A 56,533-nucleotide genomic window follows, 5' to 3' on the forward strand; every position below is an offset into this window, starting at 1 on the left:
ATCAACCTGCAGGCAGCGCTACCCCCTGATCAGATTGCCGGGGTCTGGGGCAGAGCCCCAGGGGAAGCACGCAACAGAAACCCGCCGCACGCAACAAGAGGACCAACAAACTCAGCGAGACGGGTCAAGCAACAGCTTCCCAGCAGTCCGCCGAGACCGAAGGTCCTCGTGCGCCGCACGAATCTCCCCCATCCCGTACTCCCCACCGGGAACGGCCTTCAACTTCCCATCCACCACCAGCTGGAACAACTCAGCCATCGCCCGATGCGCAAGAGTCCCGTGCTCAGCGTCCCTAACCTTCAAAGCGTGCGGCAACCACATACCCGCAACGGCCGTGGAGTGCACCAGCAACGCCCCAAGGTCAACCGGCTTCGGCCTTTCCCGCGAGGCCATGCCATAAAACGCAAGCCGCCCGAACGGAGCCAACGCCACCAACGACTGGTCAGTGACCACACCCCCGGTCATGTCCAACACGACGTCAACCCGCCGCCCACCATTGGCTTCCTTCAAAGCAGCGGTCATGTCAGCAGCACGAGAGTCGACCGCCACGTCAGCCCCAAGATCAAGCGCCAGCTGACGCTTCTCCTCGGACGAAGCCGTGGCGATAACCCGCCCAGCACCCCACAGCTTGGCCAACTGCACGGCGATAGTCCCAACCCCGCCAGCAGCGGCGTGCACGACAACCGACTCACCGGGCTCCATGTGAGTCGACTTCCGCAGCAGCAACCAAGCCGTGGCGCCCTGAACGATCAACGACAGCGCCGTCAGATCATCCACGCCGTCCGGAACGTCAAAGGTGGTCAGCGCAGGCGCAACGGCCTTCTCCGCGTACCCGCCGGAGTTCTTCGTCAAAGCGACGACCCGGCGGCCATCAGCGGTAAGACCCACGACCTCCCCGCCGGGCACCAGCGGCAGCTCCATCCGGGCCAGGTAGGAGTTCTCGGCCTGGTGCGTGTCGGCGTAGTTCAGGCCCGCGCGCGAGACGGTGATCAGCACCTCGCCCTCGCCGGCGACCGGGTCGGGCAGCTCCACCTGCTGGAGCACCTCGGGCCCGCCGAACTCGGTGATCTGGATGGCACGCACGGTCACTTCTCCTTGAGGACGATCGAAATGGGGTCTTTCTGAGCTGCCGCGATGCGCGAGCCGTCGGCCGCGCGGGGCCCCGGCGGGTTGCGGAAGCCGAACGGTTCGGACGGGCGGCCGGACTGGACGAACCAGGCCTCGCCGGTGCCGGAACCCTCCACAATGGACATGAAGGCGTCCACGACGGCGGACACCGGGATGATCGGCATGCCGATCTCCTCCAGGGTCGAGCGCAGCCGGACGATGATGTTCGTGTCCGAGAAGCCGGGGCACAGCGCGTTCATGCGCACCTCCGGGTGCGCGCCCGCGAGTGCGCGCATGAGGGCCACGACGGCGGCCTTGTTCGCGCCGTAGACGGGGTCGCCGGCCGTGGGCATGAGGCCCGCCATGGAGGCGGTGGCGATGGCCTGGCCCCCGCGCTTGAGCAACTCCGGCAACGCGTAGTGGATGCCGTAGACGACGCCGTCGAGGTTGATCGCCATGGCGCGGCGGTACTTCTCGACGTCGAAGTCGTCGCCCAGCGTGCAGCCGGTGCCGATGCCGGCGTTCAGGAACGCGATGTCGAGGCCGCCGAACTCACGCACCGCCGCGGAAACCGCGTCGGCCGAGTCCGAAGGGACGGTCACGTCGCAACGGACGAACACGCCGCCGATCTCGTCGGCGACGGCCTTGCCCTGGTCGGCGTCCACGTCCGCGACCACGACGTGGGCGCCGAGCGAAGCCAGCCGCCGGGCGGCCGCGGCGCCGATGCCGTTGGAGCCGCCAGTGATGAGCGCGACTTTGCCGGTGAGTTCCACGGGCGTCTGCCTCCTCGTATTGCCACATTCCGACCAGTCGGTATGGTCGTCCGGACAGGCCTGGACGTCAAGCTGACCGATAGGTACGTTACTAAGCGCTTGCTTAGCTCACCACCCCACACAGAAGGAGGACCCGTGGCCGACAGGGTTGCGATCGTCACCGGCGCGGCTCGTGGCATCGGCGCCGCGGTCGCGCAGCGTCTCGCCGCGGACGGCCTGGCCGTCGCGTTGCTCGACCTCGACGAGCAGGGCGTGCTCGAGGGCGCCGAGAAGATCGTCGCGAGTGGTGGGCGGGCCATCGGCCTCAAGGTCGACGTGGCCGACGAGGAGCAGGTCAACGCCGCGGTCGCGAAGGTCGCCGAGGACCTCGGCGCGCCGACCGTGCTGATCAACAACGCCGGCGTGCTGCGCGACAACCTGCTGTTCAAGATGACCGCGAGCGACTGGGACACGGTCATGAACGTGCACCTGCGCGGCGCGTTCCTGATGAGCAAGGCCGTGCAGGCGTTCCAGACGAAGGAAGGCTTCGGCCGCATCGTCAACCTGTCGTCGACCAGCGCCCTCGGCAACCGCGGCCAGGCCAACTACTCCGCGGCCAAGGCCGGCATGCAGGGCTTCACGAAGACCCTCGCGATCGAGCTCGGCAAGTTCGGCGTCACGGTCAACGCGATCGCGCCCGGTTTCATCGCCACCGAGATGACGAAGGCGACCGCCGAGCGCATGAAGATCTCGTTCGAGGACCTCGTGAACGGTGCGGCGCAGGCGATCCCGGTCGCGCGCGTCGGCCAGCCGGAGGACATCGCGCACACCGCGTCGTTCCTCGTCAGCGAGGGTGCCGGGTTCGTGTCCGGACAGGTCATCTACGTCGCCGGCGGACCGAAGGACTGACGATGCGCGCTTTCGAGAACATCGACGAGCTCGTCGCCGCGAAGGGCCAGCACCTCGGGTTCGGCGAGTGGCACGAGATCACGCAGGAGCAGGTCAACCTGTTCGCCGACGCGACGCTCGACCACCAGTGGATCCACATCGACGTCGAGAAGGCCGCGAAGGGCCCGTTCGGCGGACCGGTCGCGCACGGCTACCTGACGTTGTCGCTGGTGCCGTACCTGGTGCGGGACGTCTACACCGTCAAGAACATCAAGATGGGCGTGAACTACGGCAGCAACAAGGTCCGCTTCCCGCAGCCGGTGCTGGTCGGCGCCCGCGTGCGGGGCGGGGTCGAGCTGCTCGACGTCACGGACATCGCGCTCGGCAAGCAGCTCGTGACCAAGGTCGTCATCGAGATCGAGGGCAGCGAGAAGCCCGCGTGCGTCGCCGAGATCGTCAGCGTGATCGTGCCCTGATCAGGCCTTGAGGCTGTGGATCAGCAGGTCCGCGTAGTGCTCCGCCAGCCGCTCGGGCGGGATGTCCCCGTCCGGGCGGTACCAGGTGCCGAGCTGGTGCAGCGAGCCGAAGAAGTAGTACGTGGCGACGTCGGCGGGCACGTCGGCGCGGAACGTGCCGTCCGCCTGCCCCTCCTCGACGAGGCCGCGGAACTTCTCGTGGTAGCGCCGCCGTTCCGCCCGGACCTCCTTCTGCTTCTCGGCCGAGAGGTGGTTCATCGAGCGGAAGAACACCCTGGCTGCGTCGAAGTCGTCGATGCTCGTGACGATCACGTCAACGGCGGCGTCGCGGAGCCGTTCGGTGATCGGCCCTTTGCTCTCCGCGATCTTCTCCAGGTGCTCGGTCTGCAAGCGCAGCAACCGCCCGTAGATCTCGTGCAGCAGGTCGTCCTTGGACCCGAAGTAGTGGTACATAGCGCCTTTGGTGACACCGGCGTGCTCGACGATCTCCTGCACGGCGACGCGCTCGTACCCCTTGTCCGCGAACAGGCGGGTGGCGGCGTCGATCAGTCTTTCAGGCACGGTCACGACCGGAGCGTACCTCCCGACCAAGGAGAACCCAGGCAATGATCAGTCGCTGGACCGTCGTCGCCGACCGCGGCGACCTCACCAAAACCGAAGTGCTGCACGACGAACTGCCCGCCGCGTCCGACTTGTCGGACTGCGAGGTGCTGCTGAAGGTCAGCCGCGTCGGCCTCACCGCCAACAACGTCACCTACGGCGTGATCGGCGACCTCATCGGCTACTGGCGCTTCTTCCCGGCGGGCGGCGACGACCAGGGCGTCGTCCCGGTCTGGGGCTTCGCCGACGTCGTCGAGTCCACTGTGGACGCCCTGGCGCCCGGCACCCGCGTCTACGGCTACCTGCCGATGGCGAGCCACGTCGTGGTGCGGCCGAAACTCACGTCGTCCGGTTTCGTCGACACCGCCGACCACCGCGCCGACCTGCCCGCCGTCTACAACAGCTACCTCGTGACCTCGCAGGACCCGGCCTACGACGCGGCGCTCGAAGACCTGCAGGTGCTGTACCGGCCGCTGTTCCTGACGTCGTTCCTGCTTGCCGACCAACTGACGGACAACGCGTTCCACGGCGCGCGGACCGTCGTGATCTCCTCGGCGTCCAGCAAGACGGCGTTCGGCACGGCGCAGTGCCTCAAGAACGCCGGCGTGCGGGTCGTCGGCCTCACCTCGCCGCGCAACGTGGCGTTCACCGAAGGCCTGGGTCTGTACGACACCGTGCTCCCCTACAACGCTTCGGTGGACGTCGAACCGTCGGTGTACCTGGACTTCAGCGGGTCGGCCGACGTCCGTTCGGCCCTGCACGACCGGCTGGGCGACGACCTGAAGAAGGACATCTCCATCGGGCTGACGCACCAGGCACCGTCGCAGGACCAGCGGTCGGAGTTCTTCTTCGCACCGGACCAGCTGCGCAAGCGGACCGCGGACTGGGGCGCGGACGGCCTCGCCCAGCGCTTCGGCGAGGCCTGGCGGGGGTTCACCGCCCAGGCAGGCGGCTGGGTCTCCGTCGTGCGGCACACCGGCCCGGAGGAGCTGATCGACGTGTGGCAGGCGGTGCTGGCGGGCGAGACGAACCCGGACAGCGCCGACGTGATCACTTTCTGAGCAGGGTGACCAGCAGGCCCGCGATGTTGTGGGCGTCGTCGTGGCCGCGGTGGTGCGTGCCGTCGATCTTCCGTCCGGTGAGCCGCACCGCCTCGGCCATGCCGACCTCGCGTGGCAGCGCGTGCGTCAGGGCGAAGAGGGTCTTGACGTTGACGTGCCGCGGCCCGAACGGGTAGCGGACGCCGAAGTCGGCGCACTGCCGTTCGAACATCTTGCGGTCGTAGTCGCCGTACGACGCCCACACGCGCCGGTCCGACCGGTACTCCTTGCGCAGCACCGCACACGCCTCGGCGAACGACAGGCCCTCGGCCACCTGGTCCGCGGTGAGGGTGGTGAGCCGCGTGCAGAAAGGACTGACGCGCGAACGGGACGGGCGCACCAGCACGGAACGCCGCTCGCCGCGCTTCCCGGTGGCCACCTCGACCGGGCAGAGGCCGATCTCGATGATCTCCGAGACCTCACCGGGCGGCGGCGTGCCCTCCCAGCACGTCGACTCCACGTCCACGACCAGCACTTCGTCCAACGCGATCACGTGCTGATCGTCCCCCACCCGTCTACTGGAATACGACGACGGGCAGCACGACGATCTCGCCGGTGGCGGCGTTCCAGGACTGGACCCTGCCGAGGCAGCGGGCGTTGAACTGGCCTGGGGGCAACGTGTCGCGCAGGCTCGCCCGGTCGCACTCGACGCGGACCCGGCCGGTGCCGGCGGGGGCGTGCAGGACGGCCGGGTCGTCGCCGTCGCCCACCTCGAAGCGGCCGTGCAGGGAGACGTAGTCGCGGACGTCGTTGAGGCGCTTGGCCTTGCTGCGGTGCCACGCCTCGTCGGCGCGCATGGTCTGGGTGGTCAGGTCGACGTCGACCACGCCGTGGGCGGCCCTCAACCCCGCCAGCACGACCCCGATGACGTCGATCTCGGTGGCCGGTTTCTCGTAGGTGTCGGTGTTCTGCTCGACGACCGAGCCGTCGACGCCGATGCCGAACTCGCTCGGGCCCACCTGCAGCTTGCCGTTCTTGGTCACGGTGATCTGCTTGACGAACTGGCGGGTGACGGCGTCGTCGTAGCGGCCCACCTTGCAGAGGTTGATCATGCGCTGGCCGTGCACGTAGAACAGGATGCCCGGGACCTCGGGTTCCTGGTTGCGGTGCCGCAGTCGTTGCCACACCAGGGCGGCCACGACGATCAACGCGATCAGCGTGGCGACCCAGAGCAGGATCCAGCCCCACGAGACCGACCACCAGAGCGCTCTATCGACAGCCACGAATCTCCCTCACCGCTTCCAGCAACGACTTCGCGCCGGCCTCGACCAGCCGGCCGCCGCTCGCCTGGGCCACGCGGTCCAGCTCGGCCGTGGAGGCCTCGCCGAACCTGATCGGATAGATGGGCACCTCACCGCGTCCCACCTGCAGGAACTCGTTCAGGGACGGGCCCGCGTTGTTCTCGCCGTCGGTCATCAGGACCACCGCCGTGTCGCCGCGCGCCAACTGCAGGGCGCGGTCCAGGGCGGCCCAGATCGCCGTGTTGTCGCGCAGGTCCTCGGACGCCACGACGGCCAGCAGCGCGTCGAGGTCCTCCTTGCCGCGCACGGTGATCGAGCGTTCTTCCAGGACCTCGCCCGCGAACCGCAGGATCGTCACGGTCTCGCCGACGTAGAAGCGGTCGAAGCCGTTCAGCGACGCGAACGCCTCGCGCAGCCCGGCCATCCGGGCGCCGCGCATCGACGTCGACCAGTCCAGCACGAAGATCACCTGACGGCCGTCGCCCGCGCGGTCGTGGAACAGCAGCAGGCGGTCGATCACCTCGGAGCTGTCCGGGAAGTACAACGCCGTGCCGAGGTCGGCGCGCAGCTTCTCGTTGCGCTGCACCGAGGATTCCACCGGACGGCGCCACGTGCGATCGGCGATCGTCTGCTGTGCGGCGGGCGACCGCAGCCACTCCACCACGCGGTCGTAGGCGGCGCGCTGCTCGGGGTTGACGAGCATCAGCGGGTAGTCGGACAGCACGATGCCGTCGCGCGGGTAGACGATCTCCAGCGGCTCGCTCAACTTCCCGGAGGCGTTGAGCGACAGGAGTTCCGACTCGTGCGCGACCAGTCCGTCCACATCGGACCGCCGGGTGAACTCCCCCGCGGGGTCGGGCACGTCGAACGCGCGACCGGCCAGGAAACCCTGGAGGCGGTCGCAGCTCACGTCCTCCGGCCGCAACGGCGCACCGGTGCCCGCGGCCGCCGTCGCCACGCCGATCAACGCGGCCATCCCGCCGCCGGAGACGCGCGGATCGGCCATGCCGTAGCGGAACCGGCCCAGCGCGGCGCGGTCCGCGACGTCCGCCCACGTCGGCTTCTCCCCCAGCACCGCGCGCTTGTCCCGCCGCACCCCGAGCACGACCGGGGACGTCATGATGCTCGACGCCAGTTCGGGTTCGGTGCCGCGCAACCGCAGGAACCTGGTGGTGGACAACCAGGCCAGGTCGAACCCGGCCAGCGACGCGCTCGCCTCGACGGTGCCGCGGTGCTCCACGGTCAGCTCGACTCCGGTGGCGCGCTTCAGGTCCGCCAGCACGGGGCCGAGGTCGGCGAGCTCCGTGCTCGCGAGCATCTTCAGCCGAACGGGCGGCGGCGTGCTGGACGTGCACGCCGTCAGCACGAGCAGCACCACCAGCGCCAGCAGCCTCATTTGCAGTCGCCGACGACGTCGAGCATGCGCTCGAAGAGCTCGGCTTTGGGCAGTTCCACCCTGCCCATCTCTCCCGCCGGGGGCTCCGGCAGGCCGCGGCCGGTGATGTGAGCGCCGAAGTCGGCGCCGGTCTCGCCGTTCCAGCCGAGCGAGTGGAAGCCGAGTTCGACGGCGCGGCGACGCAGGTCCGGGTCGTTCATCATCAGCTCGCCGATGCGGTCGCCCTCGGGGGTGAACGAGATCAGCTCGGGCGTGCTCTGGTGCTGCTTGGTCGGGTAGAGCAGGACGCGTTCGCTGTCGAAGGTCTTCTGCCGCAACTGGTACGCGATGTACTGGTGCTCGTAGATCACCGCGATCACGGCGTGCGTGCGGCCCTCGGGCACGAAGTACTTGGGGGCCATGTCCTCGCCGGCCTGCCCCTGGGCGTCGACGTGAGGTTTGACCTTGCGGGCCAGTTCCTCGGCGGCTTCGACGGTCGCCGGTGGCCCGTCACCGAGGGCGGTGGCGAAGAAACCGACGAGCGTCGCGCCGGAGTACGCCTTGCAGGGGTCCGGCGACTGGGCGATGATCCGGTTCTCGTTGGCCAGCCCGTAGTCGCTCCACCGGCTGTCCTTCAGCTTCGCGAACTCGGTCACGTTGAGGGTGTAGTAGTACGGCTTGTCACTCGTGGTGTCGTGCGCTTTCGCGACCTTCGCCTTGACGAGCGCTTCGGCGTACTCGCGGAACGTCGCCAGCACCACCGGCGTGAAGAACGGCCGGTACGGCACGACGTGCTTTCCAGCTCGGCGCGACTTCACGTGCTCGTTCGCCACGTGCCCGGACGGGAAGACGAAGTGGTACGAGTCGAGGTCGGGCTTCTCGGCGAGGTCCCGCGACCCGATCGGCGTCACGTGCACCTGGTAGCCGCGCGCCATCAGGATGCGCTTGACCTGCTCGTCCTGGAAGAAGTCGCGCTTGGAGGCGAAGAGCGCCCGCACGACCGTCACAGACTTGAACGGGCCGGTGACGTGCCCCGAAACGAGCAACACCACCAGCCCGGCCACGAACACCGCCAACGGCGGCACGAACCACAGCAGGAACCGTCTTCGCGGGTCGACGATCTTGAACTCGGGCTCCCGCACGGCTCCCCCTGAAGTCAGACGATCACGGCACCACCGTCGACGACGAGCGTCTCGCCGGTAACGTAACCGCCTGCGGGCGAGGCCAAGAACAAAACGGCCGCGGCTAGTTCTTCCGGGTCACCGATTCGCCCGGATGGCAGCGCCGCCTGCATCTTCTCCAGGTATCCCGGCGGGTACTGCTCGGTCATCTCGGACTCGAAGAAGCCGGGGCAGATCGCGTTGACGCGGATGCCCTTGCGGCCCGTCCACTGCTGCGCGAGGTCCCGCGTCAGGCCGAGCAGGCCCGCCTTGGACGCCGAGTACGCGGCCTGCGGAATACCGCCGGTCACGAGGCCGAGCACGCTGGAGATGTTGATGATCGATCCACCGGACTTCATGACCGCGGCGGCCGCCTGCGCCATCCAGTAGGCGCCGTTGAGGTTGACGTCCATGACGCTGAGGAACTGCTCGGGCGTCTCCCGCGAGGCGGGCACCGCCGTGCCGACACCGGCGTTGTTCACGAGCACCCCGACCGTGCCGAACTCGGCCGCCTGGCGGGCGACCTCACGGCAGTCGTCGGGCTGCGAGATGTCGGCCTGCACGACCAGCGCGCGTTGACCGGTGGCCTCGACGAGCGCGGCCGTCTCCTTCAGCCGGTCCGCGCGCCGGGCGGCCAGCACGACGTCGGCGCCTGCCTCCGCGAGTCCCTTGGCGAACGCGACGCCGAGGCCCGAGGACGCGCCGGTGACGATCGCGACCTTCCCGTCAAGGCGGAACTTGTCCAGGATTCCCATTGCTACGAAAGCCTTTCCAGGATGATCGCCATGCCCTGACCGCCGCCGACGCACATGGTCTCCAGGCCGAACTGGGCGTCGCGCGCCTGCATGCCGTTGATCAGCGTCGTCATGATCCGCGCGCCGGTCGAGCCGAACGGGTGGCCGAGGGCGATCGCGCCGCCGTGCACGTTGAGCTTGTCGATGTCGATGCCCAGCGCGCGCTGCGATCCGAGCACCTGCACCGCGAACGCCTCGTTGATCTCGACCAGGTCGATGTCCGCAATGGACAGACCGGCGTACCCGAGCGCCTGCTTCGTGGCCTCGACCGGGCCGAGGCCCATGATCTCCGGCGAGAGCCCGGAGACACCCGTGGACACGATGCGCGCCAACGGGGTCAGCCCGAGCTCGCGCGCCCGCACGTCGCTCATGATCACGACCGCGGCCGCACCGTCGTTCAACGGGCAGCAGTTGCCCGCGGTGATGGTGCCCTCGGGCCGGAAGACGGGCTTCAGCCCGGCCACGGCCTCGTAGGTGACGCCGGCGCGCGGGCCGTCGTCGGTGGAGACGACCGTGCCGTCGGGCAGGGTGACCGGCGTGATCTCGCGGGCGAAGAACCCGTCCGCGATCGCCTTCTCGGCGAGGTTCTGCGACCGCACGCCGAACTCGTCCTGGTCGTGCCGCGAGATCCCCAGCTGCGTCGCGACGTTCTCGGCCGTCTGGCCCATCGCGATGTAGTAGTCGGGGAGCTTGCCGTCCAGGCGCGGGTCGGTCCACGGCGCGTTCGACGCGGCCGTGTCCAACGTCCGTTGCTGCGCCTCGTCGAACAGCGGGTTGAACGAAGGCGCGCCCGCGTGCATGTACCGCGAGACGCACTCGACGCCGGCGGAGATGAAGGCGTTGCCCTCGCCCGCCTTGATGGCGTGGAAGGCCATCCGCGCGGTCTGCACGGACGACGAGCAGAACCGGTTGACCGTCGTGCCGGGCAGGCCGTCGTACCCGAGTTGCACGGCGACGCGGCGGGCGATGTTCTGCCCGTGCTCGTCCTGCGGCTCGGCGCACCCGAGGTGCAGGTCGGTGATCTCGGACGCCGGGATGTCGCCCAGCGCGGCCGAGACCACCTGCGCGGCCAGGTCGTCCGGCCGCAGTGACGCGAGAGAACCCTTGCGGGCACGGCCGATCGGCGACCGGGCCGTGGAAACGATGACCGCTTCAGCCATGCCGTTCTCCTTACAGGCCCAGGTCGCGGCCGATGAGTTCCTTCATGATCTCGTTGGAGCCCGCCCAGATCTTCGTGACGCGGGCGTCCATCCACGCGCGGGCGACGCGGTACTCGGTCATGTAGCCGTAGCCGCCGTGCAGCTGCACGCAGGCGTCGATGACGTCGTTCTCGACCTCGGCGCTCCAGTACTTCGCCTGCGCCGCCTCGACGGGGCTGAGCTCGCCGCGCACGTGCTGCATCGTCAGCGTGTCCACGAACGCCTGCGTGACGTCGAGCTTGGTGCGCAGCTCGGACAGCAGGAACTTGTTGTGCTGGAACTTGCCGATGGCCTGCCCGAACGCCTTGCGCTCCTTGACGTACTCGAGCGTCTCGTCGAAGACGCCCTGTGCGTGCGCGAGGTTCGAGATGGCGGCGCCGATCCGTTCCTGCGGCAGGCGTTCCATCATGTAGATGAAGCCCTGGCCCTCCTCACCGATCATGTGCTCCTGGGTCAGGCGCACGTCGGAGAAGAACAGCTCCGCGGTGTCGGACGGGTGCTGGCCGACCTTGTCGAGCTTGCGGCCGCGCTCGAAGCCGGGCATGCCGGTCTCGACGGCGAACAGCGTGATGCCGCGCGCGCCCTTGGACGGGTCGGTGCGGGCCGCGACGACGATCATGTCGGCGGTGTAGCCGTTGGTGATGAACGTCTTGGAGCCGTTGAGGATCCAGTCGTCACCGTCCCGGACGGCGTTGGTCTTGAGGGCCGCGAGGTCGGAGCCGCCGGACGGCTCGGTCATCGCGATGCCGGTCTTGATCTCGCCGGTGCACATGCCGGGCAGCCAGCGCTGCTTCTGCTCCTCGGTGCACAGGTCCACGAGGTACGGCGCCACGACGTCGCCGTGGATGCCGAGCGACGACGCCACCGCCGCGTTGACCCGGCAGAGCTCCTCGGCGAAGACGGTGTTGAAGCGGTAGTCGTTCGCGCCGCTGCCGCCGTACTCCTCGGGGATCTCGAGGCCCAGCAGGCCCTGGCGGCCGGCCTCCAGCCACACGTCCCGGTCGATCACGCGCTCTTCGATGAACTTCTCGACGTTCGGCGTGATCGTGCGCTCGACGAACGCCTTCGCCGACTCCCGGAACGCGGCGTGATCCTCGTTGAACAGCGTCCGCTGCACGACTAACCTCCATACTAAGCGGTTGCTTAGCGCTAAGCGCACGCTTAGCGTGCAGTACGATCCATCACCTGTCAACACGCGAGGAGCCGCCCGATGACCACGACCGGACTGGACGGGTTCGCGCTGCTCGACGAGACGTGGCGCACGGTCACCCCGGACGCCGCCCGCCGGATGCTCATCGCGGCCGCCCACGCGTTCGCAGGCAAGGGATATCACGCCACGACGACCCGGGACATCGCCTCTCTGGCCGGAATGTCACCGGCGGCCGTGTACATCCACTACCGGTCCAAAGAGGAGCTGCTGTTCAACATCTCGCTCGTCGGCCACGAGACGTCGCTCGCGCTGCTGTCGGGCATCGAGGGCGAGGGGCCGGTGGAGCGGCTGAAGAACGCGGTGGCGGCGTTCGCGGGCTGGCACGCTGAGTTCCACACGACGGCGCGGGTGGTGCAGTACGAGCTGGGCGCGCTCTCCCCTGAACACCACGCGGAGGTGGCGGAGCTGCGCCGGCAGATCGAGCAGCGGATGCGGTCGTTCATCTCGGACGGCGTGGAGGCGGGCGTGTTCGACGTGCCCGACCTGAAGGGCGCGACGCTGGCGGTGCTCTCGCTGTGCATCGACGTCGCGCGGTGGTACCACCCGGACGGGAAGCGCACCCCGGACGAGATCGGCGCGATGTACGCCGACCTCGTCCTGCGGATGGTCCGGCCTAACTGACCGACTTCTTGCCGTACAGCCCGGCGACCAGGGACACGCCGACCGCGGCGACCACGATCTGGACGATGAGCTCGATCCAGTCGATGCCGCGGGTGTCCTCGACGCCGAGCAGTCGCGCGATCCACGTTCCGACGAACGCGGCCGCGATGCCGACCAGGATGGTCAGCCAGATCGGGATGTTCTGCTTGCCCGGCGCGAACAGCCGGCCGAGCACGCCCAGGATCAGACCGATGACGAGCGCACCGATGATGCTGCCGATGCCCATGACCGCCTCCTCCGCGATGATTTCGGATCTTGGCCGAGATCATCCCTTCAGAGGACACATCGTGCAGCGCGAGGCGTAACGCCATGATCCGTTCGGGTTACCAGCGGCTGCCGGAGACCTGCGCCATCCACTGGTTGATCGTCGCGGTCCAGTCGGTGCCGACCGCCTGCTGGTGCGAGACGGCGAACCGGCCGTAGGCGTCGCCGCCGGAGCGCAGCAGGCCGGCGCGCTTGTCGGCCTCCAGGATCACGTGCAGCTCGTGCGGGGTCGTGACGAACGTCAGCTCGACCTGCTTGAGGCGGCCGGCGAACTGCGGCGGCGGGTAGAACTCGATCTCCTGGTAGAACGGCAGCTGCTGCGGCACGCCGTAGATGCGGCCCTTCTCGTTGTCCGCCTTGGTGAAGCGGAAGCCCATGTGCCCGAACGCCTGGAGCACGGCGTCCTGCGACGGCAGCGGGTGCACCCAGATGGGGTCGAGGTCGCCGGGGTCGACGGCGCCGCGGACCTCGAGCTCGGTGCGCAGGCCGAGCTGCATGCCGGACAGCTGCATGCCGCCGACGACGTTGAGCGGGCACTCGTGCGGCACGGGCACCTGGAACGGCAGCGACAGGTTCTGGTGCGGCTGGGCGATGATCCGCTGGCCCACGGAGAACTTGTGGAACTCCATGTTGGTGTTGTACTCGTTGTCGCCGCTCTCGACCTCGACGCGGGTGAGCAGCGCGAGCGTGACGTGGTCGATCTCGGCGGGGTGGTCGCCGCCCGCGATGCGCACCTCGCCGGACAGCACCTCGCCGGGCCTGACGTTGGGGTTCGTCAGCACCGTGTCGACAGTCGGCCCGCCCACGCCGAACGCGCGCATCATCCTCTTGAACACCACTGCGGCCTCCTGGAGCCCTTCGGTTTGCGGGGAGTCTGCCAACTGGATCGCCCGTTTGCGGCGAAGTGTTCCGTTGACGCCTCACCACCCCGATCGGTTCCGTATGGACTTCCGTTGACTTCAGATGGCAACATGCGACCGCCGTCACATACTAAGCGGTCGCTCAGGAGGTTGCCCGTGCTGCTCGTCGCCAACCGGGGTGAGGTGGCCGTCCGCGTGCTGCGCGCTGCGGCTGACCTGGGGATTCGCACCGTGGCGGTGTATGCGGAGGACGACGCTTCCTCGCTCCACGTGTCGCTCGCCGACCGTGCCGTTCCTTTGGTCGGACCGTCGCCGTACCTGGACGTCTCGCAGTTGCTGGACGCTGCCGAGGGGTGCGTCGCGGTGCATCCGGGGTGGGGATTCCTGTCCGAGAACGCTTCTTTCGCTCGGGCGTGTTCCGCCGCCGGACTCACCTTCGTCGGGCCTTCCGCTGACGTTCTGGAGTTGCTCGGTGACAAGCGGCGAGCACGAGAACTCGCTGCCTCACTGGGGATTCCGGTCCTGGACGCCGAGCCGGGCTCCTTCCCGGTCATGGTGAAGGCCGTCGCCGGGGGTGGCGGCAAGGGCATGCGGGCCGTGCACTCGGCCGCCGAACTGGACGACGCCGTGGAGGCCTGCCGGGCCGAGGCGCTGGCGGCGTTCGGCGTCGGGGACGTCTACTTGGAACGGTTGATGCCCGCCGCGCGGCACATCGAGGTGCAGCTCGTCGGCACCTCGGTGATCGGCGACCGCGACTGCTCGTTGCAGGTCCGGCACCAGAAGGTCGTGGAGATCGCGCCCGCTCCCCTGCTGGACCCGGTGCTGCGCAAGGCGTTGCACTCCGCCGCTGTCTCGCTGGCCTCCGCTGCCGTGTTCACCGGGGTCGGCACGGTGGAGTTCCTGGTGTCCGGAGACTCGTGGGCGTTCCTGGAGGTCAACCCGCGACTCCAGGTCGAGCACACGGTGACCGAGATGGTGTCCGGAGTGGACCTCGTCCGGACGCAGTTGTTGCTGGCCTGGGGCGGCGACGTCGACTACACGCCGTTGGATCGCGGTGCGGCCGTGCAGGTGCGGCTGAACCAGACCTCTGGCGGAGTGCTGTCGGCCTTCGGGCTGCCGGCCGGGCCCGGGGTGCGCGTCGACACGCACGGGTACGTCGGCTACCGGGTCGGGACCGCCTACGACGGCCTGCTGGCGAAGCTCGTCGTGCACGGCGAGGACCTGGACGTGGCCCTGAACCGGGCGCGACGGGCGTTGGGCGAGTTCTCGGTGTCCGGCGTCTCCACCAACCTGGAGTTCTTGCGCGGGTTGCTGACCCAGGACATCGTCGGCGCCACCACGGACTTCATCGCCGACGAGCCGGTTTCCGGTCAGCTCGCCCCGCTGGCCGGGACGGTGGTGGCGGTGTCCGAGGACTCCGTCGTGCTGGAAGCGATGAAGATGCAGCACGTCGTGCGCGTGTCCGGCACGGTGCTGGTGTCGGTGGGCGACACGGTGGCCGAGGGCCAGGTGCTCGCCTCCGGCGCCGGCGAGTCCACTGAGGACGTCATTTCGGTGGACCCGTCGCACGTCCGGCCGGATCTGGCCGAGGTGCTGGCGCGGCACGACTTCGCGCGCCCGGAGGCCGAGGCGCGACGGCACGCGCGGGGCGGGCGGACGGCCAGGGAGAACATCGCCGACCTCTGCTCCTCGTTCGTCGAGTACGGCGGGCTCGCGATCGCGGCGCAACGTCAGCGGCGGTCTTTGCCGGACCTGATCGAACGCACGCCCGCAGATGGTCTCGTCGCCGGCATCGGCGTCGTGAACGGCTCACGGGTCGTGGCGATGTCCTACGACTACGCGGTGCTCGCCGGAACCCAAGGCCTGCGCAACCATCAGAAGAAGGACCGCCTCTTCGCGTTGGCGCAGCAAGAGAACCTGCCGGTGGTGTTGTTCGCCGAGGGCGGCGGCGGACGGCCCGGCGACACCGACCACAGCATGGTGAGCGGCCTCGACTGCGGCTCGTTCCACGCGTTCGCGCAGCTCAGCGGCCAGGTGCCGCTGGTGGGCGTGGTGGCGGGGAGGTGCTTCGCGGGCAACGCGGTGCTGCTGGGCACGTGTGACGTGATCATCGCGGTGGAGGGCGCGAACATCGGCATGGGCGGCCCGGCGATGATCGAGGGCGGCGGGCTGGGCGTGTTCCGGCCGGAGGACATCGGGCCGCTGGACGTGCAGGTGCCCAACGGCGTGGTGGACATCGCGGTGACCTCGGAGGAGGAGGCCGTCGCGGTGGCGAAGAAGTACCTCTCGTACTTCCAGGACTCGACGGCTGAGTGGTCCTGCGAAGACCAGCGCCTGCTCCGCCACGCGATCCCCGAGAACCGCCTCCGCGCCTACGACATCCGCACCGTCATCGACACCCTCGCCGACACCGACTCGGTCCTCGAACTGCGCGCCGGCTTCGGCAAGGCCATCGTCACCGCGCTGATCCGTGTCGAAGGCCGCCCCATCGCGCTGATCGCCAACGACCCGAAGGTCAACGGCGGCGCCATCGACGCCGACGCCGCCGACAAGTGCGCCCGCTTCCTCCAACTCGCCGACGCCTTCGACCTCCCGGTCGTCAGCCTCACCGACACCCCGGGCTTCATGGTCGGCCCCGAAGCCGAACGCACCGCCACCGTCCGCCACCTCACCAGAATGGTCGTGACGGGCGCCAACCTGACCGTCCCCTTCGGACTGGTCGTCCTCCGCAAGGCCTACGGACTCGGCGCGCAGGCGATGGCCGCGGGCAGCCTCAAAGTCCCCCAGTTCGCCATCTCCTGGCCCACCGGCGAGTTCGGCCCAATGGGCCTCGAAGGCGCCATCAAGCTCGGCTTCAAGAAGGAACTGGACGCCATCCAGGACCCCGAAGAACGCCGCCGGCGCTACGAGCAGATGGTCGCGATGGCCTACGAGCACGGCAAAGCCCTCAACGTCGCCTCGGTCTTCGAGATCGACGACGTGATCGACCCGGCCGACACGCGCCGCTGGATCGCCACGGCGCTGGCCCCCTCAGCTTCCCGCCGACAAGGGAAGAAACGCCCGTTCATCGACACGTGGTGAGGAGTTTCCGTGGTCAGTGTCGCCCCTGCGGAAAAGAAGACCCTGCGCAGGCTCATGGCGGCTGGACTCGTCGGGTCCAGCCTGGAGTGGTACGACTTCTTCATCTACGCGACAGCCGCGGCCCTGGTGTTCCCCAAGTTGTTCTTCCCCGAGGCGACGCCGATCGTGGCGTTGCTGCTCAGCTTCAGCACGTTCTGGGCGGGCTTCATCGCGCGCCCGATCGGCGGCCTGGTGTTCGGGCACGTCGGTGACAAGGTCGGCCGCAAGCCGGCGCTGGTGATCTGCCTGGCGTTGATGGCCGGGGCGACGTTCCTCATCGGACTGCTGCCGACGACGGCGACGCTCGGTGTCGGCGCGCCCCTGCTGCTCGTGTTGCTGCGGTTCCTGCAGGGCATCGCGGTCGGCGGGCAGTGGGGCGGTGTCGTCCTGCTGCTCACGGAGTCGGCGGGGCCTCGCAAGAGGGGCTTCGCGGGCACGTTCGGGCAGGCCGGTGTGCCGATCGGCGTGTTGCTGGGCAACGTCGCGTTCATCAGTGCGACGACGTCTCTCTCGCCGGAGGCCTTCGCGTCGTGGGGCTGGCGCGTGCCGTTCCTGGCGAGCGCGCTCCTCTTCCCCGTGGTGCTGTTCATCCAGCTCAAGGTCGAGGACAGCCCGGTGTTCAAGGAGATGCAGGAACGCCGCGCGAACGCACCGGCGGTTACCCACGCACCGCTGAAGGAGGCGCTCAGGACGCACCGCAAGCCGATCCTGCTCGGCGCGGGGCTGATGTTCGCGTCCAACGCCATCTTCTACGTGTCGATCGCGGGCGTGCTGTCGTACGCGACCACGACGCTCGGCCTGAGTCGCGAGTCGGTGCTGGTCGTGAGCCTGCTGTCGTCGCTGGTGAGCATCCCGGTGATCCTCTACGCCGGGCACCTGAGCGACCGTCTGGGACGCCGGCCGCTGATCATCGCGGGCACCGTCGGACTGATCGTGTGGGCGTTCCCGTACTTCCTGCTCGTGGACACGGGCTCGCTCGTGATGCTGTTCATCGCGTCCACGGTCGGTGGCATCGCCTCCTCTCTCGTGTACGGGCCGATCGCCGCCTACCTGGGTGAACTGTTCGAGCCGCACGTGCGGTACTCGGGTGCCTCTCTCGCGTACCAGCTGGCGTCGATCCTGGTCAGCGGCGGCACGCCGTTCGTGATGACGGCACTGCTGGGCGCGACCGGCACGTCGATGTCCGTGTCGGCGTTCCTGCTGGTCATGGGCCTGTGCACGCTCGTGTCGGTAATCAAGCTGCCGGAGACCCACCAGCCGGAACGGGCCTGATCAGGGGCTGTGAAGGCCCGACCTAAGGGATGAATCGGGCCTTCACAGTCAAGACCTCTGCGGAACCTGGAGCCGATGCCGTACGTTGGCGCGTCGTGACCACTCTCATGGCGCGCTTGAAGCAGCGGATGCGCAGGTTCGCGCAGAAACCGGGCTCTGTCGACCTCGCACCGTTCCAGGCCTTGCTCTCGGACGTGGAGAAACACGCGGACGCCTTCAAGGCGTTCAGCGACGAGGAGCTCACGGCCCACGCCAAGAAGCTGCGCGAGGAGAGCACGGACACCGAGCTCGTCGCCCTCACGCGTGAGGCGGCCGAGCGCGCCATCGGGCAACGTCCGTTCGACGTCCAGGTGCTCGGTGCGCTGGGCATGCTGAGCGGGCTCGTGGTCGAGATGGCGACCGGTGAGGGCAAGACGCTCGCGGGCGCCATGGCCGCGGCCGGGTTCGCGATCAAGGGCAAGCGCGTCCACGTGGTCAGCGTCAACGACTACCTCGCCCAGCGCGACGCCGAGTGGATGGGGCCGCTGTACGCGCTCCTGGGCGTCAGCGTCGGCTGGATCAACGGCAGCTCGAAGGCCGAGGAGCGCCGCGAGGCCTACCAGTGCGAGGTCACGTACGCGCCGGTCAGCGAGATCGGCTTCGACATCCTGCGCGACCGGATCGTCACCCGCGAGGAGGACCTGATCGTCCCCGAGCAGCAGGTGGCGCTCATCGACGAGGCCGACTCGGTGCTCGTCGACGAGGCGCGCGTGCCGCTCGTGCTCGCCGGCTCGACCAGCGCGGAGGCGGCCGACCCCGTCATCGCCGACCTGGTGAAGCGGCTGCGGCAGGAGCTGCACTACGAGGTCGACGACGAGGAGCGCAACGTGTTCCTCACGGGTGCGGGCTCCGAGGCCGTCGAGCGCGCGCTCGGCGAGATCGACCTGTACTCGCAGGAGCACGTCACGTCCACGCTGTCGAAGGTCAACGTGGCGCTGCACGCGCAGGTGCTGCTGCACCGCGACGTTGACTACATCGTGCGTGACGGCAAGGTGCACCTGATCAACGACACGCGTGGCCGTGTCGCGAAGCTCCAGCGCTGGCCGGACGGCCTGCAGGCCGCGGTCGAGGCCAAGGAGAACGTCCAGACGACCGAGTCCGGCGAGATCCTCGACTCGATGACGGTGCAGGCGCTGCTCTCGCGCTACCCGACGCGGTGCGGCATGACCGGTACTGCCGTGGCCGTCGCCGAGACGCTGCGGGAGTTCTACGAGCTCGAGGTGCTCGTGATCCCGCCGAACAAGCAGAACATCCGCGAGGACGAGCACTTCCGCCTCTACGCGACGCTGGAGCAGAAGGAAGACGCGATCGTCGAGGAGATCAAGACGGTCCACGAGTCGGGCCGCCCGATCCTCGTCGGCACGCTCGACGTCGCCGAGTCCGAGCGCATCTCGTCGAAGCTGCGCGCCGCGGACATCGAGTGCGTGGTGCTGAACGCGAAGAACGACGCCGAGGAAGCGTCGATCATCGCGGACGCGGGCTCGTACCAGCGCATCACGGTCTCCACGCAGATGGCCGGTCGCGGTACGGACATCCGCCTCGGCGGCCACGAGGGCGAGGACCACGACCGGATCGCCGAGCTCGGCGGCCTGTACGTGATCGGCTCCGGCCGGCACTCGTCGTCCCGCCTGGACGACCAGCTGCGCGGCCGCGCCGGACGTCAGGGCGACCCCGGCGGCTCGGTGTTCTTCTCGTCCATGCAGGACGAGCTGATCACGCAGTACGCGCCGGACGCCGAGGACCCGTCCGAAGTGGACAACGACGGTCGCGTGCACGACAAGGGCCTGCTGCACACCTTCGAGCACGCGCAGCGCGTGGCCGAGGGCGTGAACCTGGAGATCCACCGCAACACCTGGCGCTACAACAAGCTCATCGAGCACCAGCGCGACATCCTGCTGCGGCACCGCGACGTCGTGCTCACGACGGACGCGGCGTTCGAGAAGGTCGGAGAGAAGGAGGGCGTGTCCGACGAGGTGGCCTCCGAGGCCGCCCGCAAGATCACGCTGTTCTTCCTCGACGACCTGTGGACGCACCACCTGACGTTCCTGTCGGACCTGCGCGAGGGCATCCACCTGCGCGCGCTGGCGCGGCAGAACCCGCTGGACGAGTTCCACCGCGAGGCCATCCCGGCGTTCAACAAGATCGTGCCGGAGTCGTGGGAGCTCACCACCGAGAAGTACGAGGCGGCCAAGATCACCGACGACGGCTACGACCTCGCCGACGCCGGGGTGAAGCGCCCGAGTTCGACGTGGACGTACCTGGTGCACGACAACCCGTTCGGCTCCGGTCTCGAGGAGTCGATGAAGGGCCTCGTGAAGATGGTGCGCGGACAGCGCCGCTGACGGTTACAACATCCCGGGGACGACGAGATCGTCCGCCGGTCTGGCGGGTCGGGGCAACGCCCCGGCCCGTCTCGCTTCGGTGGCCGTCGCGGTGGTCATCTCCTCGGAGAGAGCTCTGATCTCGGCCAGGATGTCGAGATGCTCCTGCGACGGCGGTGGCCCCACGAAGTTGGACCTGTTGTGCGCCGTCCGTTCCGCCCGCTCGGCCAGCAGCCTGATGCGGCGGAGGAGGTCGTGCTCCCCATCCGGGAGCATGAAGTCGTTATGCTCCATCACCCGTGCAAGCTTTCGCGTGCACGGGTGACCCGTCGATCCCCTAGTCGGCTGATTCCAGTTTCTGGACGAGCCAGGCGTGGAAACCGCCGATGTGGTGCTCCGAAGGCACCAGCACTCCGCCGTGCGCGTAGGCGCGCGAAGCCATGGCAGGCTGGCATCGCTCGCAGGCTTCGAAGTCCTGTTCGTTCACCCGGTGGAACAGCTCGACCGAGCGAGAGACGTCACGGCCGGTGTCCACGACTTCCTTGGCGTAGAGCCAATCGCACTCGACGATCGTCCTGTCCGCGGCCATCGGGTACATGCGGTGCAGGATCACGTGGTCCGGCACGAGGTTGATGAACACCTGCGGTTTGATCGTGATCGCGTAGTACTTCCTGTCGCGTTCCTCTTCCAGGGCGGAGAGTTTCTCGAACCCCTCGCTGCCGTCCACGGTGAAACCCTGGATCTCCTCACCGAACTCGGCGCCGTGCCCGACGTAGTACTGGGCCGCGTAGCCGTCCGCGAACTCCGGCAGCACCTCGGTGAGCTCGGGGTGGATCGTCGCGCAGTGGTAGCACTCCATGAAGTTCTCGATGATCAGCTTCCAGTTGGCCTTCACGTCGTAGGTGATGCGGCGGCCCACGGACAGCTGGTCGATCTCGTAGCCGTCGATCCCTTCGAGCGTTCCCAAACGTTCGGTGACGGCGCTCAGCACGTCGTCCTCGAAGCTCGGAGGTTCGTCGGCGAGGTTCACCCACACGTATCCGAGCCACTCGCGCAGGTGCACCTTCGCGAGCCCGTACTCAACGCGATCGACGTCCGGCATAGAGGTGAGATTGGGTGCGGCGATCAGGTTTCCGTCCAACGCGTACGTCCAGGCGTGGTAAGGGCACTGGAACGCCCGCTTGACCGTTCCGGACTCCTCGACGCAGATGCGCGCGCCGCGATGCCGGCAGACGTTCAGGAACGCGTTGAGGGCGCCCTTGCGGTCCCGCGCGATGAGCACGCTCTCCCGCCCGACCTGCACCGTGCGGAAGTCGCCGGCGTTCGGCAGGTCCGCCGACCGGACCGCGCAGAACCACATCTTCTCGAAGATGGAGGCCTGTTCCCGCGCGAAGATCGCGGGATCGGTGTAGTAGCGGCCCTCCAGGGTGGAGATCAGGCTGCCGGTCATGCTCCGCCTCTCAAGCGAGCAGGGTCGAACAGGGCGATCGGGTGCCGCGTGGCCCCGTCGATCGTGAGGTCGGCGAGGATCTCGCCGACGACGGGCGCGAACTTGAACCCGTGCCCCGAGAAACCGCACGCCACGGTCACGCCCTCGTCACGGGCGATCACGAAGTGCCGGTCGGCGGTGTTGGTGTACATGCAGGTCGCGGCCCGCTGGAACGTGCCGGCGACAGTGGGCATGGGCGAGGCGACGGCGTTGGTGATCGCCTCGACCTCGTGGGCGTGCACGGTGCGGTCGATCGTCTCGGGCGTGCAGATCTCGCCGCCGGTGTGGAACGCGACCTTCACCGCGCCGTCGTGCTCGGGGAAGCCGTAGAACATCGTGCCGTCGGCGCGGTCCCAGATGTAGATCGGGTAGCCCGCGAGGCTCTCGGCCGGGGTGAAGTAGTACTGCACCTGTCGTTCGATCTCGAACGGGACTCCCAGGCGTGCCAGCAGTTCCGGCGCCCACGGCCCAGGGCAGACGACGACGTGGCCGGCCTCGTAGGTCGCGAGCGGGGTGGTGACCTTGCCGGGCTCCCAGTGCGTCACCGGCTCCTCGAAGTGGAGTTCGGCGCCTGCCCGTTCGGCGAGCTTGAGATGAGCCGCCACGGACGTCTCAGGCACCACGAAGCCCGCACCGGGTTCGTACAGGCCCACCTCGTCGTCCAACGGGTGGAGTGCCGGGAAGCGCGCACGGATTTGGGACGCGTCGAGCAGCTCGTGTTTCAGACCGAACTGCTCGACGCTCGCCCGGCTACCCGTGATGGCGCCGCTGTCCTGGGGGCCGACGACGAGGCCGCCGACGCGGTGGAAGACGTGCTCTCCGCTGTCGTGCTCGATCTGGTCCCACATCTCGTGGGCGCGCAGCATCAACGGCACGTAGGCGGGGTCCTCGATGTAGGCCTGGCGGGTGATCCGCGAGCCGCCGTGGCTCGAGCCCCTGGCGTGGGCGGGTGTGAACTTCTCCAGCCCCAGCACGCGTTTCCCGCGCTGCGCGAGCCGGTACGCGGCGGCGCTGCCCATGCCGCCGAGCCCGATCACGATGACGTCGTAGGTCATCCGCGCAGCCGCTTCATCTCGGGATCGAACAGCGGTTCGGCCGCCGGGCGGGCGGTGACGCGCTGTCCGAAGTACTCGATCTCGACCTCGTCCTCGATCTCGCTGGGCAGCCAGGCGTAGGCGATGTTGAGGCCGGTCGTGTAGCCGTAGGCGGCGCTGGTGACGTACCCGACCGGTTCCCCTTGGTGGAACACGGGTTCGCTGCCCAGCACGACGCTGTGCGGGTCGTCGATGGTGAGGCAGGTGAGCTTCTTGGTGGACGTCAGGTTGTGCAGCGAACCCTTGCCGAGGAACTCCTTGTCCTGGCGCACCGCGAAACCCAGGCCCGCCTCGAACGGGTCGTGCTCGGTCGTGACGTCCGTGCCCCACGACCGGTAGCCCTTCTCCAGGCGCAGGCTGTTGAACGCGCCGCGCCCGGCCGCGATGACGCCGTGCCGCTGCCCGGCCTCCCAGAGCGTGTCCCACAGCTTCGGGCCGAGGTCCGCGGTGGTGTAGAGCTCCCAGCCCAGTTCGCCCACGTAGGACAGTCGCAGCGCGGTCACCGGGACGTTCTTGATGAACGCCTTCTGCGCCGTGAAGTAGCCCTTGCCGACGTCGAGGGTGTGCGGGAGGTCGTTGACCAGATCGCGGGCGAGCGGGCCCCACAGGCCGATGCAGCACGTTCCGGCCGTGATGTCCCGGATGAACACGTTGTCGGGCGCGTGCCGGGTGAGCCAGTCGAGGTCGAGGTTGCCGTTGGCGCCGACCTGGAACGTCGTGGCGTCAAGCCTCGCGATGGTGAGGTCGCTGCGCACGCCGCCCTGTTCGTCCAGCAGCAGCGTGTAGACGACCGCGCCGGGCTTGCGCCTGAGGTTGTTGGTGGTCATGCGGTGCAGGAACTCCAGCGCTCCCGGCCCGCTGACCTCCAGCCGTTTCAACGGGGTCATGTCGAACAGTGCGACCCGCTTGCGCGTCACGAGTGCCTCGGCCCCGCAGATCGGGGACCAGTAGCGGCTCGCCCATTCGTTGCGCGCGGGCACCTCGGCGACCTCGGGCAGGTCCGCGTTGGCCTCGTACCAGTGCGGACGCTCCCAGCCGGACGCCTCCAGGAAGAACGCGCCGAGCTGCTGCTGCCGGCCGTAGAACGGGCTGGTGCGGATCGGCCGCGGGCTTTCCATGGGCTGCAACGGGTGCAGCAGGTCGTAGACCTCGACGAAGTTCTGGCAGCTGCGTTCCAGCACGTAGTCCGGCGCCAGCTGCACCTGCTCGAACCGGTTGAGGTCGCTCGAGTGCAGGTCCAGCTCGGGCTGTCCGTCCACGATCCACTCGGCCATCGACCGCGCGACCCCGGCGGAGTGCGTGATCCACACGGCCTCGGCGACCCAGAAGCCCTTCAGCCCGGGATGTTCGCCCAGCAACGGCATCCCGTCGCTGGTGAACGAGAACAGGCCGTTGAAGCCGTGGTCCACGCCGGCCTCGGCGAGCGACGGGATCAGCTCGACCGCCGCCTCCCAGGACGGCTCGAAGTCCTCTTTGGTGAACGGCAGCTCGGACGCGGTGATGTCGCGTGCGGCGATGGGCATCGGTTTGTGCCCGTACGCGCCGATGCCGAGCGCCTTGCCGTGCGAGCGGAAGTACAGGTCGGCTTCCTGGTGCCGCAGGATCGGCTGCCGCGCCAACGCCTCGGCGTCCGCGTTGAGCGACCCGGTGAACACGTACTGGTGCGCCATCGGCACCAGCGGCACGGTCAGCCCGACCATCTCGCCCAGCACCGGCCCCCACATGCCCGCGCACGAGACGACGATGTCGGCGCCGAACACGTCCGTCTCGGTCCGCACGCCCGTGACCCGGTCGCCGGCCGTCTCGACCGCGACGACCTTCTGCCCGAACACGAACCGCGCCCCGCGCTGGATCGCCCGTCCCGCCTGGATCTCGGCGGCCCTGACCGGCGCCGCGAGGCCGTCACTCGGGATCAGGAACCCGCCGAGCAGCTGGTCGCGGTCCAGCAACGGGTGCAGCCGCGCCACCTCGTCCGCGTCGATCAGCCGGCTCTCGACACCCCACGACGTGGCCCAGCCGTGCCTGCGGCCGAGGTCGTTCAGGCGTTCCGGCGAGGTCGCGATCTCCAGGCCGCCGATCTGGTCGAAGCAGCCCAGCGCGGTGTACTTGTCGACGGTGTAGCGGGCGAACGACGTCATGCTGCGGCACGAGTTGGTCTGGAACACCAGGCCGGGAGCGTGCCCGCTCGACCCGCCGACCGCGAGACCTGCCGCCTGGTCGAGCACCGTGACGTCGGTGAAGCCTCTTTCGGTGAGCTCGTCGGCCAGCGCGCATCCGACGATCCCCGCCCCCACGAGCACCACGCGAGGCACTTCACCAGGCATCAGGACACCCCTTCGCCACAGTTGCGGGTAACAGAACCTGTTCCGCTATCAGCAACAAGTTGCGGCCAGCGCGCCCGGCTGTCAATACCGCCGTTCGCGCGATCAGCACGCGACGGTCCGTGAAACCGGATAAATCAGGAGCTTCGGCCGCGAACCGTGACGCATCATCGGCGGATGGAGTCCGCGACCCTGCACACGATGGCGCGCAGGTACCTGATGAGCCGCAACGGAAAGCTGCACGCCGAGTACGCCGCGCTGCCGGACGACGGCAGGCGCGGCCTCGACCACACCGACGAGGCCAAGCGGATCTTCCCCGGGTACGACGTCGTGGCCGCGATGCTGCTGGAGGTCGAGCGCCTCGATCCCGACGACCTGCCGCCGCCGGACCGCCTCGCCGCCGCTCTGTCGACCGCCGCGTCGACGGCCCAGTCGGTGTTCACCACCGGCCTCCACCCGATCGAGGCCGAGGCGACCGCGGCGGAACGCGACCTGTTCCGCGCGTCGATCAGGAGCTGGCTGAACGCGAAGGACCTCACCGTCGAGCCGCTGCCCTACCGCCGCGCGTTCAGCGATGAGGAGGTGGAGCGGTGGCGCGGCCGGCTGGCGGCGCGGTGGGGCACGCAGGTGACCATGTGGCACCCGCTGATCACCGAGGACGTGCCGGAGGACGTGCTCGTCGTCAGCGCGGACGCGATGTGGGACGCCGGTGGCTTCGAACTGGTCTACGACGCCCTCGTGGACATGGGCCTGCACCGCGTGGTCGAGATCCGGGAGCACGGCGACCCCGGCTCCCTCCTGGACCTCGACGCCGTCGAGCTCGCCTACACCGGCGCCGAGGGCATCTGGACCGACGACTCGCTCGACTGGATCGCCTACGCCTCGCACGAGTCGTCGATGGCGTTCGGCGGCACACTCGCCGAACGCCTCCGCACGTCCTGGACGGATCTCTCCGACTGGGGCTGGGTCCCGATCTGGGATCAGCCCGCGAAGTAACCCAGCTGGGCCGAGAGCTCCTGCGCCGCCGTCGACATCGCCGGCACGATCTCCTCGACCCGTTCCCGCGACAGCCGGTACGACGGCCCGGACGCGCTCATCGCCGCCACCACCTCGCCCCGGTGCCCGCGGACCGGGACGGCCACCGCGTGCAGCCCCAGTTCGAGCTCCTCGAAGCACGCCGCGTAGCCCTTGGCCGCCACGTCCTCCAGTTCCGTGAGCAGCCGTGCGGCTTCCACGACCGTGTTCTCGGTGTAGGCGTCGAGCGGTAGCGACGCGAGGCGCGTGCGTTCGGCGGTGGGCAGGTAGGCGAGCAGGACCTTGCCGGACGAGGTGGCGTGCAGGGGCGTTCGCTGGCCGATCCAGTTCACCGCCGAGACGGCCGCGGAGCCGCGGGCCTGGGTGATGTTGATGGCGACGCCGGCGTCGTGCACGGCGATGTTGACGGTCTCGCCGAACGAGTCGGCGAGGGTCTGGCAGACGGGCTGGCCGAGCTTGGTCAGGTCCATCCGGCCGGTCGCCGCGCCCGCCAGGCGCACGACCCCGAAACCGATGGCGTACTTGCCTCTTTCCCCGAGCTGCTCGACGAGGCCACGCGACTCCAGCACGGAGACGAGTCTGGACACCGTGGACTTGTGCACGCCCAGCTCACCGGCGATCTCGGTGATACCGGCCTCGCCTTGGGCCAGGAGTTCGAGCACGCTGATGGCTCTGTCCACGGACTGCACCTGAGCTGCCGAGTCGGAGTTGCTCATCGCGCAACAGTAATCGACAGGCAAAACAACCGGCTGGACTCTTGACGGCGGGTCGCGCGAGGCTCACATTGTGTTGCGTCATTCGGAACGTGTGCCGTGTTACGCAACGGAGGCCGACGATGATCCGCGCCTGCGCTCTCGTGGACCTGCCCCCAGGGGAGGCGGTTCGCATCGTCGGCCCTCACGCGCCGATAGCCCTCTTCAACGTCGACGGCGCCCTCTACGCCATCGACGACACGTGCACCCACCAGGACGCCTCGCTCAGCGAGGGCTGGCTGGAGGGGTGCTTCGTCGAGTGCCCGCTGCACGCCGCGAGCTTCGACCTTCGCACCGGCGTGCCCACGTGTCTGCCCGCCAAAAGACCGGTGAGGACCTATCCGGTTCTTGTGGAGGATGGAGTGGTCTATGTCGATGTCGAAGTGAACAAGGACGTGGCGTGAAGACGATCGCGATCATCGGTGCCTCGCTCGCCGGGCTGAGGTCGGCGCAGGCACTGCGCCAGCAGGGGTTCGACGGACGGATCGTCGTCGTCGGCGACGAGGTCCACCTCCCCTACGACCGGCCACCGCTGTCGAAGGACTTCCTCCTCGGCAAGGTCGAGGCCGTACCGCTCGCCGACCAGGAGGACCTCGACGCCGTCAACGCCGAGTGGCGCCTGGGCGTCAAGGCGACCGGTCTGCTCTCCACCCAGGAGGTCGCGCTCAGCGACGGCACCACCCTCGCGGCCGACGGTCTCGTCATCGCGACCGGCGGCCTGCCGCGCACCATCCCCGGCACGCACGTGCTGCGGACCCTCGACGATGCCGTCAAGCTCCGCGAGGCGTTCGGCAGCGCGCAGCACATCGGCGTCATCGGCGCCGGGTTCATCGGGGCCGAGATCGCGTCCAGTGCACGCGCACTGGGCAAGGACGTCACCGTTGTCGAAGCATTGCCCACGCCTCTTACACGTGTACTGGGTGCACAGATGGGCAGTGCATGTGGACATCTGCACGGCGACCATGGATCAACGTTGATTACCGGAGTCAATGTTGATTCAGTCAACGTTGACGGCGGAATCAACCATGGAATCAACCTCGCCGATGGACGTGTGGTCAATGCTGACGTCGTCGTCGCCGGTATCGGTACACGCCCGGCAACCGACTGGTTGGCCGGCGGTCCCGTCAACATCGACAACGGCGTCCGCTGCGACGCGGGTGGCGTGACGAACGTGAAGAACATCGTCGCGGTCGGCGACGTCGCGAACTGCGCAGGACATCGCGCCGAGCACTGGACGTCCGCGACCGAGCAGGCGCAGGTTGCAACGCGCAACTTGCTCGCCGGAGAAACCGTCGCGACGCACACCGCGGGCGGTTATGTCTGGTCCGACCAGTACGGCGTGCGCATCCAGTTCATCGGACGGGCGACGAACGACGTTCGCATCGAAGATGGGTCCGTTGAGGACAGGAAGTTCGTCGCGACCTATCGAGACGGTGAGAACCCGGACGACATTGTTGGCATTGTGGCCATGAGCAACGCCCGTCTTTTCACGAGGCTCCGCCGGAACCTCAAGTAACGGTCGTCACGGTTTACCGCCGCCGGCGACCGGATACACCCAAGTGTCCTTCGTGGACACATGAACCAGGGAGGCAGTCCGTGTCGCCGGTGCGGCAGATCATCAACCCCTTCGACCAGAGCGTCATCACCGAGGTCGAGGAGCAGACCCGCGACCAGGCCCTCGCCGCGATCGCGAAGGCGCGCCACGCCTTCGACCACGGCGACTGGCAGCACTCGAGCCCCGAGCACCGCGCCGCCGTGCTGAACCACGTGGCGGACCTCCTGGAGCGCGACAAGGAGGACATCGCCCGCACCGAGACGCTCGACACCGGCAAGACGCTGGTCGAGAGCCGCATCGACGTGGACGACGTCGCCGCCGTGTTCCGCTACTACGGCAACCTCGCCGGACTGCTGCACCCCAAGATCGTCCAGGGCGTGCCGGAGAACGTCATCAGCCGCGTCGACTACGAACCGGTCGGCGTGTGCGGCATGATCGCCCCCTGGAACTACCCGCTGCTCCAGGTCTCCTGGAAGATCGCGCCCGCGCTGCTGGCGGGCAACACGCTGGTGGCCAAGCCCAGCGAGATCACCCCGCTCAGCACCATCAAGCTGTTCGAGCTCCTCAAAGAGGCCGGGCTGCCCGACGGCGTCGCGAACCTCGTCCTCGGCACCGGCCCTGAGGTCGGCGCGCCGCTGTCCGAGCACCCCGACGTCGACCTGATCTCGTTCACCGGCAGCCTCGCGACCGGCCAGCGGATCATGGCGTCGGCCGCGAAGACCGTGAAGAAGGTCGCGCTCGAGCTCGGCGGCAAGAACCCGAACATCGTGTTCGCGGACGCCGACATCGACACCGCCGTCGACTACGCGCTCACCGCCGCGTTCTTCCACGCGGGCCAGGTCTGCTCGTCGGGCACGCGCCTGATCGTGCACACCGACATCTACGACGACTTCGTGCACGAGGTCGCGCGCCGGACCGATCTCATCAAGCTGGGCAACGGTTTCGACGAGGACACCGAGTCCGGGCCGCTCGTCTCCGCCGAGCACCGCGCGAAGGTCGAGAGCTACGTCGAGGTGGCGAAGCAGGAGGGCGCGACCCTCAAGGCCGGCGGCAAGCGGCCGGACGAACCCGAGCTGCAGAACGGTTTCTTCTTCCGCCCCACCGTCTACGCGGACTGCACCAGGGACATGAAGCTGGTCCAGGACGAGACGTTCGGCCCGATCATCACCGCCGAGCGCTTCAGCACCGAGGACGAGGCGATCATGCTCGGCAACGACACCGAGTACGGCCTCGCCGGCGGTGTCTGGAGCCAGGACCTGGAGAAGGCGCAGCGCGTCGCGAAGAAGCTGCGCCACGGCACGGTCTGGGTCAACGAGTTCGGCGCCTACCTGCCGCAGGCCGAGTGGGGCGGCTTCAAGCGCTCCGGGGTCGGCCGCGAACTCGGCACCGCGGGCCTGCACGAGTACACCGAGCCCAAGCACGTGTACCAGAACCTCAAGCCTGAAGCCCAAAACTGGTTCGCGCGAAAGGACTCCACCCAGTGACCGCATATGACTACGTGATCGTCGGCGGCGGAACAGCGGGCTGCGTGCTCGCGGCACGGCTCACCGAAGACGAGAACGTCACGGTCGCGGTCATCGAGGGCGGTCCGTCCGACGTCGGCGACGAGAAGATCCTGAACCTGCGCAACTGGATCAACCTGCTCGAGACCGAGTACGACTACGACTACCCGACGGTCGAGCAGCCGCGCGGCAACTCGCACATCCGGCACAGCCGCGCGAAGGTGCTCGGCGGGTGTTCCAGCCACAACACGCTGATCTGCTTCCAGCCGCTGCCGCAGGACCTCGACGACTGGGGCCACGGCTGGACGTGGGACGCGCTCGGCCCGTACTGGGACAAGGTCCAGCTCAACATCATCCCGGTGGTGGAGAAGGACCGGAACCCGATCGCCCAGGACTTCGTGGCCGCCGCCCAGGAGGCCACCGGCGTCCCGGAGATCGACAACTTCAACGCGAAGCCGTTCCAGGACGGCGTGGGCTTCTTCTCCATCGCGTACCACCCGGAGAAGAACAACCAGCGGTCGAGCGCCTCGACCGCCTACGTGCACCCGATCCTGGAGCGCAGGAACCTCACGCTGCTCCTCAACACCTGGACGAGCAGGATCGAGTTCGACGGCACCCGCGCGATCGGCGTGCACACGGACAAGGGCTACATCGAGGCGAACAAAGAGGTCCTGCTCTGCGCGGGCGCCATCGACACGCCCCGGCTGCTGATGCTCTCGGGCGTCGGCGACGCCGAGCACCTGAGCAGCATCGGCATCGAGCCGAAGCACGACCTGCCGGGCGTCGGCGAGAACCTGCTCGACCACCCGGAGTCGGTGATCGTGTGGGAGACCACCAAGCCGTTGCCGGAGAACTCGGTGATGGACTCCGACGCCGGCCTGTTCATCCGGCGCGACGAGTCCGACCCGCGGCCGGACCTGATGTTCCACTTCTACCAGATCCCCTTCACCACCAACACGGAACGCCTCGGCTATCCGACGGTGGAGCACGGGGTCTGCATGACGCCGAACATCCCGCGCCCGCACAGCAAGGGCCGGCTGTGGCTGAAGTCCAGCGACCCCACCGAGAAGCCGCAGCTCGACTTCGGCTACTTCATGAACCCCGACGGCTACGACGAGCAGACGCTGGTCGACGGGTTCAGGATCGCACGGAAGATCGCCGAGCAGGAGCCGCTCAAGTCGTGGCTCAAGCGGGAGATCGCACCCGGCCCGGACGTCACGAGCGACGAGGCCCTGTCGGAGTACGGCCGCAAGGCCGCCCACACCGTCTACCACCCCGCCGGCACCTGTGCCATCGGGTCCGTTGTGGACGGTGACCTGAAAGTCATCGGACTCGAAGGCCTTCGGGTCGTCGACGCGTCCGTCTTCCCCACCATGCCGACGGTGAACCCCATGGTCACCGTCCTCATGATTGGAGAACGCGCCGCGGACCTGATCAAGGAGGCGTAAGTGACAGCCACAGCGGAAGACAGGCTCAAGGATCTCGGCTACACCTCGGAGTTCAAGCGGGACATGAGTCCCTGGGCGAACTTCTCGCTGGGCTTCACCTACCTCTCCCCCGTGGTCAGCACGTACACGCTCTTCGGTGTCGCGCTGGCCCTGGGCGGTCCGCCGATGATCTGGAGCTTCGTCGTCGCGGGCGTCGGCCAGTTCCTGGTCGCGCTGATCTTCGGCGAGCTCGTGGCGCAGTACCCCGTGGCGGGCGGCGTGTACCCCTGGGCACGCCGCCTGTGGGGCAAGCGCTGGGCGTGGATGACCGGCTGGGTGTACATGATCGCCCTGCTGGTCACCATCGCGTCCGTCAGCTACGGCGCCGGGCCCTATCTGGCCACACTTCTCGGCTACACGGCCAACGTCGGCAACACCGTGCTGTGCGCGATCGCGATCATCGCGGTCTCCACGCTCATCAACTACGCGGGCACCAAGGTGCTGTCCTGGGCCGCGATCTTCGGGTTCGCCGCGGAGATCGTCGGCGCGCTGGTCGTCGGCATCTGGCTGCTGGTCGACAACCGCGTGCACGGCCTGGGCGTGCTGTTCGACAGCTTCGGCGCGGAGGGCTCCGGCAGCTACCTCCCGGCGTTCTTCGCGGCCGGCATCATCGGCCTCTACCAGTACTACGGCTTCGAGGCGTGCGGCGACACCGCGGAAGAGGTCAAGGACCCCGGCCGCGTCATCCCGAAGGCCATGCGCCGCACCATCTACATCGGCGGCGCGGCGGCCACGTTCGCGTGCCTCTCGCTGCTGCTGGCGGTGCCGGACTTCGGCAGGGTCATCTCCGGCGAGGACGCCGACCCGGTCACGAACATCCTCACCAACGCGTTCGGCCCGGTCGGCTACAAGATCGTGATCGGCGTCGTGCTGATCTCGTTCCTGTCGTGCACGATGTCGCTCCAGGCGGCCGCCTCCCGCCTCACCTACTCGTACGCCCGCGACAAGATGCTGTTCGGGCACAAGGCACTCGCGCAGTTCAACAAGAAGCGCCACATCCCGCCGTACGCGCTGGCGCTCGCCGGGGTCATCCCCGCCGTGATCGTGGTCGCGTCGATGCTGTCCACCAACGCGCTGGACAAGATCGTGTCGTTCGCGACGCTCGGCATCTACCTGGGCTTCCAGATGGTGGTGTTCGCGGCGCTGCGGGCGCGGCTCAAGGGCTGGCAGCCGTCGGGTGAGTTCACGCTCGGCCGGTGGGGCCTGATCGTCAACGTGCTGGCGCTCGCGTACGGCGTCGCGGCGATGGTGAACATGGTGTGGCCGCGCACCCCGGACGCGCCCTGGTACGACAACTACATCGTGATCCTCAGCGGTGTCCTGGTCGTCGGCATCGGCCTGGTCTACATGCTGGTCGCCAAGCCGTTCGGCAACTCCGACGCGGCCGCCGGCGACGCGATCCCCGCCGGGAAGGACTCAGCGCTGCAGGCGAAGTAGCCGCAACGCGAGCTGCACCTCCAGCACGCGGTCCGGCGACTGCCAGTCGCCGAGCAACGACGTGACGCGGTCGAGTCGTTGCGTGACCGTGTTGACGTGGAGGTGCAGCTCCGCCTTGGCACGGCTCAGGTTCGCGCCGCAGCGGAAGTAGACCTCCAGCGTGTGCACGAGCTCCGTGCCGCGTTCGGTGTCGTAGTCGAGCACCTGCCCGAGCACCGACCGCACGTACCCCGACACGTCGGCCCGGTCGCCCAGCAGCACGCCGACGAACCCGAGGTCGTCCATCGTCGCCGCGTCCTTCTCGCGGCCCAGCTGCCGCAACGCCTTCAGGCACCGCCGCGCCTCCTCGTAGGCCGCCGCGATCGCCACCGGCCCGGCCACGGGCCCGCACGCCCCGACCGTCGCGTCCAGTGCCTTCGCGACCTCACGGGCGACGTGCGTCGACACCGACGGCAACGCCAGCACGACGTCCCGGCCGCGCGAGCCGGCCAGTCCCCTGTGGACGGACGCGTAGTGCGTCGCCCCGGACAGGTTCCCGTCCGCCACCAGCACCACGTGCGGTTCCGACAGCTCCACGCCCACGCGCCGGGCCCGCGCCACCAGCCCAGTGGCGTCCCGCCCGTCCAGGATGTCGGTGATCAGCTCGCCGCGGACCTTGTTCTCCGCCTCGGCCACGGTCCGCCGCAGCAGCAACAACAACGCCGTCACGGCGGCCGACCGTTCGAACAGCCGGCGGTCCGCGTCCGTCAGGTCGCGGCGCCCCGACAACGCGATCCCACCCAGCAGCTCCGACCCCGCGAGCACCGCGCACACCCACTCGTCGCCGAGCAGCACGGCCCGCCCGTTGGCGCGCACGGCGTTGGGCGGCACCAGGTCGAGCACCTCGACCGTGCCGCCGAGCAGCTCCCCCACCGCCGCCGCGACCTCCGCCGAGGACCCGCCGCGCAGCACCAGGTCGGTGAGCCGGTCGTGCGCCTCCTCGGCGCGTTTCATGGCCTCGTTGTGCGACTGGATGGTCGCGAACAACGACGCCGTGTCGATCGCGATGGCCGCGTGGTCGGCGAGCGACTGCAGCAGCGCCACCTGCTCGGCCGGGAACTCCCGGGTGGTGCGGTCCGCCGCGTACAGCACGCCGATGACCTTCGAGTCGAGCTTCAGCGGCACGCCCAGGATCGCCGTGAGGCCCTCGTCGTGCACCGCCGAGTCGATCGGGTTGGTGTGGTTGAACCGGGCGTCGGCGAAGTAGTCGGACGTCGCGTACGGCCGCGCGGTCTGCGCGACCAGCCCGCCGAGCCCCTCACCGAGCCCGAGCCTGACCTTCTGGAACAACGGCGAGAACGACCCGTCCGTCACCCGCATGTAGGTGCCGGCCGGGTCGTTCATCGACAGGTACGAGACGTCCGTTCCGAGCAGCGTCCGGGCTCTGCGCACGATCGAGCGGAGCACCGCGTCCGTGTCCCGCATGCCCGCGAGCTCGGACGCGGTCTCGAACAACGCCGCCAGTTCGGCCTCACGCCGTCGTGTCACACCCCAACCCTGTCACGTTCCTCCAGATCCGCACCACGGGTCTCGCGGGCCAGCAGGACCGCGATCACGGTCAGCACGCACATCGCGACGACGTAGATCGAGATCGGGAACGACGACCCGTACGCCTTCAGCAGCGCCGTCGCGATCAACGGGGCCAGCGCGCCCGCGACGATCGAAGCGAGCTGGTACCCGATCGACGCGCCGGAGTACCGCACGCGCGTGCCGAACAGCTCCGAGAAGAACGCGGCCTGCGGCCCGTACATCGCACCGTGCAGCACGAGTCCGACCGTCGTGGCCAGGATGATCAGGCCGGGACTCTTCGTGTCCAGCATGGCGAAGAACGCGAACACCCACACCGCCATGCCGACCGCGCCGACGAGGTAGATCGACCGCCGCCCGAACCTGTCGGACAGATGGCCCCACACGGGGATCGTGACGAGGTGCACCGCCGACCCGATCAGCACCGCGTTGAGCCCCACCGACTTCGAGAGCCCGAGCCCGGTCGTCACGTACACCAGGATGAACGCGGTGATCACGTAGTACGACACGTTCTCCGCGAGCCGGGCGCCCATCGCGACCAGCACCTCGCGCCAGTTGTGCTTGAGCAGCTCGAAGACCGGCGCCTTCTCCTGCTTCGGCGCCTTCTCCGCTTCCCGTTGCGCGGCCAGGAAGACCGGCGACTCGGCGACCTGCAACCGGATCCACAGGCCGATCACGACCAGCACACCCGAGAGCAGGAACGGGATCCGCCAGCCCCACGCGAGGAAGTCCTCGTCCGACTGCACCGCCGCGAGGATCGCGAGCACACCGGTCGCGAGCAGGTTGCCGCCGGGAGCACCGGCCTGCGGCCACGACGCCCAGAACCCGCGCCGCTTCGGGTCACCGTGCTCCGACACGATCAGCACGGCCCCGCCCCACTCACCGCCCAGAGCGAAGCCCTGCACCAGCCGCAGCAACGTCAGCAGCAACGGCGCCAGCACGCCCACCGACGCGTACGTGGGCAGCACGCCCATCAGCATCGTCGCGCCACCCATCAGCAGCAACGACAGCACCAGCAACTTCTTGCGCCCCAGGCGATCCCCGAAGTGGCCGAAGACCACGCCACCGAGCGGACGCGCCAGGAAGCCGATCGCGTACGTGGTGAACGCGAGCAGCGTGCCGGTCAGCGGGTCCGCGGTCGGGAAGAACAGCTTGTTGAACACCAGGGCGGCTGCCGAGCCGTAGAGGAAGAAGTCGTACCACTCGACAGTTGTCCCGATGAGCGAAGCGCCTACCACTTTTTTGATCATCGACAACTCCTCATTGAGCTGACCAGCCGCCATCGACGGCCACTGACGTTCCGGTGACAAAACTGTTGTCGCACAACCACAGCACGGCGTCGGCGACCTCGGAAGGCTCGATCAGCCGTTTCACCGCACTGCGCTGCAGGAAGATCTGCTCGGTCACGTCCTCGGGCGCGATGCCGTGCACCTTCGCCTGGTCCGCGATCTGCTTCTCCACCAACGGGGTCCGCACGTATCCGGGCGCCACGCAGTTCGACGTCACGCCGTGCGGGGCGCCCTCCAGCGCGGCGACCTTGGAGAAGCCCTCCAGGCCGTGCTTCGCGGCGACGTAAGCGGATTTGAACGCCGACGCGCGGACGCCGTGCACGCTCGTGACGTGCACGAGTCGGCCCCAGCCGCGGGCGTACATGTGCGGGAGGACGTGCCGGGTGAGCCGGAAGGCCGCGCCGAGCATGAGCTCGACCATCGCCGAGAAGCGCTCGGCGGGGAACTCGTGGATGGGCGCGACGTGCTGCACGCCGGCGTTGTTGACCAGGACGTCGATCTCGCCCGGCAACGCGGCTACGGAACCCGTGAGGTCGACTACATATCCGACACCGCCGAGTTCTTCGGCGAGGGTCAGAACGTGCGGATCTCGGTCGACCAGATGGACTTTGGCGCCTGCGGAGGCCAGCGCGCGGGCGCAGGCCAGGCCGATGCCGCTCGCGGCTCCGGTGATCAGCGCGCTGTGACCCGTGACACTCGACATGCCTGGAAACGCTAGGCGTCACCCGGCGTGATCGACATGTGGTGGCCACACATAAAGCCTGGTCACAACGTGGCTTTAGCCAACATTTAGCGTCTCAACTGCATATCTGGCATCCCCCGGGGGTACAGAGGCGTAAGCTCCCGTCACCTGAACGGGGGAAGATCCGCTACCGAGGGGGACCAATGTCCACAACACCTATTTACGACGACCTCCTGCGCGAGCTCGAAGGCATCGCGCAGGAGGCCGGTCCGACGGGCTCGGAGCCCACTCCCGAGCCCGTCAAGCAGTAACTACTTCGGAGGAGCGATCAGCTCGGCGGGGACCGGCTGGTCCTTGCTGATCAGGTCGAACAGCTCCGAGGCCTTCTCCTTGTTCCACTGCACGACCGAGCCCGCACCGGGCACCGTCGGCGTGGAACCCACCGGCACGGTCCCGCTCGTCGCGTCGCTCATGTTCAGAGCCACGCTCAGCAGGTGCCACAGGTGGTCGTCCTCGTTGACGGAGACCGAACCGGAGGCCGCGTTCATCAGGGGGATGGCGCGGAACGGGTTCGCGAGCGTCGCGGGGCTCTTCACCTTCTCGAAGAGCGCCGAGAGGAACTTGCGCTGGTTCTGCACGCGCTGCAGGTCGGCGGTCGCGAACGCACGGGTCCGCACGAACCCGAGCGCCTTCGGCCCGTCGAGCTCCTGGCAGCCCGCGGGCAGGTCGATGCCGGCCAGCGGGTCCTTGATCGGCTCGTCGATGCAGATGTCCACGCCGCCCACGGCGTCGACCATGTCGGAGAACCCGCCGAAGCCGATCTCCATGTAGTGGTCGATCCGCACGCCGGTCGCGCCCTCGACGGTCTGCACGAGCATCTGCGGCCCGCCGAACGCGTACGCCGCGTTGACCTTGTTGCGGCCGTTCTCCGGGATCGCGACGTACGAGTCGCGCGGAATCGAGATCAGCACCGGCTTGGCCGCGCTGTTGTCCGGCAGGTGCAGCATCATGATGGTGTCCGTGCGCCGTCCGGCGGCGTCACCGGTGGCCAGCGCGTCCTTCTGCTCCTGCGTCAGACCCTCCCGCGCGTCCGATCCGACGAGCAGCCAGGTGGTGCCCGGCGTCTCGGCGGGACGGCCCTCGTAGTCCGGCAGCGCGTTGATCCGCGTCAGCGTCGAGTCCACGTAGAACCCGAACCCGACGGTGCCCAGAACCAGGACGAGCAGCAGCACCAGAATGACGCGTCCCGGACGCCTCTTCTTCTTCATCGGCCGCTGCGGCGGCATGGGACGCCGCGGCTGCTGGTAGCCGTGGTGATACCCAGCGCTCATGTGTCGCCAACCCCGATCGCTTCAGTTTCGCTTTGCAAGTGAGGACGTCGTTCGCCGCCTCAGGTTGCGAGGAAACCTACCGGGGCGGCAGCACCAACGCCTCGAAAAGGCGCGTGACCTCCGCAGACGGGTCCTCAGTCCAGCCCGTGTGAGCAGGTGATGTCTGCACGATCGTGCTCCGGGGCGCGGTGAGCCACCGGAACCGCTGCCCGACCGTGGTCCGGCTCACCGGCCCGGCCGCCGCGCTCCCGTCGCACGAGTTCGTCAGGTGCCTCAGGCTGTCTTCCAGCGTCTCGACGTCGAGGTGCGGGTCCAGCACCCGCAGCCGCTCACCGTCCACATAGGTCCTGGCGCACAGGAAGCCCAGCGGCGCGCAGTAGACGATCACGCCGACGTTCATGAACTCGCCCCGCTCCTGCCGCGGCACCGCCCGCAGCAGCGCGTACTCAAACACGTGCGGCACGCGCGGCCTCCAGCGAGTCGACCCAGCCGCGGTTCGCGAGGCGGTAGGTGAAGAAGTCCTTGTAGCGCTGCCGGAGTTCGGCGGGATCGCCCTCCAGCCACTCGTCCGGAACGAGCGCGAGCACCTCGTCGAGCAGCCCGGGCGTGATCTTCGCGGCCATCTCCGCGTCCACTTCGGACAGAGCACCCGCGTTCGGCAGCATCGCGTGGTCCGACGAGTCATAGCGGAAGTCCTTGGTGGCAGGCCGTTCCTCACTCCACGAGTAGTGGAAGTACAGCGCGGCGCCGTGGTCGATCAGCCACGGTTCGCGGTGCCACAGCAGCATGTTCGGGTTGCGCCAGCTGCGGTCCACGTTCAGCACGAGGGCATCGAACCACAGCAGCCTCGTGGCGAGCTCGGTGCCCGGGTCGCGCACGATCGGGTTGAAGTCGAACGAGCCGGGCAGGTAGTCGAGTCCGAGGTTGAGGCCGCCGCTGGCGCGCAGCAGCTCCTGGACCTCCTGGTCGGGTTCCGCGCGGGCCAGCTCTCCGTCGAGGTGCACCAGGACGATCTCGGGTATCCGGAAGCCCAGCCGCCGGGCCAGCTCGCCGACGACGATCTCGGCGACCAGGACCTTCACGCCCTGCCCCGCGCCGCGGAACTTCACCACGTACATGCCCAGGTCATCGGCCTCGACCAGGCCCGGCATCGACCCGCCCTCGCGGAACGGGGTGACGTACCGGGTGGCCGTGACCTCCCTCAGAGAACTCACCCGCGCATGATCACACGAACGCCTGCCCGAAGCCGAGCAGAATTCCGCCCCAGCCACCCTCGCCGCTGACGCCGTCGCGCACCCGTTCGGGCTTGGTGAAGTGCCGCTCGAAGTGGCGATGCACCAGCTCAACGCGGGTGCCCGCGTCCTCGGCGGTGAAGGTGATCTCCACCTCGGACGCCCGCGCGGGGTCCGGGTCGTAATCCCAGTCACCGTCGAGGTGCCAGGCCAGCAGCAGCCGCGACGGCGGTTCCCAGGCCTTCACGCGGCCCCAGTCGCACTCGCCGCCGTTCTGGTCCACCTCGTACCAGCGGCCGCCCTCGCGCGGTTCGACGACGACGTCCTCCAGCTCCGCGTCGCTGATGTGGTGCGCGGCCGGCCACCACGTCACGAACTTCTCCGTGAACACCTTGAACGCGTGGTCGGCTGATGCGTTCACCAGCACGGACCTGCGGACCTCCGTCATGATTCCTCCACCACCGCAGCGAAGTTCGCGAGCGCCTGACCCCACACGTCGTCGAGGTAGTCGCGCATCGCGGCCACCCCGACGTGGTCGACCGAGTACCTCCGCCGGGTGCCTTCGGCCTGGACGCGGACCAGCCGTGCCTCCTTGAGCACCTTGAGGTGCTGGGACACGGCGGGCCGCGACACCGGCAGCACGGCGGCGATCTCCCCCACCGCCCGCGGCCCGGCCACGAGCAGCGTGAAGATCTCGCGGCGGGTCGGGTCGCCGAGCGCCGCGAACGCCGTTTGGTAAGTCTCCACGAACGGTAAGTCTGAACTTACCGAAGCGCGCCTGTCAACGCCCGGAAGTACGCGGCCTGCCCGGCCCTGGTCGGGTGGTACGAGTCCTTGGTGGGGTTGACCAGCGCGTTGATCCACGGCTCCCGCGCACACACTCCGTGGTCCGCAAACGCTTCCCTCACGTCGACGTACCGCGCGCCCGCCCGGCCGGCGGCCTGCGCGATCTGGTCCGAGAGCTGGTCAGCGGCCTCGTTGAGGGCGGCGCGTTTGACGATCGACAGAGTGCGGCAGTCGTCGTCCGGCGTGAACAGCCGCGGGTAGCCGACGATGACGAGCTGGGCGGCCGGGGCGGCCTGCTTGATCGTCGCGTAGGTGCCGTCGAGCAGGGCGGGCAGCCGTCCGCGGATGAAGTCGACGGCCTGGGAGGCCCGCGCCGAGCAGGCCACGTCGCCGTTGAGGGTGCAGGTCGTCAGGACGTCGGCGAACCCGAGGTCGTTGCCGCCGATGGTGATCGTGACGAACGTGGTGTTCGGGGTGAGCGCTCTCATCTGCGTCCGCAGCGACTTGGTCGTCGCCCCGCTGCACGCCACGAACCGGAACGACGGGAACTCCGCGCCCTGCAACGCCGGGTAGGCGTTCGAGCTGCGGCGGCACGCCCCGTCCACATAGGAACCGGCGCCCGCACCGGACGCGTAGGAGTCGCCGAGTGCGACGTACTCCGGAGCGATCGGCGCGGGCGCCATCAACGCGACTGCCAGTACTCCAGCCATGAGACCCATACGGCCCGGAGTACCACTGTGGACGGTTGTTCCAGAAGGTGGTTAACCCAGTCGAGTGGGCAGCACGCAGACCGGAATGGCGGTCTGCAGGGCCGTCCCGGACGGGGTCAGCCTGCCCGTGGCCTTGTCGACCTTGAACGACGTGACGTTGTTCGAGTTCTGGTTGGCCGCGAACAACAACGACCCTGCCGGGTCGAACGTGATGTGCCGCGGGTACTTGCCGCCGACCGCCGTCGTGCCGACCATCGTGAGCCCGGTGGCGTTCACCGAGAACTGCGCGACGCTGTCGTGACCGCGGTTCGACAGGTAGACGAACCTGCCGTCCGCGGAGACCAGCACCTCGGCCGGGTAGTTCGTCGGGCTGCCCGACGGCACGGTCTTGAGCACCTGGCCCGGCGTGAGGATCCCGTTCGCGTACGAGCAGGTCACGATGGTCGAGTCGAGCTCGTTCGCCACGTAGGCGGTCTTGCCGTCGGGCGCGAACGCGATGTGCCGCGGCCCCGCTCCCGGCTTGACCTTGGCCTGCGAGACCTGCACGAGCTTCCCGCCGGTGAACGAGTAGACGAACACCGAGTCGGCGCCGAGGTCGACCGCCGCGGCGTACCTGCCGGCCCGGTCGAACACGATGTGGTGCGCGTGCGGGCCTTCCTGGCGGTCGGGGTTCGGCCCGGTCCCCTTGTGCTGCACCTTCTGCGTGCGCGCGCCGAGGCTGCCGTCCGCGTTGACCGGGAAGACGCTGAGCGAGCCGGACGAGTAGTCCGCCGTGATCAGGAACTTCCCGGACGGGTCCAGCGTGAGGTGGCACGGGTCCGCGCCGCCGGTCGCCTGCTTGTTGATCACCTTGAGCGTGGCCGCGTTGATCGCGGTGACCTCGCCCTTGGTGTTCTCGTTGACGGCGTAGAGGAACCTGCCGTCGGCCGACTCGATCACGAACGACGGGTTCACCACGCCGCTGATCACGCCGGTCGTCCTCAGCTGGCCCGACACGGAGTCGTAGGTGCCGATGCCGATGCCCTTCGCACCGCCGCTCCACGTGGTGTAGGCGCCGAAGAACACTCTCCGGGTCGCAGCGGCCGCCTCAGCGGTTCCTCCGGTCATCAGCAGTCCTGCTCCCACGCCCATGGCTCCGAGAAAACGTCGCCGATCTACACCCACGGCTGCACACCTCCGGTCTGACATTGCGGCGGCGGCGCAGCCCACACTGGCCTAGACCACTACGGCCAGGCAATAGGTGCAATCAAGATTGCGTCCAGCGCAACGGGCGGTGCGGCGGCTACCGGAGCGGGTCGGCGGAGATCAGCCGGGCCTTCTCGGCCTCCAGGTCGTAGGCGGGCGGCGGGAACTTCGGGTCCATCTCGCGCAGCGTCTCCAGCAGCAACCGGCTGATCGCCCAGTTCCGGTACCACTTCCGGTCCGACGGAACGGCGTACCAGGGCGTCTCGCGGCAGTTCTTCAGCGCCTGCGTGTACGCGTCCTGGTACTTCGACCACTTCGACCGGACGTCGATGTCGGCCGGGTTGTACTTCCAGTTCTTGCGCGGGTCGTCCAGACGCGCGAGCAGCCGTTCCTTCTGGACCTCCGGCGAGATGTGCAGGAAGCACTTGACCACCGTCGTGCCGGAGTCGGCGAGCTCCCGCTCGAACGCGTTGATCTCCTTGTAACGCCCGCGAATCTCGGCGGCCGTGAGCAGGCGTTCTACTTTGGGCACGAGGACGTCCTCGTAGTGGGAGCGGTCGAACGCCCCCAGCCGGCCCTTCTCCGGCAGCACCTTGCGGATCCGGGTGAGGAAGTGCTGGCGGCGTTCGGCGGGAGTCGGTTTCTTGAACGACGCGATCCGCACGCCCTGCGGGTTCACCAGGCCCATGACGTGGCTGACCACGCCGCCCTTGCCGGAGGTGTCCATGCCCTGCAGCACGAGCAGGACCGAGCGAGAATCCTCCGCGTAGAGCGCTTCCTGCAGGGCGTCCAGCTCGACCCCGGTGGCGGCGATGTCCTCGGCCGCCTCCTTCTTGTTCTTGGGACCGGTGGGCCGGCCTGCCGGGTCGAGAGTGGAGAGATCCACCTCATCGAGTCGCAGGGCGTCACGAACCGACTTCTTAGCCATCTCCAGACCGTAGCGATTCACCGCCGAGTCCGCCTGCTGTGCAACAAACCGCCACGGACTGGTGAATGTCTGCAACGAACTGAGGCAGTGCGCAATGCTTCACGGTCGAAATCGTTTGTTCAGGCCCCTAACCTGGGAGGATGACCGCCATCGCTGAGCACGACACCACCACCAGCGCTGACTACGTCGCTTTGGACGAAGAGTGGAGCACGCACAACTACCACCCGCTGCCGGTGGTGATCTCCCACGGCGAGGGTGCGTGGGTCACCGACGTCGAGGGGCGTCGTTACCTGGACTTCCTGTCCGGCTACTCCTCGCTGAACTTCGGCCATCGCCACCCCGCCCTGGTGGCCGCCGCCGTCGAGCAACTCGGCCGCGTCACGCTGACGAGCCGCGCGTTCCACCACGACCAGTTCGGCCTCTTCTGCCGTGAGCTCGCCCAGCTCACCGGCACCGAGATGGTCCTCGCGATGAACTCCGGCGCCGAAGCCGTCGAGTCCGCGATCAAGGTCGCGCGCAAGTGGGCCTACCAGGTCAAGGGCGTGCCGGAGGGCGCCGCCGAGATCATCGTCGCCGGGTCCAACTTCCACGGCCGCACCACGACGATCGTGTCGTTCTCGACCGATGACACCGCGCGCAACGACTTCGGCCCGTTCACGCCGGGCTTCAAGGTCGTGAAGTACGGGGCGCTGGACGAGATCGAGTCCGCGATCTCCCCGCGCACCGCCGCCGTGCTCTTGGAGCCGATCCAAGGCGAGGCCGGCGTGGTCGTGCCGCCCGCCGGGTACCTCGCGGGCATCCGCCGCCTGTGCGACGAGAACAACGTGCTGATGATCGCCGACGAGATCCAGTCGGGGCTCGGCCGCACCGGCGAGCTGTTCGCGCTGGACCACGAGGGCGTGCGCGCCGACCTCTACACGCTCGGCAAGGCGCTGGGCGGCGGCATCCTGCCGGTGTCCGCGGTGGTCGGGTCGAAGGCCGTGCTGGGCGTGCTCAAGCCCGGCGAGCACGGGTCGACGTTCGGCGGCAACCCGCTCGCCTGCGCGGTCGGCCGCGCGGTCGTGCGGCTGCTGGCGACCGGTGAGTTCCAGGAACGCTCGCGCGAGATGGGCGCGTACCTGCACGCCGAGCTCGGCAAGCTGGTCGGGTCCGGTGTCGCCGAGGTCCGCGGGCGCGGGCTGTGGGCTGGTGTCGAGATCGCGCCGGGCGGGCCCGTCGGCCGGACGGCCTCGGAGGCGTTGGCCGCGCGCGGGGTGCTGTGCAAGGAGACGCACGCGTCGACGTTGCGCGTCGCGCCGCCGTTGGTGATCACCCGGGACGAGATCGATCTCGGCGTGCAGGCGATCGCGGACGTCGTTCGTCCCGTTTAGGGTGATTTTCCCTGCGTGGCAAGGTCACAAATGCGGCGGACGGACCACGTTGCCCGTCCGCCGCAGGCATCATGACTCGTATGGGTGAACGGGTGCGAGCTGAGGCCGCTGCGGCGTTGGGGCGTTGGGTCGAGCCGGAAGAGGTCTACGCGGAGGGGCGCGCACTGCGGTCCTCAGTGGACTTCAAGGCGCACCGCGCGATGTCGCTGGCGAAGTCCCGCCCGTCGGTGCTGGAGTTCATGCGCGCCAGCAACGAGGGCCGGCTCGAGCACCTGATCCCGTTGCGGGTCGGGCGGATGCTGGAGAACCCGTTCGCGTTCTTCCGCGGCTCGGCCGGACTTCAGGCGGGCGACCTCGCCGCCGGGTGCGCGACGGGGCTTCACGCTCAGTTGTGCGGTGATGCACACGCAGCGAACTTCGGCCTCTACGGCACGCCCGAGGGCCAGATCGTCATGGACATCAACGACTTCGACGAGACGCTGCCCGGCCCGTGGGAGTGGGACCTCAAGCGGCTCGTGGCGTCGCTGGTGCTGGCGGGCCGCGTCGGTGGCGTGTCGGACAAGGGCTGCCGCGACGCCGCCGAGGACGCCGTGCGCGCGTACCGGGGCGCGATCCGGCACCTCGCGGAGATCCCGTTCATGGACTCGTGGAGCGCGCTGGGCGACGAGTCGACGCTGTCGAAGGTGAAGGCCGACGACCTGATCAACGACTTCTCCAAGGCCGCAGAGAAGTCGCGCAAGAACACCAGTGCCCGGTTCGCCGCGAAGTGGACCGCGCACGACGGCGAGAAGTGGCGGTTCGTGACGAACCCGCCGACGTTCACCGAGGCCACTCCCCCGACCAAGGCGGCCGTGATCGCCGCGCTGCCGTCCTACGTGGACACCCTGCGCGAGTCGCGGACCAACCTGATCATGCGCTACGGCGTGTCGGACGTGGCGTTCCGCGTCGTCGGCACCGGCAGCGTAGGGCTGCGCAACTACCTGATCCTGTTGCACGGCAACGGCTCCGAGGCGGTGGTGCTCCAGGCGAAGGAGGCCCGCCCGTCGGCGTTGCAGCCGTTCCTCGACGTGCCCGCGCCCAAGCACGAGGGCAAGCGCATCGTGCACGGCGCGCGGCTCGTGCAGGCCGAGACGGACATCCTGCTCGGCTGGACGACGATCGAGGGCAGGCACTTCATCGTGCGGCAGTTCCGCAACCGCAAGGGCGAGATCGACGCGACGACGTTGAAGCGCGACGACCTCGACGACTACGGCCGCTTCGCGGGCGCGCTGCTGGCCCGCGCGCACACCCGGTCGCTCGACCCGCGCCTGCTGGCCGGGTACTTCTCGAACGGGGACGGCGACGACGTGGACGAGGCGTTCGCGAAGTACGCGTTCGACTACGCCGACCAGACCGAGGCCGACCACGACGACCTGACGAAACTGGTCAAGAACGGGAAGCTGCCCGCACACGTCGAATGACCGCCTCGGCGGCGAGGCCCTCGTAGCAGGCGCCGACCGACACGCCAGCGTTCCCACCACACGAAGATGAACACCGAGATTGCCTAGCCTGACGGTATGAAGATCCGCCGCGCCGCCTCCTCCGACGACGTGTTCGCCGCCGCGCACCTGTTCGACGCGCCGCCGAAACCGGACTCGACGGCGCGGTTCCTGGCGCAGGAGCACAGCCACCTGCTGATCGCGTACATCGGCGAGGAGCCGGCCGGGTTCGTGTCCGGGGTCGAGACCACCCACCCCGACAAGGGCACCGAGATGTTCCTCTACGAACTCGGGGTGGACGACGCGTTCCTGCGCCGCGGCATCGGGACGGCGCTGGTCGAGGCGTTGAAGACGCTGGCGGCGGAACGGGGCTGCTACGCGATGTGGACCGGCACCGCCGCGGGTGACGCGGCGGCGCAGGCCACCTACCGGAAGGCGGGCGGGTCGATCGACGACGGCGCCTTCGTCAGCTGGGACCTGACCTAGGTCCAGACGGGCTCGTCCACTTCGGACACCTTGCCGTCCGCGCGGAAGTGCAGGAACCGGTCGAACGACTTGGCGAACCACCGGTCGTGCGTGACCGCGACGACTGTGCCCTCGAAGTCGTTCAGCGCGTTCTGCAGCGCCTCGGCCGAGGCGAGGTCGAGGTTGTCGGTCGGCTCGTCGAGCAGCAGCAACGTCGCCCCGGACAGCTCCAGCAGCAGGATCTGGAACCGCGCCTGCTGGCCGCCGGAGAGGTTCTCGAACCGCTGGTCGCCCGCGTGGTGCAGGCCGTAGCGCTGCAACACCGACATGGCCGCGCCACGATCGCGACCCGCGCGCTGGCCCTCGCCGTGCCAGAGGATGTCGACGAGCGTGCGGCCGAGCCACTCCGGGTGCTCGTGCGTCTGCGCGAACAGGCCGGGCACGACCCGTGCGCCGAGCTTCCAGTTGCCCTCGGTCCGCACGGTGTCGCCGCCGAGCAACCGCAGGAAGTGGCTCTTGCCCGAGCCGTTCGAGCCGAGCACCGCCACCCGGTCGCCGAAGAAGATCTCCTGCGAGAACGGTTTCATGAGCCCGGTCAGCTCCAGCTGTTCGCACGTGATCGCGCGAACGCCCGTCCTGCCGCCCTTGAGGCGCGGGCTGACCTTCTCGTCCGTGGGGATCTCCGGCGGCGGTCCCGCCTCCTCGAACCGTTGCAGCCGTGCGGCCATCACCCGGTACTTCGGCGCCATCGACTCGTAGTACTTCGCCTGCTGCTGGAGGGTCCGCACGAGCTCCTTGAGGCGTTCGTGCTCCTCGTCCCAGCGGCGGTGGTCTTCCTTGAGCTTGTCGATGCGTTTGGTGCGGGCGTCGTGCCAGGTGCCGAACGAGCCGGGATGCGTCCACGCCGAGTGTGCCTCGACCGTAACCACGTGCGTGGCGGCGTTCGCGAGCAGCTCACGGTCGTGACTGACGACGAACACGGCCTTGTCGGTGGCCTTCAGGCGTTCTTCGAGCCAGCGCTTGCCGGGCACGTCGAGGTAGTTGTCGGGCTCGTCGAGCAGCAGCACCTGCTCGTGGCCGCGCAGCAACGTCTCCAGCACCAGCCGCTTCTGCTCGCCGCCGGACAGCGTCCGCACCTCGCGGAACCGGGCCCGGTCGTACGGCAGGCCCAGCGCGGCGACCGTGACGGTGTCCCAGAGGACCTCGACGTCGTACCCGCCCGCCTCGCCGTAGCTGGTGAGGGCGTTCGCGTACCGCATCTGGGCGGCCTCGTCGTCGGTCTCCATCAACGCGAGCTCGGAGTCGTCCAGCTCGCGCGCCGCGTTCCGGAGCGCCTCGGGAGCCACCGACAGCAACAGGTCGCGCACCAGGCTCTCGTCCCGCACCGAGCCGATGAACTGCGGCATCACCGCCAGCCCGCCCTGCACGTGCACACTGCCCTGCTTCGGGGTGAGCTCACCCGACAGGATCCGCTGCAACGTCGTCTTGCCGACGCCGTTCGCGCCGACGAGCGCGACCACGGTCCCGCCGCTCACCTTGAACGAGACGTCGCGGAACAGCTCCCTGCCGTCAGGCAGGGCGTACGCGAGCCCGTTCGCTTCCAGATACCCCACGCCGGAGATGGTCGGGGTTACCGCTTTCCGGCGCCAGCGAGTTTCCGGGCTACCTCAGCCGCAGCGGGTACCTGCGCAGCACCAGCACACCGGCCGTCACCAGCAGGCACTGGAAGGCGGGGCCGAACGCGCTGATCACGGTGAGCAACACCGTCAGACCGCCGAACACGAGCAGCAGGGAGTAGAACAACCACGGCCGCACCTGGCGGTTCATGGTGCGGGCGAGTCTCGGCTCGTCCGCCAGCAACCGCTGCTCGATCTCCTCGAGCGAGCGGCGTTCGGCTTCACTCAGCATGGGTGCCTCCGGAAGACGTCGGGACGTCATCATTCCCGCCCGCCACCCAGTGGATACTCGAACGCCGCCGGAGTCAAACTCGCCTTGAGCCCGGTTCATGCCGTAGCAGTAGTCCCAAGATCTCTACTGACGGCTCAGCGCCACCAACCGGCTGACCGCGCGCAGGTACTTCTTGCGGTAGCCGCCGCGCAGCATCTCGTCGGTGAACAGCTCCGACAACGGCCTCCCCGACACCGCGACGGGGATGTCGCGGTCGTACAGCCGGTCGCCGAACGCCACGAGCCGCAGCCCGACGTTCTGGTCGGGCGCGGGCTTGACGTCCTTGAGGTGCACGGCCGTGACGCCGTCCAGCAACCTGCCGTACTTCGACGGGTGGATGCGGGCGAGCGCTTTGCACAGGTCGTCGAAGTCGTCGAGCGTCGAACCCTCGGTGTTAGAGGCTCTCACGATCAATTCACCGTCTGACATCGGTGAGGGGGCGTCAGGCAGACCGCGGTGGCGGTAGTCGGGGCCGTCGACGCGGACGATGTCGAACTTCGACGACATCGACTGGATCTCGCGCAGGAAGTCGGCGGCGGCGAAGCGGCCCTCGCCGAGCTTGTCCGGGAGCGTGTTCGAGGTGGCGGCGATGTGCACGCCGTGCGCCGTCAGTTCCTTGATCAGGCGGGTGACGAGCATGGTGTCGCCGGGGTCGTCGAGCTCGAACTCGTCGATGGCGAGCAGCTTGTGCGCGGAGAGGCGCTTCACGGCCTCGGGGAACGTCAGCACGCCGACGAGGTTCGTCAGCTCCACGAACGTGCCGTACGCCTTCGGGCCCGGCACGGCGTGCCAGAGCGAGGCGAGCAGGTGGGTCTTGCCGACGCCGAAGCCGCCGTCGAGGTAGAGGCCGAGCTTGCCGGGCTCGTCGTCGCGGGAGCCGAACAGCGACCACTTCCTGCGCTTCACGCTGACCCGCGCGGCGAACAGCCGGCCGGCCTCGACGGCGGCGGCCTGCGACGGCTCGTCCGGGTTCGGGATGTACGTGTCGAAGCTGACGGAGCCGAACCTCGGCGGCGGTACCAGGTTCTCGATCAGTTCGTCGGGGCTGACCTGGGGATCCCGGTCGGACAAGCGCATGCCGGGAGCTTATCGGCGTGATGGGATGGCTCAGTGGAGATGTTGTGGCCCTCACCGGGCGTTGAGATGACCGACACAGCCCTGCGCGATCTTTACGACTACCCGCCGGACCGGACGTGGGTCACGGCGAACTTCGTGTCCAGCGTGGACGGCGCGGTGTCGGTCGACGGGCGGTCGGCCGGCCTCGGGTCGCCCGCGGACCGGCAGATCTACCTGCTCGGCCGCGAGCTCGCCGACGTCGTGCTGGTGGGGGCCGCGACCGTGCTGATCGAGGGCTACCGGGGCGCGAAGCGGGAGTCGCCGCTGCCCATCGCCGTCGTCACGTCGCGCGGGTCGCTCACGCCGGACCTGCCGCTGTTCACCGACACGAAGGTGCCGCCGATCGTGATCACCACCGAGGCCGCGCGGCTCCCTGACCTGCCCGCCGACGTGATCATCGCGGGCGAGACCGAAGTGGACCTGAAGGTGGCCGTGGACGCTCTCGCGGCACGCGGGTTGCACAAGGTCAACCTCGAGGGCGGGCCCCGGTTGTTCGGGTCGATGGTCGCCGAGGGCCTGGTCGACGCGCTGAACCTGACGGTCGCGCCGGTGCTCGCGGTCGGCGACTCCTCGCGGATCGCGCACGGCTCGGTGATCCCGCCGGTGGACCTCGCGCTGGCGTCGGTGCTGCGTGCGGACGACGTGTTGTTGTTGCGGTACCAGCGGCGGAATTCCAGCTGAAGAGGCAGGATGAGCCCGTGGACCTACCGCTGACACCGCCGTTGCAGCCGATGCTCGCCACCGCGGTGGACGGCATCCCCGACGACGCGAACCTGTTCTTCGAACCGAAATGGGACGGGTTCCGGTGCGTGGTGTTCCGCGCCGGCGACGAGGTGCTGCTGCAGTCACGCAGCGGGAAGCCGCTCAACCGCTACTTCCCCGAGGTCGTCGCGTCCATGCTGGACGTGCTGCCCGACCGCGTCGTCGTCGACGGTGAGCTGGTGGTGGCGAAGAACGACGAACTGGACTTCGACGCGTTGTCCGAGCGGATCCACCCGGCGGCCTCGCGGGTGGCGCTGCTGTCGGAGTCGACGCCGGCCACGTTCGTCGCGTTCGACCTGCTGGCGCTCGGGTCCGAGGTGCTGCTGGAGTCGCCGACGGTCGCGCGGCGCGAGGCGTTGCTCGGGTTGGCGGGGCTCAACGTCACGCCCGCGACGACGTCGGTCGAGACGGCGCGGCAGTGGTTCACGCTGTTCGAGGGCGCCGGGCTGGACGGCGTGATGGGCAAGCCGTCGGACGGGCCGTACACGCCGGGCAAGCGGTCGATGATCAAGGTGAAGCACGCGCGCACGGCCGACGTCGTGCTCGCGGGACTGCGCTGGCACAAGGACACCGAGCCCGGCACGGCCGTCGGCTCGTTGCTGCTCGGCGTCTACGACTCCCAGGACCTGCTGCACCACATCGGCGTCTGCGGGTCGTTCAAGGCGGCCGAACGCCGGGAGCTGGCCGCCGAGCTGGCGCCGTTGATCACCACCGGCGACGACCACCCGTGGGCGAATCCCCAGCCGGGGCAACGGATTCCGGGTGAGATCAACCGGTGGCGCGGCAAGCAGGCCGAGTACGTGGCGTTGCGTCCCGAACGGGTGCTGGAGATCCACTACACCCAGACCGAGGGCGAGCAGCCCGTGCGGTTGCGGCACAACGGCCAGTTCGCGCGGTGGCGTCCGGACCGCGAACCGTTGTCGTGCCGCTACGACCAGTTGGAGATCCCGGCGCGTTATGACGTGGCGTCGGTGCTGAAGGGCGAACTGCGGGCGCGTTAGGCGTCGGGCTTGGCCGACCGCGTCGCACCGACCGATGCGATCACCACACAACACACGGCGACCCATTGCGCCGGTTTGAGCTCCTCGCCGAGCAGCAGCAGGCCGGCCAGCGCGGCGACGACCGGTTCCATCGACATGAGGATGCCGAACACGCGCGGTGGCATGCGCCGCAACGCCTCCAGCTCCAGCGAGTACGGGATCACCGACGACATCAGCGCGACCGCGAACCCCGCCGCGAGCACCAGCGGGTCGAGCATCGCGGTGCCGGCCGAGGTGATGCCGAACGGCAGCGCGATCACCGCCCCGACCACCATCGCGAGCGCGAGCCCCTGGCCGTCGCTCGTCTGGCTGCCGAGCTTGGCCGTCACGAGGATGTACCCGGCCCAGCACGCGCCCGCGGCGAGCGCGAACAGCACGCCCGTCCACAACAGACCGCCCTGGAACCCGGTCAGCAGCAGCACACCCGTGCCGGCGAGCAGCACCCACAGGCCGTCGATCCAGCGCCGTGACCCCGCGACGGCCACCGCGAGCGGCCCGAGGAACTCGATCGTGACGGCGGCGCCGAGCGGGATGCGGGCGAGCGCGGCGTAGAAGAAGAGGTTCATCGCGGCGAGCACCGTGCCGTAGACGACGACGGTGACCAGCGTGCGACGGTCGAGCCTGACCTGGGGGCGCCAGATCGCGACCAGGATGAGCGCGGCCATGACCAGGCGCAACGTGACCGTTCCGGCCGATCCGGCGACGGCGAAGAGCTGCTTCGCGAACGCCGCGCCGACCTGCACGCTGACGATGCCGAGCAGCACGAGCGCCGTCGGCGGGACGCCGCCCAGCAGGCGCGCGGCGGGGAGCCGATCAGCGTGAGCCATACGTCCATCCTGACTCACCTTGCATTTACTTGTGCCGTGCGAGGCTCAGCGTCTCGGAGTGTGGATGAGAGTGAGGAAAGTCTGTGCGTCGCGCTGCCTTGGCCCTGTTGGCAGTGAGCGTGCTGACGGCGTGCAGCGCCGGTCCCTCGACCAGGCCGGTGATCGCGGTCAAGGGTGAGGAGAACCAGCCCGTCGACCAGAGCGCGCTCGCCGGGCCGCAGCCCGTTCCCCCGCTGGGCGAGTACAAGCCCAGCTCGCTGCCTTGGACGCAGTGCAACGAGCAGATGAAGGACCGCTTCGGCGACTCCGCTCCCGCCGGCGACCAGAAGTACGAGTGCGCGCGCATGACGACCGTGCTCGACCCGCCGGGACGTCCCGGCCGCGGCACGCTCGGCATCGCGCTGACCCGCATCGGCACGGGCAAGAGCGCCCTGGTCGTCGTCACCGACCCCGGCGGTGAGCCCGGCACGCTGAAGGCCGCGCGGCTCGCGGCGTCGTTGCCGAAGGAGCTCCTCACCACCTACACGATCATCGGCATGGACCGGCGCGGCACGGGCCGGTCGGACGGCATGTCGTGCGTCCCGAACGCCACCCGCGCGCAGCTCGTCGAGTACGACCCGGCTGAGCCCGAGCAGTCGAACCTCGTGGTCGCCGCGGGCGAGGCGTCGCAGGAGTGCGTGCTCGACCTCGAAGGCAGGCTGACGGCGTTCGACTCCTGGCGTGCCGCCGCCGACCTCGAACGGCTGCGCGAGATGCTCGGCACCGAGCGTCTCAACGCCATCGGCGTCGGCGAGGGCTCGCGGGTGGTCACCACCTACGCGCAGCGCTACCCGACCCGCATCGGCCGCACCGTCCTCGACGGCGCCCCCGACCCCGCGCTCGACCAGGTGGGCGTGCTCGAGTCGCGGGCGATCGCGGCCGAGGCGACGTTCGACGCGTTCGCCCGCGACTGCAAGACCCGCGGCTGCGCGCTGGCCAACCCGCGCGAGGACGTCGCGGCCCTGCTCACGCAGCTGCGGACCACCAGGGTGCGGGGCGAGTACGTCGACCTCACGCCCGGCTCGGCGCTGAACGCGATCCTCGAAGGCCTGTCGGACCGCGGCCGCTGGCCGGCGCTGGCCGACGCCGTGGTGAAGGCGCGCGGAGGAGACGGCGCCGGACTGTTCGCGTTGCTCGACCCGGTGGTCAACGACCTCGACGAGAACCCGCCGCGCTTCGACGCGGGCCTGATCATCGGCTGCAACGACACCGCCACCCGCATCCCACCCGACCGGGTGAAGGCGCTGACGGCCGACTGGGCGACCAAGCACGCGATGTTCGGTGCCCTGTTCGCCCGGCAGCTGCTGCACTGCAACCCGTTCGTGCCGCCGAAGGCCGAGAAGGTCGACCCGCTGAAGAGCGCGCCGCCCGCGGTCGTGCTGAGCACCGCCAACGACCCGGCGACCCCCGCGCCGGGCACCGAGCACGCGGCGCAGCGGCTGCCGGGGGCGGCGCTGGTGGCGTGGCAGGGCAGCGGGCACGGTGCGCTGGGGCTGTCCGGGTGCGCCACGACGGCGGCGCGGGACTACCTGATCGACGCGAAGGTGCCGACGAACGGCACCGTCTGCCCGCCCTGACCAGCCTGTACGGGTTCGCCGGCCAGCACGGCCTGCTCGCCTGACTCCCGCGGGTCCTCGGGTGTCGAGGGCGGCTCGTGCCGGAAGTCCCGGTTGTCCCGGTAAACGATCTTCATGCCCTGAACGTCGTCGGGCGGGCGGGTTTGGTTACGAAAGAGCGGGGAGCCCGCCTGGCTCCCCGCCCGAAATCTCGTGTCAGCAGCTGGAACAGCAGCCGCAGCCGGGACCCGTGCACCCGGAACAGCACCCACACGTACCCATCAGGGCCTCCCCGTCCTCCAAGCCGGACCTGCGCGGGACCTCCGCACGTCCACGGTCCGCCCCGGCACAACCCCTGGGAACCCCTCTCACCCGAACGCGTGTGGACAACCACCGGGGAGTCGCAGCACGTGATACCGCTACGCGCCCAGGTCTTCCAGGGCCTTCTGCGCGGCCTCCAGTTCGGCCCGCAACTGCTCCACCCGGGCGAGCTGCTGGGCACGCGCCGCGTTCAGCACGCCCTCGACGATCTCGGCGACCTCGGGCGCGAGCAGCTTCGAGGCCTGGGCCACGGCGGCGGGCGGCACCGGCGTCGGCTTGACCGTCCTGCGGGTGCCTTGGAGCACCTCCACGGCCCACTCGCCCTCGCCGGTCGTCACGAGCGTGATCGTGACCTCGGGGAAGGTGGCCTTCGCCTGCTGCTTGCGCGCGGGCTTCGGCGCGGGCGCCGGCTCGACGGGCGCCGCAGCCGCGGGTGCGGGTTTCGGCTTGGGGGCCGCGGGCTTCACCGGCGCCTCCGGAACGTAGGGGTGGATGATCTCAGTCTCTCGCGGCGGCTCCACCGGCGCTGGCGGCGGGGTCGCCGGCTTCTTGCGGGGCGGGGGCTTGTCCAGCGTCAACTCGGCCGGGGACAGGAACATCTCGTCCTTCGAGCCCGTGGGCCGGACCTGGATGAAATCGCCCTCCGGAGGATCGGTGACGGCCAGCAGCTTGGCCGACCTGCCCTCCTCCATGCCGACCGCGGCCGCCGTGAACCACACCATCGGCTGACTGCCTTCGTCCAACTGCGAGCGCAGGTTGACGACGTCCTCCGCCGACAGCCCGCTCTTCTTCGCCATCGCGCTGCCTCCCCGTTCGAACACCTGTGCCCCAGCATGCCCTACACCCCCGACAATTCTGAGCACAGGGTCGATCACAAGATCATCAACGGCGTGAGAGCGCTCTCAGGCCTCCTCGGCCCGCTCGACCTCTTCGACCCGCAACTGGTACTCGCACCCGTACTCGACCGCGTACGACAGGTCGTACACGTGCACGATCTTGGGCCCACCGTGCAGATGCACGTACGTCACGGTCTGCTTGGGGTCCTCCGGCGTGGACGGCAACGAGTCCACCCGCCCGTCGAGGGGACCGCCGACGTACCGCACCACGTAGGGCTGCGACATGGACGACCTCCTCTCACGTTTCGTCCATTCTACGGAGTCCCCCGCCAGATCCATCCCCGATACAACCGGTTGGCTCACTCACCCCCGAACCACAGCTCCGCAAGCTCCTCGAACGTCTCCCCGGACGGCATCTCCCGCAGGTAGGCGGGCATGTTCGAGTACACGTGCAACAACGCGTACGCCATCACCCTCTCCGGTCGCGGCACCCTCCCGTACCCCTCGACCAACGCCCGCCAACAACCCCGATCGCCTTTCGTCACAAACAGCCCAACACTCGCAAACTCGTACTCGAACGCCCCGCACATGGCCGGCTCGAAGTCGAACACCCCGGCGAGCTCCCCGCCCCGCCACAACAGATGCGCACTCATCACCTCGGTGTGCAACAACACCGGCTCGGCATCCCCCAGATCGACGCTGTCGAGAAACCGCGGAATCTGCTCCAACCAGCGATCCTCAAGCCCGCGCTTCCTTTGCAGCTCAACACATCCAGCCCGCTGCCGCGCCACGAACGCCGCCCAGTCCTCCGGCCCCAGCACTTCCGGCGCCGCGATGCCGTGCAGCACCTTCAGCATCTCCCCGACCTGCCGACTGACCTCGACGTCGGGCGTTTCGGGCTCTTCCCCGTGCAGCCGCGACATCAACACGTACGCCCAGTCGTCCAGCAGTCCTGTGGCGTGCAGCTTCGGTGCAGGCAGCTTGCCGTGCAACGCCTCCATCACCGCGACCTCGACCGGCACTTCGCCGTGGTACTCCGGCGGAAACAACTTCAACACCAGGTCGTCCCCGATGGCGAAGACGGGCAACGACCCGTCCTCGAACCGCCGCACGTCCCCGCGCAGCCCCAACCGATCGCGATACGACTCAGCGTCCCGAAGCGAAAGATCCACGCCGCCGATCCTCACCGATCGGGATCGACGAACGCCACCTCTCCCCGACCCCACCGCTCCAACAGTTCCCGAACGGGCCGCACCGCTTCAGATCTCTTGCACTGCTCCACCAAGCGTGCGGCCAACTCGACACTGGGCTGGGGCGCCAGAATTGCGTCGATCATGGCGGCGAACGCGGCCCCCTCGAGCTTGGGTGCGCGAGCGTGTCGGCTGTCTCTCGCCAGCGCGAGCGCAGGCAAGAAGGAAGCAGGAACGGGCAGCACTTGCGTCCAACGGTCAAGCAGAAGCTCGAACAACGTGTGTCCGACGAACGCACCGTCGCCCCACGCCCTGACCGCAGGCCCCGGTATGTAGCCGGCGAAAGGTGACAGCTGAGCGCAAATCAGCGCCCGATACCCGTACTGCTCAACCAGGAGTCGCGGATCCTGGTACCCGTGCCTCACATTTCCCAGTGCCACCTCGTACTCGTCCGCTCCGCTGGAGGCCAGCCTCGCGGCACCCCAGCGGAGATCCGTGCCCGGCTCGCCGGCCGTCCTGGCCAGCACTGCACTTGCGACGCGGTGAACACGCGCCATTTTCACCGCACGAACGTCAAGAAGTTCGGAGTAGAGTCCCTCGTCGCCACTGCGACCGAATAGCTCGAAAGCACCCTCGAGAAGAGCGTCCGTCGTCCCTCTCAGCAGATTGTTGTGCTCCAGGAACCGAACGCAGAAGCCCATGACCTGCCGAGAGCCTCGGGCCCGCTCCAGCAACAACCTGATACAGGTGTCCGCACCATCTGCCTG

56 protein-coding genes (1 of these 56 cut by a window edge) are annotated in these 56,533 nt (G+C 68.8%); 19 read left to right on the forward strand and 37 right to left on the reverse strand.

Annotation, left to right across the window (positions count from 1 at the left end):
* Positions 1–111: 111 nt before the first annotated feature.
* Positions 112–1,083: a zinc-binding alcohol dehydrogenase family protein gene (locus tag ACFWNN_RS34795; protein ID WP_382444193.1), complete on the reverse strand. Its 972-nt coding sequence runs from the start codon at positions 1,081–1,083 to the stop codon at positions 112–114.
* Between the two features lie 2 nt (positions 1,084–1,085).
* On the reverse strand, positions 1,086–1,880 hold the full coding sequence (locus ACFWNN_RS34800) for an SDR family NAD(P)-dependent oxidoreductase (RefSeq protein ID WP_382444194.1): 795 nt from the start codon (positions 1,878–1,880) through the stop codon (positions 1,086–1,088).
* 135 nt (positions 1,881–2,015) lie between these two features.
* Here ACFWNN_RS34800 and ACFWNN_RS34805 point away from each other — a divergent pair, with 135 nt between their 5' ends.
* On the forward strand, positions 2,016–2,768 hold the full coding sequence (locus tag ACFWNN_RS34805) for an SDR family oxidoreductase (protein WP_382444195.1): 753 nt from the start codon (positions 2,016–2,018) through the stop codon (positions 2,766–2,768).
* Between the two features lie 2 nt (positions 2,769–2,770).
* Complete coding sequence (locus tag ACFWNN_RS34810) at positions 2,771–3,223, forward strand: MaoC family dehydratase (RefSeq protein WP_177230067.1); 453 nt, start codon at positions 2,771–2,773, stop codon at positions 3,221–3,223.
* Here ACFWNN_RS34810 and ACFWNN_RS34815 read toward each other — a convergent pair whose 3' ends face one another.
* The gene (locus ACFWNN_RS34815) at positions 3,224–3,790 is read right to left on the reverse strand and encodes a TetR/AcrR family transcriptional regulator (RefSeq protein WP_382444196.1); all 567 of its coding nucleotides are present in this window, start codon (positions 3,788–3,790) and stop codon (positions 3,224–3,226) included.
* 38 nt (positions 3,791–3,828) lie between these two features.
* Here ACFWNN_RS34815 and ACFWNN_RS34820 point away from each other — a divergent pair, with 38 nt between their 5' ends.
* Complete coding sequence (locus tag ACFWNN_RS34820; RefSeq protein WP_382444197.1) at positions 3,829–4,884, forward strand: DUF2855 family protein; 1,056 nt, start codon at positions 3,829–3,831, stop codon at positions 4,882–4,884.
* On the opposite strand, the gene ACFWNN_RS34825 is transcribed toward ACFWNN_RS34820, so the two are convergent.
* From ACFWNN_RS34825 to ACFWNN_RS34855, 7 genes are read right to left on the reverse strand one after another with little or no spacing between them, the layout of a single operon-like run.
* Positions 4,874–5,416 (reverse strand): exonuclease domain-containing protein, encoded by a 543-nt coding sequence (locus tag ACFWNN_RS34825; protein WP_382444198.1) that lies wholly within the window; start codon positions 5,414–5,416, stop codon positions 4,874–4,876. The genes ACFWNN_RS34820 and ACFWNN_RS34825 overlap by 11 nt on opposite strands.
* A 22-nt stretch (positions 5,417–5,438) precedes the next feature.
* Positions 5,439–6,146, reverse strand: a complete 708-nt coding sequence (locus ACFWNN_RS34830; RefSeq protein WP_382444199.1) for a hypothetical protein — start codon at positions 6,144–6,146, stop codon at positions 5,439–5,441.
* On the reverse strand, positions 6,133–7,560 hold the full coding sequence (locus ACFWNN_RS34835; RefSeq protein ID WP_382444200.1) for a substrate-binding domain-containing protein: 1,428 nt from the start codon (positions 7,558–7,560) through the stop codon (positions 6,133–6,135). Before ACFWNN_RS34835 ends, ACFWNN_RS34830 begins: the two co-directional genes overlap by 14 nt.
* Positions 7,557–8,681 (reverse strand): hypothetical protein, encoded by a 1,125-nt coding sequence (locus ACFWNN_RS34840; protein ID WP_382444201.1) that lies wholly within the window; start codon positions 8,679–8,681, stop codon positions 7,557–7,559. Before ACFWNN_RS34840 ends, ACFWNN_RS34835 begins: the two co-directional genes overlap by 4 nt.
* A 14-nt stretch (positions 8,682–8,695) precedes the next feature.
* Entirely contained in the window at positions 8,696–9,454 is a 759-nt protein-coding gene (locus tag ACFWNN_RS34845) for an SDR family NAD(P)-dependent oxidoreductase (protein WP_382444202.1), read from the reverse strand.
* A gap of 2 nt (positions 9,455–9,456) precedes the next feature.
* On the reverse strand, positions 9,457–10,653 hold the full coding sequence (locus ACFWNN_RS34850; protein ID WP_382444203.1) for an acetyl-CoA C-acetyltransferase: 1,197 nt from the start codon (positions 10,651–10,653) through the stop codon (positions 9,457–9,459).
* Positions 10,654–10,663: 10 nt separating this feature from the next.
* Entirely contained in the window at positions 10,664–11,809 is a 1,146-nt protein-coding gene (locus tag ACFWNN_RS34855; protein WP_382444204.1) for an acyl-CoA dehydrogenase family protein, read from the reverse strand.
* Positions 11,810–11,902: 93 nt separating this feature from the next.
* Between ACFWNN_RS34855 and ACFWNN_RS34860 the strand changes: the two genes are divergently transcribed.
* Positions 11,903–12,523 (forward strand): TetR/AcrR family transcriptional regulator, encoded by a 621-nt coding sequence (locus ACFWNN_RS34860; RefSeq protein WP_382444205.1) that lies wholly within the window; start codon positions 11,903–11,905, stop codon positions 12,521–12,523.
* Here the strand turns inward: ACFWNN_RS34860 and ACFWNN_RS34865 are convergent.
* Positions 12,516–12,788 (reverse strand): GlsB/YeaQ/YmgE family stress response membrane protein, encoded by a 273-nt coding sequence (locus ACFWNN_RS34865; protein ID WP_382444206.1) that lies wholly within the window; start codon positions 12,786–12,788, stop codon positions 12,516–12,518. The two genes, ACFWNN_RS34860 and ACFWNN_RS34865, sit on opposite strands and share 8 nt — an antisense overlap.
* 97 nt (positions 12,789–12,885) lie before the next feature.
* Positions 12,886–13,665, reverse strand: coding sequence for a sporulation protein (locus ACFWNN_RS34870; protein WP_382444207.1), 780 nt, complete (start codon positions 13,663–13,665; stop codon positions 12,886–12,888).
* Positions 13,666–13,842: 177 nt separating this feature from the next.
* On the opposite strand from ACFWNN_RS34870, the gene ACFWNN_RS34875 reads away from it, so the two are divergent.
* The 3 genes from ACFWNN_RS34875 to secA2 all read left to right on the forward strand — a co-directional run bounded on the left by ACFWNN_RS34875 (position 13,843) and on the right by secA2 (position 20,459).
* Positions 13,843–16,767: a carboxyl transferase domain-containing protein gene (locus ACFWNN_RS34875; RefSeq protein WP_382444208.1), complete on the forward strand. Its 2,925-nt coding sequence runs from the start codon at positions 13,843–13,845 to the stop codon at positions 16,765–16,767.
* Positions 16,768–16,776: 9 nt separating this feature from the next.
* A complete protein-coding gene (locus ACFWNN_RS34880) occupies positions 16,777–18,078 on the forward strand; it encodes an MFS transporter (RefSeq protein ID WP_382444209.1) in 1,302 nt (433 codons plus the stop codon).
* Between the two features lie 95 nt (positions 18,079–18,173).
* On the forward strand, positions 18,174–20,459 hold the full coding sequence (secA2, locus tag ACFWNN_RS34885; protein ID WP_382444210.1) for an accessory Sec system translocase SecA2: 2,286 nt from the start codon (positions 18,174–18,176) through the stop codon (positions 20,457–20,459).
* Between the two features lie 3 nt (positions 20,460–20,462).
* Here the strand turns inward: secA2 and ACFWNN_RS34890 are convergent, their stop codons facing one another.
* Genes ACFWNN_RS34890 through ACFWNN_RS34905 form a run of 4 tightly spaced genes read right to left on the reverse strand, consistent with a single transcriptional unit; the run spans position 20,463 to position 25,345 of the window.
* A complete protein-coding gene (locus tag ACFWNN_RS34890; RefSeq protein ID WP_382444309.1) occupies positions 20,463–20,732 on the reverse strand; it encodes a hypothetical protein in 270 nt (89 codons plus the stop codon).
* 43 nt (positions 20,733–20,775) lie between these two features.
* Positions 20,776–21,888 carry an aromatic ring-hydroxylating dioxygenase subunit alpha gene (locus ACFWNN_RS34895; RefSeq protein ID WP_382444211.1) on the reverse strand — a complete coding sequence of 371 codons (1,113 nt, stop codon included), beginning with the start codon at positions 21,886–21,888 and terminating at the stop codon, positions 20,776–20,778.
* Positions 21,885–22,982 carry an N-methyl-L-tryptophan oxidase gene (gene solA, locus ACFWNN_RS34900; RefSeq protein WP_382444212.1) on the reverse strand — a complete coding sequence of 366 codons (1,098 nt, stop codon included), beginning with the start codon at positions 22,980–22,982 and terminating at the stop codon, positions 21,885–21,887. The genes ACFWNN_RS34895 and solA overlap by 4 nt, the downstream gene beginning before the upstream one ends.
* Complete coding sequence (locus ACFWNN_RS34905) at positions 22,979–25,345, reverse strand: FAD-dependent oxidoreductase (protein ID WP_382444213.1); 2,367 nt, start codon at positions 25,343–25,345, stop codon at positions 22,979–22,981. The genes solA and ACFWNN_RS34905 overlap by 4 nt, the downstream gene beginning before the upstream one ends.
* A gap of 174 nt (positions 25,346–25,519) precedes the next feature.
* On the opposite strand from ACFWNN_RS34905, the gene ACFWNN_RS34910 reads away from it, so the two are divergent.
* A complete protein-coding gene (locus ACFWNN_RS34910; RefSeq protein ID WP_382444214.1) occupies positions 25,520–26,338 on the forward strand; it encodes a hypothetical protein in 819 nt (272 codons plus the stop codon).
* On the opposite strand, the gene ACFWNN_RS34915 is transcribed toward ACFWNN_RS34910, so the two are convergent.
* Complete coding sequence (locus ACFWNN_RS34915) at positions 26,323–27,093, reverse strand: IclR family transcriptional regulator (RefSeq protein ID WP_382444215.1); 771 nt, start codon at positions 27,091–27,093, stop codon at positions 26,323–26,325. The genes ACFWNN_RS34910 and ACFWNN_RS34915 overlap by 16 nt on opposite strands.
* A 119-nt stretch (positions 27,094–27,212) precedes the next feature.
* Here ACFWNN_RS34915 and ACFWNN_RS34920 point away from each other — a divergent pair, with 119 nt between their 5' ends.
* The 5 genes from ACFWNN_RS34920 (at position 27,213) to ACFWNN_RS34940 (ending at position 33,110) form a co-directional block, all read left to right on the forward strand.
* Complete coding sequence (locus tag ACFWNN_RS34920; protein ID WP_382444216.1) at positions 27,213–27,533, forward strand: bifunctional 3-phenylpropionate/cinnamic acid dioxygenase ferredoxin subunit; 321 nt, start codon at positions 27,213–27,215, stop codon at positions 27,531–27,533.
* Entirely contained in the window at positions 27,530–28,645 is a 1,116-nt protein-coding gene (locus ACFWNN_RS34925) for an NAD(P)/FAD-dependent oxidoreductase (protein WP_382444217.1), read from the forward strand. Before ACFWNN_RS34920 ends, ACFWNN_RS34925 begins: the two co-directional genes overlap by 4 nt.
* 80 nt (positions 28,646–28,725) lie before the next feature.
* Positions 28,726–30,168, forward strand: a complete 1,443-nt coding sequence (locus tag ACFWNN_RS34930) for an aldehyde dehydrogenase family protein (protein WP_382444218.1) — start codon at positions 28,726–28,728, stop codon at positions 30,166–30,168.
* Complete coding sequence (locus tag ACFWNN_RS34935) at positions 30,165–31,634, forward strand: GMC family oxidoreductase (RefSeq protein WP_382444219.1); 1,470 nt, start codon at positions 30,165–30,167, stop codon at positions 31,632–31,634. The genes ACFWNN_RS34930 and ACFWNN_RS34935 overlap by 4 nt, the downstream gene beginning before the upstream one ends.
* A complete protein-coding gene (locus ACFWNN_RS34940) occupies positions 31,635–33,110 on the forward strand; it encodes an APC family permease (protein WP_382444220.1) in 1,476 nt (491 codons plus the stop codon).
* On the opposite strand, the gene ACFWNN_RS34945 is transcribed toward ACFWNN_RS34940, so the two are convergent.
* The 11 genes from ACFWNN_RS34945 to ACFWNN_RS34995 all read right to left on the reverse strand — a co-directional run bounded on the left by ACFWNN_RS34945 (position 33,090) and on the right by ACFWNN_RS34995 (position 42,819).
* Positions 33,090–34,637 carry a helix-turn-helix domain-containing protein gene (locus ACFWNN_RS34945; RefSeq protein WP_382444221.1) on the reverse strand — a complete coding sequence of 516 codons (1,548 nt, stop codon included), beginning with the start codon at positions 34,635–34,637 and terminating at the stop codon, positions 33,090–33,092. The genes ACFWNN_RS34940 and ACFWNN_RS34945 overlap by 21 nt on opposite strands.
* Positions 34,634–35,926, reverse strand: coding sequence for an MFS transporter (locus ACFWNN_RS34950; protein WP_382444222.1), 1,293 nt, complete (start codon positions 35,924–35,926; stop codon positions 34,634–34,636). The genes ACFWNN_RS34945 and ACFWNN_RS34950 overlap by 4 nt, the downstream gene beginning before the upstream one ends.
* A 10-nt stretch (positions 35,927–35,936) precedes the next feature.
* Complete coding sequence (locus tag ACFWNN_RS34955) at positions 35,937–36,668, reverse strand: 3-hydroxybutyrate dehydrogenase (protein ID WP_382444223.1); 732 nt, start codon at positions 36,666–36,668, stop codon at positions 35,937–35,939.
* 290 nt (positions 36,669–36,958) lie between these two features.
* A complete protein-coding gene (locus ACFWNN_RS34960) occupies positions 36,959–37,978 on the reverse strand; it encodes an LCP family protein (RefSeq protein ID WP_382444224.1) in 1,020 nt (339 codons plus the stop codon).
* 76 nt (positions 37,979–38,054) lie between these two features.
* Positions 38,055–38,441 carry a DUF3037 domain-containing protein gene (locus ACFWNN_RS34965; protein WP_382444225.1) on the reverse strand — a complete coding sequence of 129 codons (387 nt, stop codon included), beginning with the start codon at positions 38,439–38,441 and terminating at the stop codon, positions 38,055–38,057.
* Positions 38,425–39,192: a HipA family kinase gene (locus ACFWNN_RS34970; RefSeq protein WP_382444226.1), complete on the reverse strand. Its 768-nt coding sequence runs from the start codon at positions 39,190–39,192 to the stop codon at positions 38,425–38,427. The genes ACFWNN_RS34965 and ACFWNN_RS34970 overlap by 17 nt, the downstream gene beginning before the upstream one ends.
* A 10-nt stretch (positions 39,193–39,202) precedes the next feature.
* Complete coding sequence (locus ACFWNN_RS34975) at positions 39,203–39,658, reverse strand: SRPBCC family protein (protein ID WP_382444227.1); 456 nt, start codon at positions 39,656–39,658, stop codon at positions 39,203–39,205.
* On the reverse strand, positions 39,655–39,957 hold the full coding sequence (locus ACFWNN_RS34980; protein WP_382444228.1) for an ArsR/SmtB family transcription factor: 303 nt from the start codon (positions 39,955–39,957) through the stop codon (positions 39,655–39,657). Before ACFWNN_RS34980 ends, ACFWNN_RS34975 begins: the two co-directional genes overlap by 4 nt.
* Positions 39,958–39,974: 17 nt before the next feature.
* A complete protein-coding gene (locus ACFWNN_RS34985) occupies positions 39,975–40,706 on the reverse strand; it encodes an SGNH/GDSL hydrolase family protein (protein WP_382444229.1) in 732 nt (243 codons plus the stop codon).
* A 51-nt stretch (positions 40,707–40,757) separates the two neighbouring features.
* Positions 40,758–41,813, reverse strand: a complete 1,056-nt coding sequence (locus tag ACFWNN_RS34990) for a lactonase family protein (RefSeq protein ID WP_382444230.1) — start codon at positions 41,811–41,813, stop codon at positions 40,758–40,760.
* Positions 41,814–41,988: 175 nt separating this feature from the next.
* A complete protein-coding gene (locus ACFWNN_RS34995) occupies positions 41,989–42,819 on the reverse strand; it encodes a PPK2 family polyphosphate kinase (protein WP_382444231.1) in 831 nt (276 codons plus the stop codon).
* Between the two features lie 140 nt (positions 42,820–42,959).
* On the opposite strand from ACFWNN_RS34995, the gene rocD reads away from it, so the two are divergent.
* The 3 genes from rocD to ACFWNN_RS35010 all read left to right on the forward strand — a co-directional run bounded on the left by rocD (position 42,960) and on the right by ACFWNN_RS35010 (position 46,153).
* Positions 42,960–44,189 (forward strand): ornithine--oxo-acid transaminase, encoded by a 1,230-nt coding sequence (gene rocD / locus ACFWNN_RS35000; RefSeq protein ID WP_382444232.1) that lies wholly within the window; start codon positions 42,960–42,962, stop codon positions 44,187–44,189.
* Positions 44,190–44,269: 80 nt separating this feature from the next.
* Positions 44,270–45,649: a DUF2252 domain-containing protein gene (locus ACFWNN_RS35005; protein ID WP_382444233.1), complete on the forward strand. Its 1,380-nt coding sequence runs from the start codon at positions 44,270–44,272 to the stop codon at positions 45,647–45,649.
* Between the two features lie 96 nt (positions 45,650–45,745).
* Positions 45,746–46,153 (forward strand): GNAT family N-acetyltransferase, encoded by a 408-nt coding sequence (locus tag ACFWNN_RS35010; protein ID WP_382444234.1) that lies wholly within the window; start codon positions 45,746–45,748, stop codon positions 46,151–46,153.
* Here ACFWNN_RS35010 and ACFWNN_RS35015 read toward each other — a convergent pair.
* The 3 genes from ACFWNN_RS35015 to zapE form a co-directional block, all read right to left on the reverse strand.
* Complete coding sequence (locus ACFWNN_RS35015; RefSeq protein ID WP_382444235.1) at positions 46,150–47,745, reverse strand: ABC-F family ATP-binding cassette domain-containing protein; 1,596 nt, start codon at positions 47,743–47,745, stop codon at positions 46,150–46,152. The two genes, ACFWNN_RS35010 and ACFWNN_RS35015, sit on opposite strands and share 4 nt — an antisense overlap.
* 49 nt (positions 47,746–47,794) lie before the next feature.
* Positions 47,795–48,040, reverse strand: coding sequence for a DUF3040 domain-containing protein (locus tag ACFWNN_RS35020; protein WP_382444236.1), 246 nt, complete (start codon positions 48,038–48,040; stop codon positions 47,795–47,797).
* 123 nt (positions 48,041–48,163) lie between these two features.
* Positions 48,164–49,156: a cell division protein ZapE gene (gene zapE / locus ACFWNN_RS35025; RefSeq protein WP_382444237.1), complete on the reverse strand. Its 993-nt coding sequence runs from the start codon at positions 49,154–49,156 to the stop codon at positions 48,164–48,166.
* 66 nt (positions 49,157–49,222) lie between these two features.
* Here zapE and ACFWNN_RS35030 point away from each other — a divergent pair, with 66 nt between their 5' ends.
* Positions 49,223–49,876 carry a dihydrofolate reductase family protein gene (locus ACFWNN_RS35030; RefSeq protein ID WP_382444238.1) on the forward strand — a complete coding sequence of 218 codons (654 nt, stop codon included), beginning with the start codon at positions 49,223–49,225 and terminating at the stop codon, positions 49,874–49,876.
* A 17-nt stretch (positions 49,877–49,893) separates the two neighbouring features.
* Positions 49,894–50,958 (forward strand): ATP-dependent DNA ligase, encoded by a 1,065-nt coding sequence (locus ACFWNN_RS35035; RefSeq protein WP_382444239.1) that lies wholly within the window; start codon positions 49,894–49,896, stop codon positions 50,956–50,958.
* Here ACFWNN_RS35035 and ACFWNN_RS35040 read toward each other — a convergent pair.
* Positions 50,955–51,824, reverse strand: coding sequence for a DMT family transporter (locus tag ACFWNN_RS35040; protein WP_382444240.1), 870 nt, complete (start codon positions 51,822–51,824; stop codon positions 50,955–50,957). The two genes, ACFWNN_RS35035 and ACFWNN_RS35040, sit on opposite strands and share 4 nt — an antisense overlap.
* 83 nt (positions 51,825–51,907) lie before the next feature.
* On the opposite strand from ACFWNN_RS35040, the gene ACFWNN_RS35045 reads away from it, so the two are divergent.
* Positions 51,908–53,440, forward strand: a complete 1,533-nt coding sequence (locus ACFWNN_RS35045) for an alpha/beta fold hydrolase (RefSeq protein ID WP_382444241.1) — start codon at positions 51,908–51,910, stop codon at positions 53,438–53,440.
* Here the strand turns inward: ACFWNN_RS35045 and ACFWNN_RS35050 are convergent.
* The 5 genes from ACFWNN_RS35050 to ACFWNN_RS35070 all read right to left on the reverse strand — a co-directional run.
* Complete coding sequence (locus ACFWNN_RS35050; RefSeq protein WP_382444242.1) at positions 53,389–53,556, reverse strand: hypothetical protein; 168 nt, start codon at positions 53,554–53,556, stop codon at positions 53,389–53,391. The two genes, ACFWNN_RS35045 and ACFWNN_RS35050, sit on opposite strands and share 52 nt — an antisense overlap.
* A gap of 282 nt (positions 53,557–53,838) precedes the next feature.
* Positions 53,839–54,537, reverse strand: coding sequence for a DUF6319 family protein (locus ACFWNN_RS35055; protein ID WP_382444243.1), 699 nt, complete (start codon positions 54,535–54,537; stop codon positions 53,839–53,841).
* A 105-nt stretch (positions 54,538–54,642) separates the two neighbouring features.
* Complete coding sequence (locus ACFWNN_RS35060; protein WP_382444244.1) at positions 54,643–54,861, reverse strand: hypothetical protein; 219 nt, start codon at positions 54,859–54,861, stop codon at positions 54,643–54,645.
* A 74-nt stretch (positions 54,862–54,935) separates the two neighbouring features.
* Positions 54,936–55,748, reverse strand: a complete 813-nt coding sequence (locus ACFWNN_RS35065) for an aminoglycoside phosphotransferase family protein (protein WP_382444245.1) — start codon at positions 55,746–55,748, stop codon at positions 54,936–54,938.
* Positions 55,749–55,759: 11 nt separating this feature from the next.
* Positions 55,760–56,533, reverse strand: partial view of an NACHT domain-containing protein gene (locus ACFWNN_RS35070; RefSeq protein WP_382444246.1) — the final stretch only. The gene runs 1,644 nt beyond the window's last position; 774 of the gene's 2,418 nt are visible here — the last part of the coding sequence; its start codon lies off the right edge, out of view; the stop codon is at positions 55,760–55,762.

This window comes from Lentzea sp. NPDC058450, from assembly GCF_042721395.1.
Classification (GTDB): Bacteria; Actinomycetota; Actinomycetes; order Mycobacteriales; family Pseudonocardiaceae; genus Lentzea.

What these genes read in the sequence shown, in the direction of transcription:
- ACFWNN_RS34810 (WP_177230067.1), top strand. Translation starts at nt 2,771, where the DNA reads ATGCGCGCTTTCGAGAACATCGACGAGCTCGTCGCCGCGAAGGGCCAG.
- ACFWNN_RS34820 (WP_382444197.1), top strand. Translation starts at nt 3,829, where the DNA reads ATGATCAGTCGCTGGACCGTCGTCGCCGACCGCGGCGACCTCACCAAA.
- ACFWNN_RS34835 (WP_382444200.1), bottom strand. Translation starts at nt 7,560, where the DNA reads ATGAGGCTGCTGGCGCTGGTGGTGCTGCTCGTGCTGACGGCGTGCACG.
- ACFWNN_RS34845 (WP_382444202.1), bottom strand. Translation starts at nt 9,454, where the DNA reads ATGGGAATCCTGGACAAGTTCCGCCTTGACGGGAAGGTCGCGATCGTC.
- ACFWNN_RS34850 (WP_382444203.1), bottom strand. Translation starts at nt 10,653, where the DNA reads ATGGCTGAAGCGGTCATCGTTTCCACGGCCCGGTCGCCGATCGGCCGT.
- ACFWNN_RS34860 (WP_382444205.1), top strand. Translation starts at nt 11,903, where the DNA reads ATGACCACGACCGGACTGGACGGGTTCGCGCTGCTCGACGAGACGTGG.
- ACFWNN_RS34865 (WP_382444206.1), bottom strand. Translation starts at nt 12,788, where the DNA reads ATGGGCATCGGCAGCATCATCGGTGCGCTCGTCATCGGTCTGATCCTG.
- ACFWNN_RS34890 (WP_382444309.1), bottom strand. Translation starts at nt 20,732, where the DNA reads ATGGAGCATAACGACTTCATGCTCCCGGATGGGGAGCACGACCTCCTC.
- ACFWNN_RS34895 (WP_382444211.1), bottom strand. Translation starts at nt 21,888, where the DNA reads ATGACCGGCAGCCTGATCTCCACCCTGGAGGGCCGCTACTACACCGAT.
- solA (WP_382444212.1), bottom strand. Translation starts at nt 22,982, where the DNA reads ATGACCTACGACGTCATCGTGATCGGGCTCGGCGGCATGGGCAGCGCC.
- ACFWNN_RS34905 (WP_382444213.1), bottom strand. Translation starts at nt 25,345, where the DNA reads ATGCCTGGTGAAGTGCCTCGCGTGGTGCTCGTGGGGGCGGGGATCGTC.
- ACFWNN_RS34910 (WP_382444214.1), top strand. Translation starts at nt 25,520, where the DNA reads ATGGAGTCCGCGACCCTGCACACGATGGCGCGCAGGTACCTGATGAGC.
- ACFWNN_RS34915 (WP_382444215.1), bottom strand. Translation starts at nt 27,093, where the DNA reads ATGAGCAACTCCGACTCGGCAGCTCAGGTGCAGTCCGTGGACAGAGCC.
- ACFWNN_RS34920 (WP_382444216.1), top strand. Translation starts at nt 27,213, where the DNA reads ATGATCCGCGCCTGCGCTCTCGTGGACCTGCCCCCAGGGGAGGCGGTT.
- ACFWNN_RS34950 (WP_382444222.1), bottom strand. Translation starts at nt 35,926, where the DNA reads ATGATCAAAAAAGTGGTAGGCGCTTCGCTCATCGGGACAACTGTCGAG.
- ACFWNN_RS34955 (WP_382444223.1), bottom strand. Translation starts at nt 36,668, where the DNA reads ATGTCGAGTGTCACGGGTCACAGCGCGCTGATCACCGGAGCCGCGAGC.
- ACFWNN_RS34960 (WP_382444224.1), bottom strand. Translation starts at nt 37,978, where the DNA reads ATGAGCGCTGGGTATCACCACGGCTACCAGCAGCCGCGGCGTCCCATG.
- ACFWNN_RS34975 (WP_382444227.1), bottom strand. Translation starts at nt 39,658, where the DNA reads ATGACGGAGGTCCGCAGGTCCGTGCTGGTGAACGCATCAGCCGACCAC.
- ACFWNN_RS34985 (WP_382444229.1), bottom strand. Translation starts at nt 40,706, where the DNA reads ATGGCTGGAGTACTGGCAGTCGCGTTGATGGCGCCCGCGCCGATCGCT.
- ACFWNN_RS34990 (WP_382444230.1), bottom strand. Translation starts at nt 41,813, where the DNA reads ATGACCGGAGGAACCGCTGAGGCGGCCGCTGCGACCCGGAGAGTGTTC.
- ACFWNN_RS34995 (WP_382444231.1), bottom strand. Translation starts at nt 42,819, where the DNA reads ATGGCTAAGAAGTCGGTTCGTGACGCCCTGCGACTCGATGAGGTGGAT.
- rocD (WP_382444232.1), top strand. Translation starts at nt 42,960, where the DNA reads ATGACCGCCATCGCTGAGCACGACACCACCACCAGCGCTGACTACGTC.
- ACFWNN_RS35005 (WP_382444233.1), top strand. Translation starts at nt 44,270, where the DNA reads ATGGGTGAACGGGTGCGAGCTGAGGCCGCTGCGGCGTTGGGGCGTTGG.
- ACFWNN_RS35010 (WP_382444234.1), top strand. Translation starts at nt 45,746, where the DNA reads ATGAAGATCCGCCGCGCCGCCTCCTCCGACGACGTGTTCGCCGCCGCG.
- ACFWNN_RS35020 (WP_382444236.1), bottom strand. Translation starts at nt 48,040, where the DNA reads ATGCTGAGTGAAGCCGAACGCCGCTCGCTCGAGGAGATCGAGCAGCGG.
- zapE (WP_382444237.1), bottom strand. Translation starts at nt 49,156, where the DNA reads ATGCGCTTGTCCGACCGGGATCCCCAGGTCAGCCCCGACGAACTGATC.
- ACFWNN_RS35030 (WP_382444238.1), top strand. Translation starts at nt 49,223, where the DNA reads ATGACCGACACAGCCCTGCGCGATCTTTACGACTACCCGCCGGACCGG.
- ACFWNN_RS35040 (WP_382444240.1), bottom strand. Translation starts at nt 51,824, where the DNA reads ATGGCTCACGCTGATCGGCTCCCCGCCGCGCGCCTGCTGGGCGGCGTC.
- ACFWNN_RS35050 (WP_382444242.1), bottom strand. Translation starts at nt 53,556, where the DNA reads ATGAAGATCGTTTACCGGGACAACCGGGACTTCCGGCACGAGCCGCCC.
- ACFWNN_RS35055 (WP_382444243.1), bottom strand. Translation starts at nt 54,537, where the DNA reads ATGGCGAAGAAGAGCGGGCTGTCGGCGGAGGACGTCGTCAACCTGCGC.
- ACFWNN_RS35060 (WP_382444244.1), bottom strand. Translation starts at nt 54,861, where the DNA reads ATGTCGCAGCCCTACGTGGTGCGGTACGTCGGCGGTCCCCTCGACGGG.